This window comes from Hymenobacter piscis, from assembly GCF_018760735.1.
GTDB classification, from domain to species: Bacteria; Bacteroidota; Bacteroidia; order Cytophagales; family Hymenobacteraceae; genus Hymenobacter; species Hymenobacter piscis.
This window is the reverse complement of sequence record NZ_JAHHZN010000002.1, coordinates 1-54,625: the sequence shown is the minus strand read 5'-3', so window position 1 is coordinate 54,625 and position 54,625 is coordinate 1. Positions and strand designations below refer to the sequence as shown.

The window sequence follows — 54,625 nt, the reverse complement described above, 5'->3', positions numbered from 1 at the left end:
AGAACAAATCCTTGGTGATGGGGGTGGGGGCGGCGTAGAGGAGCTGGTCCACCAGCGGGTCGCGGAGGAGCACCAGGCCCGTGGGCGGCTCCAGGGGCAGCAGGGCCAGGGTGGCGCAGCGCAGCAGGTGCAGCAGCAGGTAGGCCCCCAGGGCCCGCAGCAGCCGCGCCGGCCGGGGCAGCAGCGTGACCAGGCCCAGCCCGATGCCCAGGTAAATGACGGCGAAGGTGAAGACCGAAACGTCGCGGGCGGGCAGCGCGGTCAGCAGCGGATCGGGCAGGTGGCGGCCGGGGCGCGCCTGCACCCAGGCAAAGTAGCGCGGCAGCAGGGCCACCAGCCCCAGCAGCAGGGCCAGCACCGCGCCCAGGCGGGTCCGGAAGGCAGGTTGCCGCCAGGCGGCGGGCCAGGTCAGGGAATCAGCAGAAAACATGGCGGCGAAAAACAAATCGGCTGCAAAGAAGCAGCCGAAACCCCGGATTCGGCTGCCGGCCCCGCCCCGGGCAGCGGCCGTCCGGGCAGCCGGAGCCCGGCCGGGAACAGAGAAATTGCCCGCTCCGGCACCAGATACCCGCCGCCGCCGGTAACTTGAGGGCCCGTTACCCGCCTCGCCGTCGGTTGGGGCCGGGAGTTCCGCTTTACCTTCTTGCCGCTTCTGCTATGCTCAACCGCTCCGCCCGGGTTCTGGCCACCGTGCTGCTGACCGCCACTTCTGCCTTCGCCCAGAAACCCACCGACCTCACGGTCCGCATTGCCAAACTCGCCGACCAGCAGCAGGCCCGGGTAATTGCCTGGCGGCGCGACATCCACGAGCACCCCGAGCTGGGCAACCAGGAAACCCGCACCGCCGCCCTCGTGGCCGGCCACCTGCGCAAGCTGGGCCTGGAAGTGCAGACCGGCGTGGCCCGCACCGGCGTGGTGGCCCTGCTGAAAGGCGGCCGGCCCGGTCCCGTGGTGGCCCTGCGCGCCGATATGGACGCCCTGCCCGTGACGGAGGCCGCCGGCCTGCCCTTCGCCTCCAAGGTGCGCACCCAGTACAACGGCCAGGACGTGGGCGTGATGCACGCCTGCGGCCACGACACCCACGTGGCCATGCTACTGGGCGCGGCCGAGGTGCTCAGCCAGCTGAAAAAAGACCTGCCCGGTACCGTCAAGTTCATCTTCCAGCCCGCCGAGGAAGGCTCCCTGCCCGGTCAGGAAGGCGGGGCCCGGCTTATGGTGAAGGAAGGCGTGCTCGAAAACCCCACGGTGGAGGCCGTGTTCGGGGTGCACATTCAGGCCCAGACCGAAGTGGGCCAGCTCAGCTACCGGCCTGGGGGCGAAATGGCGTCCTCCGACGTGTTTAGCATCAAGGTGAAGGGCAAATCGGCCCACGGGGCCTACCCCTGGCTGGCCGTGGACCCGGTGGTGACGGCCGCCCAGATCATCCTGGGCCTGCAGACCATCGTCAGCCGCCAGGCCCAGCTGACCGAGGATGCCGTGGTGCTGACCGTGGGCATGGTGCACGGCGGGGTGCGCAACAACATTATCCCCGAGCAGGTGGAGCTGACCGGCACCATTCGCTGCCTCAACAAGGAGATGCAGCAGAAAGTGTGGGCCGGGGTGCGCCGCACGGCCCAGGGCATTGCCGAAAGCGCCGGGGCCACGGCCGAAGTCGACATCACCAACTACGCCCCCATCACCTTCAACGACCCGCTGCTGACCCGCCGCATGGTGGCCAGCCTGGAGCGCGCCGCCGGTCCGGCCAACGTGCGGGTGCAGAAAGCCGTAACCGGGGCCGAGGACTTCGCCTTCTACCAGGAGAAAGTGCCCGGCCTGTTCGTGTTCGTGGGTGGCATGGCCAAGGGAACGGACCCCGCCACCACCGCCCCCCACCACACGGCCGGCTTCGTGGTGGATGAAAGCGGCCTGACCCTGGGCGTACGCACCCTCGCCACCCTGGCCGCCGACTACCTCACGACCACCAAAAAATAGCCCGTCCGGCGCCCCACTGCCCGGTTTCTCCGTAAAACGCCACGCAACCGTAACGCGCCTGCGGTGTCGGGTAGCTGCGGTGCCGGGCTACCTTTGCGGCGGCTCGGCCGTCGGGCCGGATCCCGCTGGCGGTAGGCCTCCTGGGGCCTGCATCCTGCCCTGCCCTGCCAGCACGAATCCGCGTAATCAGCGCACCAATCCGCAAAAATCTGTGATGAACATAGCCTTAGTAACCTGCGAAAGCCTGGCCCAGTACGCCGCCCCCAACGTCGACGACGAGGACAGCCTGCTCACCGGCTACCTGCGCCGCCAGGGCCACACGGTGGAACCCCGCATCTGGAGCAACCCGGCCGTGGACTGGACCCGTTTCGATGCCGTGCTGCTCAAGTCACCCTGGGATTATTTCGACCGGGTGGAGGAGTTTTACGGCTGGCTCGACCGCCTGGAACGCCAGCAGATCCGCCTGCTCAACCCCGTGCCCGTGGTACGCTGGAATGCCAACAAACGGTACCTGCTCGATATGGAGCGGGCCGGGGTGCGCATCGTGCCCACCCGTCTGCTGCCCCGGGGTGAAGCCGTGGACGCGGCGGCCCTGCTCCAGGAAATGGGCCAGGAGCAGGTGGTCGTGAAGCCGGCCGTGAGTGGCGGGGCCAAGAATACGTTCATCCTCACCCGCCAGGAAACCGCCGTGCGCCAGCCCCAGCTCACCGAGCTGGTCCGGCACGAAGACTTCCTGGCCCAGCCTTTCCAGTCGCAGATTCAGGAGGAGGGCGAGTGGTCGTTGCTTTATTTCGGGGGCGAATACAGCCACTGCGTACTCAAAACGCCCAAGTCGGGCGACTTCCGGGTGCAGCACTACCTGGGGGGCGGCATTGCCCCGCGCCAGGCCCCGGCCCACCTGCGCGCCGCCGCCGACCGCATCGTGCGCGAGTTCGCGCCCGGCTGCCTCTACGCCCGCGTCGATGGCCTCGACCAGGACGGCGAGCTGCTGCTCATGGAACTCGAACTCATCGAACCCTTCCTCTACCTCGCCTCCGACCCCCAGGCCCTGCCCCGCTACGAACAGGCCCTGCGGCGAATGAGTGAAGTGGTGAATGAGTGAATCGTCATTGCGAGTGAAGCGAATCCATCCGTCCTTCACGCAGCCCAAATCCCTGAATAAACACGAAGCCCCCGGCGTGCATACGCCAGGGGCTTTTTGAATAGGTCGAAATGAGGAAGAAGGTGAAGGACGGATGGCTTCGCTTCGCTCGCAATGACAACCCGAGCCACTCATTCACTCGTTCACCACTTCACTCATTCACCCATTTACGAAAACCCGTTCACCGTGAAGCCGCCGTCCACGGCCAGGGTCTGGCCGGTGATGTAGGCGGCGGCGGGCAGGCACAGGAAGGCGGCGGCGGCGGCCACTTCCTCGGGCTCCCCGACGCGGCCCAGGGGCGTGCGCCCGATGACGCTGCGGCGGAAATCCTCGTTCTGGAGCACCGTTTCGGCCAACGGCGTACGGATGTACCAGGGCGCCACGCAGTTCACCCGGATGTTGAGGCCGGCCCACTCCACGGCCAGGTTGCGCGTGAGCTGCACCAGGGCGGCCTTGGTCATGCCGTAAATGGCCCCCGTGCGCACGTGGGTGAGGCCCGCCACCGAGGAGATGTTCACGATGCTGCCCCCGCCCGCCGCCACCAGCAGCGGCTGCACGCCCCGGCTCAGCTCCCAGGCCGAATCGAGGTTGGTGGCCAGCAGGTGGCGGTACTCCTCGTCGGAGTAGTCTACGGTGGGCTTGCGGATGTTGGTGCCCACGTTGTTGATGAGCAGGTGTACCTGGGGCCAGCGCCGGGCTACTTCGGTCAGCAGCTGGGTGCGGCCGGCGGGCGTGCTCACGTCGGCGGCCAGGGCGTGGGCCGGCAGGCCCTGCTGCTGCCACCGGGCCACCTGCTGCTCGAGGTCGGCGGCGGTGCGGGCCACGGCTACCACGGTGGCGCCCAGGCCCAGCAGCTCGGCGGCAATAGCGGCCCCGATGCCTTTGGAAGCCCCCGTGACCAGGGCCGTTTGCCCGGTCAGGGACCAGCGGGCAGCAGAAAGTTCGAGCGTAGAATGCATGAGAAACAATTAGGGAGTGGTTGAGATTCCGACTGCCAGAGTCGGATGAAGAAAAGGTAAAAAGTTGATTTAAGACTATATTAATGGGTTTTTAATCCTTTTTTATGATGGTTTGAAAGGCGTTTCTAACGATGATTTTGGCAAGAATAAAATCACGTACTGGGTGTTTTTGTGGTAAATATTTTACAAAAAGTAAGGTAACGTTGAAATATGTGTAATTTGTGGCATCGACAACGTGTTCGATAGACGGGCTTTTAAGTACAATTTTTTCGCTTCTCACCTTCCACAACCAACCTACACGCTATGATCAACAAGTACTCAGCCGCTACTCTTTTGCTGCTCGGCGGGTTGTCTTCCACTACCCTGGCCCAGGATTTCTCCCGGGTGAAAAGTCAGGAACTCAGCGAGAACGGAACTCCCGCTTTGGTACAGTTCCGGGAGCAGGGCGCAACCTACCCGTTGAGTGACGCCAAAGCGGCCCTCCGCGACCAGTTGCAGCTCAGCAACGACGACCAGATGGTGCAGTTGAAAACCGATGCCGATGCGGCCGGCTTCGTGCACGAGAAGTATCAGCAGTATTACAAGGGCATCAAGGTAGAGCACGCCACGTACTCGGTGCATGCCCGCCAGGGCCGGGTGGCCAGCATCAGCGGCCAGTTTGAGAAAGTCCGCGCGCTCAGCACCACCCCCGCCCTCGACGCCCGCGCTGCCCTGAGCCGCGCCCTGGCTTTCGTGGGAGCCAGGCAGTACATGTGGCAGGATGCTGCCGAAGAAGCCTACCTCAGAGAGCAGGAAAACGACCCCTCGGCCACCTACGCCCCCAAAGGCGAACTGGTCATTGTGCGCGACATGCGCTCGGCCAATCCCCTGAAAGCCGGCAAGCCCACCCTGGCCTGGAAGTTCAACGTTTACGCCAAAGCGCCCCTGAGCCGCGCGTTCATCTACGTCGATGCCCGCTCGGGGGAGGTGGTGTTTGAGGATGCCATCATCAAGCACGCGGCCGCCACCGGCTCGTTTGCCACCCGCTACAGCGGCACCCAGAGCAGCACCACCGACAGCTACAACGGCTCGTACCGGCTGCGTGATGTGAGCCGCGGCTCGGGCGTGCAGACCTTCAACATGAAGCAGGGCACCAACTACAGCACGGCCGTGGACTTCACGGACGCCGATAACAGCTGGACCGAGTACAACAACGCCGCCTTCGATAACGCGGCCCTGGATGCCCACTGGGGCGCCCAGGCAGTGTACGACTATTGGAAGAACGTGCACGGCCGCAACTCCTACAATGGCGCCGGGGCCACCATCAAAAGTTACGTGCATTACAGCCGCAGCTACGAAAATGCCTACTGGGACGGCACGCGCATGACTTACGGCGACGGTGCCACCCGCTTTTCGCCCCTGACCTCGCTCGACGTGTGCGCCCACGAAATCGGCCACGCCGTGTGCTCGAGCACCGCGAACCTGACGTACTCCTACGAATCAGGGGCCCTCAACGAAGGCTTCTCCGACATCTGGGGCGCGGCCGTGGAATACTACAAGGCTCCCGACAAGCAGACCTGGCTCATTGGCGAAGACATCGACAAGCAGCGCCCATCGTTGCGCTCGATGAGTAACCCCAACGCCGAAGGCCAGCCTGATACCTACCAGGGCACGTACTGGGCCACCGGCTCGGGCGACAACGGCGGCGTGCATACCAACTCGGGCGTGCTCAACTACTGGTTTTACGTGCTGAGCGTGGGCAAGAGTGGCACCAACGACAAGGGCAATGCCTACAACGTATCGGCCATCGGTATTGATGCCGCCGCCAAAATTGCCTACCGCACCGAAAGCGTATACCTGACGGCCAGCAGCAATTACGCCGCCGCCCGTACCTACAGCATCCAGTCGGCCAAAGACCTCTACGGGGCCGGTTCGGCCCAGGAAATTGCCGTAACCAACGCCTGGTACGCCGTGGGCGTAGGGGCCGCTTATGGTGGCAGCACCGGCGGCGGCACCACGCCTCCGCCGCCCACCACGGTAACTTACTGCGCCAGCAAGGGCAGCAGCGTGGCCTACGAGTGGATTGACTACGTGAACCTGGGCAGCATCAACCGCACCTCCAGCAAGGATGCGGGCTACTACAACGGCACGGCCCTGACTACCTCCCTGGCCGCCGGCTCGGCGCAGACCATCCGCTTCTCGGCCGGCTTCGCTTCCACGGCCTACACCCAGTACTGGAAAATCTACATCGACTACAACCAGGACGGGGACTTCCTCGACACGGGCGAGCGGATTGTGTCGGGCTCCTCGTCGAGCAGCGCCACGCTCAGCAGCACCTTCACCGTGCCGGCCACGGCCAAAACGGGTGCCACCCGCCTGCGCGTGGTCATGAGCGACGCCTCGGCCACTACCAGCTGCAACAGCTACGGCTACGGCGAAACCGAGGACTACACCGTCAACATCACCGGCGGTACGCTGGCGGCATCCGGCATCACCGCGGGCAGCACCACCCTGGGCGCTGCCCTCCACAGCGGTGCCGCCGAGCAGGCGGTGCGTCTGTTCCCGAACCCGGCTTCCGAGGTGCTGACCATCGCGCTGGCGAACGGTGGCGAAGTGAAGTCGGCTACGGTAACGGACCTGCGCGGCGCCCGCGTAGTAGGGGCCCGCTTCGAGAACGGCCAGCTTAACGTAGCCACTCTGGCCAACGGCGTGTACCTGCTCACGGTGAGCGACGGGCAGAAGTCCTTCCACGAGCGGTTCGTGAAGCAGTAACTCCTTCACCCGATACTTCCGGACAATAAAAAAGGGGCCCGCCAATCGGCGGGCCCCTTTTTTATTGTCCGGAAGTCAACCCCAAACCAACCGGCTTTTTGGTGCTGACCGCCACTAGCGGGCCCAGGGGGCGTATTCCAGCTTGAGCTCCAGCTGCCCGAAGCCATCATTGAGCGCAGACACGGACCGCTGCGGGGAGGAGGCGGGGCTGATGTCGTCGAGCTGGTCGGTGGAAGTAAAGGAGTAAGTGCCTTCCAGTGAGGCCCCGAGCTTAGGGGTGAGCCGGACCGTGAAGCCTACGCCCAGGGGCAGGGTAAGCGCCAGGGCCGGATAGTCGTTGCGTTCTGCCGCCAGGTAGGCCGGCGTGAAATTGCCGCTGGGGCGGGCGGTGCCGCGGAACGCCCGGGGACTGTAGAGCACCAGCCCCGCTCCGGCCTTCAGGTAAGGCTTGAACAGGGCCGCGGCCCGGCGGGGCGAGGCGTACAGGCCCTCATCGTGCAGCGGCTCCCAGCGCACGAAGCCAATGCCGGCCAGATTATGACTCTGAAACGCCAGGCCGCGGGCGGGCAGGTAGTCTTTGGCACCCAGTCGGATGTAGGACACTTCTCCCCCCACCTGCCAGTGCGGATGCGTCTGATACTGCAACCCGCCCGTGAAGCTGGGGCCAAAAAACTGGTCGGCCGGACTGCTGGTCAGGTCCCCGTTGTAGTAGCCCAGGCCCCCGCCCAGCGTAAAGCGTACGGGGCCGCGGTAGTAGGCGCGGGCCTGCCCGTCGTAGTGGCGGCGGCGGCGCTCGGGGCCGCCGCCCTGGGCCACGGCCAGGTGGGCCGAGGTCACGCAAACGAACAGCAGCACGGGCAGAAAGGAGCGAGAAGTCACGGAATGGGGTAGCAGGTGGGTGAAGCCCGGGCATACGCGGCGACGTACCCGGGCGTTGCCCGGCCGCCCCGGCCGCCCCGGCTGCGGAAGCCCGGGCCGGGCTGGGGCGAGGAAACGGAGCGGCCGCCGGAGAGCCGGTTATTTAAACTTGCCTTCGGGGTCGGGCAGCTTGGCCAGCAGGTCGGCCACCAGGTTGAAGTCGACGGAGGCCAGGCTGCTGCTCTGGCCTTTGTGGATGGCTTCCCAGGCCTGAGCATACTCTTCCTGGTAGTAGTGGGCACGGGCCAGCTGCTGCCAGGCAGTGGCGTTGGTCGGGTCCTGGGTCGTGGCCTTTTGCAGCAGCTCCCGCCCGGTCGTCAGGTCTTTCTTCTTCTTGCCCTGCTCGTAGCGGATAAGGTAGCTCGTGCCCAGATCGGCCAGCAGAAAAGCGTTGTCGGGCGCCAGCGTCAGGCCCCGCTGGAGCAGGTCGATGGCCTGGTCGGGGGTGGGGGCGCTGCTGGCCACGATGCCCAGGCCATGGTAGGCATTGGGGTTGGCCGGGTCGAGCACCCAGGCCAGGTTAAAGCGGTAGGCCGCCGTGTCGGGCTGATTTTCGGCCAGGTACTCGTAGCCCTTGGTGCTGAAAAAGCGGCTGGCTTCGGCCCGGGAGGCGAAGCTGCCCGCCAGGTTGCTGATGGTGGCCGTGCCCAGGGCCTGTTCGGCCTGAACCGGCGTCAGGCCCCCAAACAGGGGTTTGAGGCGAATTTCAGCCAGGGAAGAGGAGGTTTCGGCAGGGGCCTTTTTGGCTTTGCGCTGGGCCTGGGCCGGCGCGGCGGCGCCCAGCAGCAGGGCCGCAGCCAGCAGAACGGTAGACTTCATAGGGAGGATAACGAAGGAAGGCGGCAAAATGACACAGGCCGCCGGTTCTCAAAGATACGGCGGCGGCCGCAACCTGCCCCCGCCCGGGCCGTTGCAGGGGCAGGCCCGGCCAATCCGCCCCCGGCGGGTAGTCGTACCTTCTTTTTTCGCCTTGTCTGCATCCATGAAATTTGTGTTTTCCCGGGTTCTGCCGGCCCTGGTAGTGGCGGCGCTGCTGCTGGCGGCGGCCACCGAGTACGCCGTGGCCCGGCCCAGCCGCCGGACGGCCAACGTGGCCTACGTGCCCGCCACCGACTCCGCCTTCAGCCCCGAGCGCCACGTGCTCGACGTGTACGCCCCCCGCGAAAAAGCCGCCGCGTCCCGGCCCGTGGTGGTGTTCATCCACGGCGGCAGCTGGAACAGCGGCAACAAGAACTTCTACTCCTTTATCGGCCGCCGCCTGGCCAAACAGGGCGTGGTGGCGGTGGTCATCAACTACCGCCTGGCGCCCGGTGTGCGCGTGCCCCAGATGGCCGACGACTGCGCCCGGGCCGTGCTCTGGACCCAGGCCCGCATCGGTGAGTACGGCGGCGACCCGCAGCGGATTTTCCTGCTGGGCCACTCTGCCGGGGGTGGGCTGGCGGCCCTGCTGGCCGCGGATGATGCGCTGTTCCGGCGCTGGGGCCAGGCGCAGAACCCGGTGCGCGGGGCTATTCTCGACGACCCGGCGGGCCTGGATATGTACGACTACCTCCGGAAGATGCAGTACCCCGGCGACGAGCAGTACCTGGTGCCCTTCGGCCCGGAGCCGGCCGTCTGGCGGCAGGTTTCCCCCATGTACTACCTCACCGCCCACACGCCCCCGATGCAGATTTTCGTGGGCGGCGAAACCTACCCGTCGATCAGCAGCAGCAGCGCCCGTTTTCGGCAGAAGCTTACTGCACTGGGCCACGCGCCGCGGTATCAGGTGCTGCCCGGCAAGAAGCACGCGCCTATGGTACTGCAGCTCTACTGGCCGCGCAACATCATCTACCAGCAGCTGCTCCCCTTCGTGAAGGGGGAGGCCGGGGCCGCCCGGTAAAGCTGCGTGCCCCCGGCCCGCTTAAAACAGGCGGGTTTGCACGTGGGGCTGCTCCAGCTCCAGCAGCCACTTTTTGCGGGGCAGGCCGCCGGCATAGCCCGTCAGCTGCCCGCCGGCCCCGATGATGCGGTGGCAGGGCCAGATAATGGCCAGCGGGTTCTGGCCATTCGCGGCGCCCACCGCCCGCACGGCGCCGGCATTGCCCAGCTGCCGGGCCAAGTCGAGGTAGGAAGCGGTAGTGCCGTAGCCCACCCCGGGCAGGGCAGCCCACACCTGCCGCTGGAATTCGGTGCCGGCCGTTACGTGGGTGGCTACCGTAAACTCCCGCAGCTCCCGCCCGAAATAGGCCTGCAGCTGCCGGTAAGCCTCGCGCAGGCAACCCGCTACCTGCGCGGGCGGAGTGGCCGGACTTGCTGCGTCGGCGGGCTGAAACTGCACGGCACACAGGCCGGCTTCCGTACCGCGCAATGCCAGCATCCCCAGCGCGGAAGGCAGATAAGCACAGGCTTCAGTCATGGGAGGTAGCGGGTGAGGAAGAAGTTGAAAGTACGCAGCAAATAGGCAAAATTCCGCTTTTCGGCAGATCCAGAAGCGGGATTTAAAGGCCCAGGCCCAGCCGGACGGAAAAACGGAAGCCGGGCAACCGCCTGAAAAAAAGGCGTATATTGCTGGGAGTAAATGTCGGAAATGTAAATCTGCTTTTACTTTTTTGTGCGGTTCTCATTTGCCTGATTTCGGCTCTGTCTTCACTCCTCAAAGCCTTGCTTACTGTGCGACATCTACTACTCCGTTCTGCTCTGGGATTGGGCCTTTTGTCTTACCTGCCGGCCGGGGCAGTTTCGGCCCCGGAGGCGGCAGCGGCTCACGCCCCGCGGCTGATCCGGCCCGTGCAGGGCTGGGGCACGGGCCTGACGGCGTCTTATTTTAATAATGGCTCCCTGGCCGGGGCGCCCGTGCTCAAGCGCCAGGATGCCGCCGTTGACTTCCGTTGGGGTACCAAAGCCCCCGCCCCCGGCCTGCCCGCCGACAACTTCTCGGTGCGCTGGGAAGGCCTGATTGCCGCCCCCTCTACCGGCCGCTACCGCTTCGTGGCCGTAACCACCGACGAGGTGCGCCTGTGGGTGAACGGCCGCAAGGTGCTCGATACCTGGGACGGCAAAAAGCCCGGCAGTCAGGACGATGGCAGCGTGTCGCTGGCCGCCGGCGAGAAAGCCACCATCAAGCTCGAATACAACGATACCGACGGCGTAGCTGCCATTCAGCTGCAGTGGATACCGCCGGGACAGGCCGCGCAGCTGGTGCCGAGCGGCAACCTGTATCCGCTGGGCTCGCCCACCACTCCCGACCCGGCCGGCCCGCCGCCCGTAGCCAAGGCCAAGGTGGAGCCCGCGCCCAAGCAGGCCAAACCAGCCCCGGCCCCCAAGCCCGCCACGGCGAAGGCCCCGGCCGCGCCCAAGGCGCCCAAGCCCGTCAAGGAAGTAGCCCAGGCCGCTCCCGAGCCTGAACCGGCTTCCAAACCCGCCAAGCCCGTCAAAGCCCCGAAGCCAGCTCCGGCCGAGGAAAAGCCCAATACGGAACTTCCCGGCGTGTACACGCTCACGGTGCGCTCCACGGGCAAGCCCCTGGAAGTAGCGCCGGGGCGGCCGGCTACGCTAAGTGAGCAAATGGCGGCCGTTGAGCAATCCAGTGCTGCCCCGCAGTGGCGCATTGAGCCCGCCGGCGAAGGCCTCTACCGCCTGGTAGTACCCGGCAGCAATAAGGTGCTCGAGGTACTGGGCAGCGCCACTTCCAACGGCACCCCCCTGAGTCTGTGGAGCTACTACAGCGGCTACAACCAGCAGTGGAAAATCGAAGAAGCGGGCGACGGGTACTATAAACTCATTGCCAAGCACAGCCGCAAGGCCCTCACCGACAAGGACACCCTGGGCGGCGGCGTGCAGCAGTGGCGCTACACCGGCAAGGAAAACCAGCAGTGGAAGCTGGAAGCCGTAAAGGCGGTGGAAGAACCCATTCTGGCCGGGGCCCCCAGTACCCCGGGCGTGGGCGACAACGGCATGAGCGTGTATCCCAATCCCTCCAACGGCGTCATGCAGATGGCCTACAACCTCGACGTGGCCAAGCCGCTGGGGTGGGTGCTCTATAACCAGAACGGCGTGGCCGTGCGCGTGTCCGACTACCGCAAGCAGGCCGCCGGAACCCACCACCAGACGCTCAACTTCACCAGCCTGCCCGCCGGCGACTACTACCTGAGTCTCACGGTCGGTTCCGAGAACACCCGCCAGATGGTATCCATCCGTCGCCCCTCGGCCGATGTGCCGGAAGTGGGTGCTTCCAGCCCCAATAAGTAAAGCCCGGCTCCGCGCCTTTCCTCGTCAGCAGGCCCGCTGCCGCTTCCTTCCAGGGTTGCCGGGAGCGGGCCTGCCGCTTTACGGGCTCAGCCCCCGGAATTGATAGTCAGCCCGCCTTCCGGCATCCGGCTATCAATTCACCGCCTGGTTTCTCACCTGCTCCGTACGTAGGTCGCAATACGTGAGCACAAGAGGATAAATCAGGCAGTGAACTCCGGTAGCTCCTGCCACAGGCGGGCAAACTCGGCGGCGTAGCGGCTCACCAGGTGGGCGTCGGGAGTGATAAGCAGGTTTTCGAGGTTGTACTCGGCGGCCGAGCGGGTCCAGTTGTAGCTGCCGGTGAGCAGCCAAGCGTCGTCGGCCAAAGCAAATTTGTGGTGCATGTGGTTGGCCGTGCGGTCCACCCGGACGGGAACTCCGGCCGCGTGCAGAGCCCGCACGTCGGAGCCTTTGTCGTAGAGTTTTTCGTTGTCGGTGAGCAGGCGCACCCGCACGCCCCGGCGGTGGGCGGCCAGCAGGGCCTCGGTCAGGCGGTCATCGGCTACCGTGAACACGCACACGTCCAGAGTGCGCCGGGCATCGGCTATGAACTCCCGGATGCCGGCCACGCACTCTTCCCGGGGGCTGAAAAAGGCCCGCGCCCGCGCCGCTCCGGCCCCTGACGTTACCGTCGAGGCAGGGGCCTCTTCGGCCGGCAGCAGAGCACTAGCCGCTTCCAGCCACTCAATCACGGCCTTATCCTTGAAAGTGTTGAACCGCTCCCGGGCCAGCTCGAAGAGCTGGTGGCGCAGGCCCTCGACGGAGCCGTGCTGGCGCTGGAAGTTGAGGAGCAAATCGCGCAGGTGGCGGGCTTCCCCGGGGGAAAGGTTCACATCGGCAAACGCCTGGCGAAACTGGCGGAGCAGGTGGTCAACGGGGGCGGAATCGGGCATCGGGCGGGGTTAGAAGACAAACTCAGGAGCGGCGGCCGGGACGGCCAGGGCGGCGGCCACGGTGCGGCGGGCATCCGCCAAGGCCGCGGCCGTGGGCTGGTGCAACTTACGACTCAGCCCCGGATTCGGCTGCGTGGGGTCGGCGTCCCAGAGGCCGGCGTGGTGCCAGGGCGTGAGGTGGTCCCAGTCGGGCCGGTCGATGATGGGGTAGAGGCAGGCCCCGAGCAGGGGCACGCCCGCGGCCAGGGCGCGGGCGCCCTCCTCGGCCACCATGCGCAGCCAGTGGGGCCGGTCGGGGCCCGGGTGGCTGGTTTCGGTGAGTACCACGGGGCGGTGGTAGCGCTGATAGGCATCGTGGAGCAGAAAGCTCAGGGGCCGGAACCGCGGGTCGTGGTCGTCGTTGGCCCAGCGCAGGATTTCGTGGGGTTCGCGCTGCCACTGGTTGTTGTAGTAGTAATTAAAGCCCAGCAGATCCAGGTACTCCGGCCGGCCGCCCAGCTCAGGGCAGAGGCGGCCGGCCAGCATATCCACGCTCTGGAACTGGTCCTGGTGGGCGGCCCGGGCGCGGCGGATTTCGGCCGGTCCGGCGTCGCGGCGGGGCACGATGTTGACGAGCGGCTCGGTGGTGAGGAGGCGGATGCCGGGGTCGGCCTCGCGCAGGGCGGCCACGCCCTCAATGTAGGCCCGCATCAGGCCCCGCTTCACTTCCCAGCCCTGGCCCACGCAGTAGGGCGCGGTGCCGCGCACGTCGCCGCCCAGCCAGCTCATAAAGCTCACCTCGTTGATGGGCGTCACGATGAGCACCTCGTTGGGACGCTGCTGGCGGTAGAAGTCCACGAAGGCCCGGCACAGGGCCGCGAACCGCCGGGCAAACAGCGGGTGCAGGGGCGTCAGGTCGTCGGGGTAGCCGAAATGGCACAGGTCCCAGATCTGCTGGATGCCGTGGCGGCGGCCCGCATCAAGCAGCCGCTGCACCGCGCGCCAGTCGTACTGGTAGGGGCGGCGCTCCACCTGGCTCCAGCGGATGCCCTCGCGCACCGTGTGCAACCCGTGCGGGCCCAGGGCGGCGTAGTCCTGATCGAGCAGCTCGAGGTGGCCGGTGAGGGGCAGAAAATCGACCCGGTGCCCGAAGGCATTGAGCTGGTCGGTGCATTCAAACCCGGCCATCCAGAAAGAGGCAAACGGCGAGCTGGCAGGAGTGGTAGAAGACATAAGGGGCTGATTCAGGCAATAAAGAAAGACGCGGAGCCGGTCCGCAACGGGGCGCCTCCGCGTCTTCTAATACCGCAGAACCGCGGCCGGGGTTAAGGTCGGGCTTACATGGGCGGGAGCAGGGCGGCCGTATCCGACTGGGCCCGCTGCTTGGCCGTGATGGACTTGGCTTCGATAAAAATGCGCTGGAACTCCGGGTATTTGGCCCGGATGGCGTTCTGCAGCTCGTCGATGGCGACTTCCACCTGCTGGGCCGAAAGCTGGTCTTCGAACTCCACGTCGAGGGCCAGTATTACGTCGGCGGGGCCCAGGTACATGGTGAGCGGGGGGCGCAGGTCCAGTACGCCGGCCTGCTGGCGGCCGATAGTCTGCAGGTCTTCGAGGATAGGCTCGCTCACGCCCTCGCCCACGAGCAGGGCGCGGGTGCGGGCCACCAGAAACACAGCTACCAGCATCAGCAGCAGGCCAATGGCGATGGAAGCGGCCCCGTCGAAGGTAGGGTTATTGAGCCGGTGACCAAAGTACACGCCCGCCAGGGCGATGGCAACTCCCACCAGGGCGGCCAGGTTTTCGAGCACCGAGGCGTACACGGCCGGGTCGCGGCTGGTGCTCAGAATCTTCCAGAAGCTGGTTTGGTTAGCGGCTTTGGCCTGGTAGAGGGCCCGGATGGCCAGCCAGCTGGCCCAGCTCTCGAAGGCGACGGCAATGCCCAGTACCACGTAGTTCCAGAAAGGGTCGGTGAGGGGCTCGGGGTGCTCGATGTGCTTGAGGCCTTCGTAGAACGACATGCCTCCCCCAATGGCGAAGATGAGCACGGCCACAATCAGGCCCCAGAAATACAATTCCTTCGAGCGCCCGAAGGGGTGACTGGCAGTAGCCGGCTTCTGGCTCTGCTTGATGCCGTAGAGCAGCAGCACGGCGTTGCCACTGTCCACGAACGAGTGAATGCCTTCGGAAAGCATGGCCGAGGAGCCCGTCAGGTACGCGGCCACGAACTTGCTCACGGCGATGCCCACGTTGGCCGCCAGGCCGCCGTAAAGAGCTGATTTGGAAGAACCTCCCGCCATAAAACGAATAGGATAAAAGCTGAAAAAAGGGCTGATGCGGTCAAAGGTAACCAATTGCCGTCCGGCCCGGCCCTACGGGGCGAGGGGGCAGCGTTAGCCGCGCCGCCCGAACATTCCGGCCCGCATCCGGCTTTTAGCGCCCTAACTTGCCCCTATGCCCGACCTCGACTCCCCCGCAGCCCCCGCCGGTGCGGCCCCGCTCAGCCGCCGCCTCGGGCTGGTGCAGGCCACGGCCCTCAACATGATTGACATGGTGGGCATCGGGCCCTTCGTGACGCTGCCCCTGGTGATGGGCTTCATGGGCCCCAACTTTCTGCTGGCCTGGGTGGTGGGCGCGGCCCTGAGCCTGGCCGATGGCTTTATCTGGAGCGAGCTGGGGGCGGCCTATCCCGAGGCGGGCGGCTCTTACCGCTTCCTGAAGCTGGCCTACGGCGAGCATACCTGGGGCCGGCTGATGTCGTTTCTCTACACCTGGCAGACGCTGGTGCAGGCGCCGCTGGTGGTGGCCTCCGGCGCCATCGGCTTCGCCCAGTACTTCGGCTACCTGGTGCCGATGCGTGAATGGTGGCAGCCCAAGCTGGTGGCCGGCGCGGTGGTGGTGCTGCTCATCGGGCTGCTCTACCGCCGCATCGAGGACGTGGGCCGGCTGGGGGTGCTGCTCTGGCTGGGCGTGCTGGGCCTCATGGGCTGGCTGATTTTCGGGGGGCTCACGCACGCTACTATTCCGGTGGCCTGGCTGCCGGCGGGCGGCGTGGCGGAGTTGCCCGGCGTGCTGCTCTCGGTGGCCATGGGCCAGGCTACGGTCAAAACCATCTACTCCTACCTGGGCTACTACAACGTGTGCCACCTGGGCGGGGAGGTGAAGGAGCCCCACAAGCTGATTCCGCGCAGCATCTTCCTGAGCATCCTGGGCATCATGACCCTCTACCTGCTCCTGAACTGGAGCGTGGCTTCGGTGATTCCGTGGCAGGATGCACAGCATTCCGAGTTCATTGTGAGCACCTTCGTCGAGAAGCTCTACGGGGCCACGGCCGCCAAAGCCGCTACGGCGCTGGTGCTGTGGGTGGCCTTTGCCTCCCTGTTTGCGGTGCTGCTGGGTTACTCGCGCATCCCCTACGCGGCCGCCGCCGACGGCGAATTCCTGCCCATCTTCGCCAGAACCCACCCCACCAAGCACTTCCCCCACGTGTCGTTGCTGCTGCTGGGGGGCATGGGCTTCGTGTTCAGTCTGCTGTTCCGGCTGGGCGAAGTCATCAGCGCCATCCTGGCCATGCGGATTCTGGTGCAGTTCGTGGGGCAGGCCGTGGGGCTGGTGCTGCTGCGGCGGCGGCGCGGCACGGCCGGGCTGCCCTTTCGCATGCCGCTTTACCCACTGCCCGTGGTGGTGGCCGTGGCCGTGTGGCTGTGGGTGTTCTGGAGCATTACCGAGGGCGTTACGGTGCCCCTGCCCGCGGGCAGCAGCATTTTCCTCTCGTTTCAGATGGGGGCCCTGCTGATGATGGCCCTGGGTACGGGGGTGTTTCTGATCTGGAGCCGCCGGCTGAAGCGGTGGCCATTTAGAGAATAAGAGGATTTGTTATGATAAAATTAAGTATTTGTTATTATTAAAATTTATATATTGTCTTGTCTTATTTAAATATTAAACCCCGTTGCCCATGCTCCCCTCCCTCGACAGAATGGTTCTCGAAAGCCTCAACCAGTGGGTGCACGTCTACCCGGGCTTCGATGAGTTTGTCGCTTTTCTCAGCTACAATACCTTGCTCAAGGGAGCCCTGTTCACCATTGTCCTCTGGTGGCGGTGGTTTCAGTGCGCCGATACGCTTTCCGGCAATGGTTGCCGGCAGATCATTCTGGGCGTGTTGGTGGGCTGCCTGTTCGGGGTGGGGGTTACGCGCGCACTTACCCACGTATTCGCGGATCGGCCCCGCCCCCTGCACAACACCGAAATGAGCCTGAAACCCGTGCAGGCCCAGCTCCTGTCCGACTCAGCCGATACCAGTTCCTTTCCCAGCGACCATGCCACCGTGTTTTTCTCGCTGGCGACCGGCCTGTTCTTTCTGTCGAGGCGGCTGGGCGTGGCGGCGGTGCTGTACGTCGTGTTTTTTATCTGCCTGCCCCGGCTCTACCTGGGGCTGCACTACCCCACCGATTTACTGGCGGGCGGCGTTATCGGGGTGGCCACGGGCATAGGGGCCAATCTGCCGGCCGTGCGCCGGACCTTCTACGCCCCCGTGGTGCAGTGGCAGTACGTGCATCCCAGTCCGTTCTACGTGGGCCTGTTTCTGATGAGTTCCCAACTCAACCAGATGTTCGGCGGCCTGCGGGAGCTGCTGAGTTTTCTGGCCTCGCGCTTCTGAAGAGGCCTTATTGGGGCGCTACCGGTTTCTCGTAGCAGAAAAACCGCAGTCCGGGCCGGAAGGCCAGCGTAATTTCCCCGGCGTACCGGTAGCCCAGTTGCGGGAACAGCTGCCGGGTGGCCTGGTTTTCGGAACTGGTGTCCACCCGCAACATCCGCAGACCCTGCTGCCGGGCCAGGATTTCGGCCTGGGCCAGCAGGGCCCGGGCCACGCCCCGGCCCCGGGCGGCGGGGGCTACCGCCAGCCGGTGCGTCACCAGGGCCGGCTCGGCGGCGTCCCAGTCGGCCTGGGCATACTCGGCATCCTGGTGGTTGTGGGTGAGGGCCGCGAAGCCCGCCACCTGCCCGTCGAGCACGGCTACCCAGAGGTGCTGCTGCGCAATATCGCCCCGGAATACGTCCTCGTTCGGGTAATCCGCCGACCACTGCCGGTTGCCAGCGGCCTGCATCAGCGGGACCACCTGGCCCAGAATGGAGAGCAGGGCGGGCATGTCGGCGGTGGTGGCGGGGCGCAGGAGCATGGAAAAAGCTGGTCAGGGAAGATGGCGTTTCCGAATAATTCCCTTCTGCTTTACCCGCGGCGCAGCACCTCGGCGGCTTCCTTGGCGAAGTAGGTCAGGATGGCATCGGCGCCGGCGCGCTTGATGCTGAGCAGCACTTCCAGCATGGTCTTCTCGCCGTCGAGCCAGCCCTGCCGGGCGGCGGCTTTCACCATGGCGTACTCCCCCGATACGTTGTAGGCCGTCACGGGCAGCTGGGTATGGTTGCGCACCTCCCGGATCACGTCGAGGTAGCTCAGCGCGGGCTTGATCATCACCATATCGGCCCCTTCCTGCTCGTCGAGGGCCAGCTCGCGCAGAGCCTCGCGGCGGTTGGCCGGGTCCATCTGGTAGCTTTTCTTGTCGCCTTTCTTGGGGGCCGAATCGAGGGCGTCGCGGAAGGGGCCGTAGAAGGCGGAGGCGTACTTGGCCGTGTAGCTCATAATGCTCACGTGCGAAAATGCGTTGCGGTCCAGCACCTCCCGGATCCAGGCCACGCGCCCGTCCATCATGTCGGAAGGCCCGATGATGTCACTGCCGGCGCGGGCCTGGGCCAGGGCCATCTGGCCGAGCACTTCCAGGGTAGCATCGTTGAGAATCTCGCCCGATTCGGGGTCCACCACGCCGTCGTGCCCGTCGGAGGAGTAAGGGTCCATGGCCACGTCGGTCATCAGCACCACGTCGGGAAACTGGCGCTTGATGTCGGCTACGGTCTTGAGGTAGAGCCCCTCGGGGTTGGCCGATTCGCGGGCCAGCCGGTCCTTGAGGCCCTCGTTGATGCTCGGAAACGGCGCGAAGCTGCGGATGCCCAGCTCCACGCACCGGCCTACTTCCTCTATAATCCGGTCGGCCGAAAACCGGAAGATACCGGGCATCGACTTGACCTCCACGTGCTGGTTCTGGCCCTCAATGAGGAAGAGCGGGAAGATGAAATCGTGGGTGGTCAGGCGGGTTTCCTGCACCATGTCGCGGATAACCTGGGATTTGCGGTTGCGGCGCGGGCGGTGCGTGGGGAGCTGGGGCATGGGTCGGGGTTGAATTGATAAGACGGGATAGAACAACCGCCACAAAGGTAAGGTTGCGGCCGGCGGCAAGTAGTCGGTTACTTCAGCTTCCAGCTACCGGTCCACCCGCGGGATAAAAAAATATACCCTGGTACGAAAAACAGTAGGCCGATGAGCAACCCGGTGCCGCCCCCGATAATCAAGCCAGTTACAATGCCCGCTACTACCAAAACCTCTCCTCCAATGAAATAAGCGGTGTCGGATATGCCCTTCTCGCGGGGCGTCGGTGATGAAGCGGGAGGTGGGGGAGATGGTTCGCTGGGTGCCGCGGCCGCTTTGCTTTTCTTCTTTCTTGCCAATTCGTGCAAGGGCCAGTGAGCAGGCTTGTACTGATTAGGAGACGGAACCTGAACGGGCAGCGGAGTAGAGGGACCTGGCGCGGGTAGCGGCAGGGCAGGTTTGGCTTCGGAAGCTACCCCCACCTCATCGGTGGGCCGCGTAACGGCTTGGGACGGAGCCATAATGACCGGGGCCGCGGGCGGAGTCCGGAACGCCGCCCGCTCGCTCCGGCAGCCAGCCAGCAGCAGCAGTCCCAGTCCCAACGTTAGCCGCCATTTCATCCGCTTACATGTTGAAGAACTCCTGAAAAATTTCCAGCCAGGCGTGTGGCCCCCCGATGCCCAGCACCACGAAGTAGTAGCCCAGCAACACCAGCAGCGCCCCCACGCCCAGGCCCAGCCAGCCGCCCAGCAGCAGCCCCACTACCACGCCGGCTGCCACCAGTGCCCCGCCCAGCACCAGGTGCAGGGTATCGGGGCCGGCTAGGCGGCGGGGCCGGGCAGCCGCAACTTCCGGGTGGGGCTGTCGCAGCATTGGTCGCCCCAACGGCCGGGCTACCGGCCGGGACCGGGATGGGACTGGCCGAGCGGCGGCCGGCCGCGGGCCGGAGGCCGCCGGGCCCGGAGCCGAGGAAAGCGGGGGGGCGGCCGCCCCCGGACCGGAGTCCGCAGGGCCGGGCGGTGCGGTAACGGATACGACGGGTAGGGCCGGGCGGAAGGAGAAAGCGGCCTGTTCGCTACGGCAGCCCAGGGCTACGAGCAGCCCCGCCACGTACCAGCGGCCCCGAAAAAATGCGTGCATGGCGGCAAGGTAGATACAAAGTAGCCGGTGCGGCAAACGGCAGGCCGCGGATCCGCGACTGATGGGCGCAAAAAAACGCCGCGCCACCTCCCCGGGGAAGGCGGCGCGGCGGCTCCGAATCCGCAACGAGGCGGGCAACGGACTATTGCTGGCGGAAGGCGGCAGCCTCGGAGGCCGACATCACCACCCGGGTGGCCTGGGGCCCCTGGGAGTCGTGGAGCAGTACCACGGTGCCGGCCGAATCGGGAGCCAGGGTAAGGGGGGCAGTGCGGGTGGCAGAACGGGTCACGAAAGCCGTGCGGCTGGTCTGGCAGCTGGCCAGCAACGCCACGAAACCACAGCACACAAACACCCGAAGAGCACGCATAGTCAGAAGATTTTGAGGAAGTAACGAGTCAAAAGTACGGCCGCCCGGCAGGGAGCGCGTAGTTCTTCGGCCAACCTTGGTGCAGACCCCGTTAGTTCCCGCAAATCGTCGGCGGGGAAAGGCCGCGGGCGGCGCGGGCCCGGGCCGTAACCACCAACGGCCCGCCGGGAAGGCGGGCCGTTGTGGGAAAGTCGGAATGGCGGGGCCTCACACGACGGGCGCCGGATGAAAGTCAGGGCTACCGCCGTGGCGAAGCCGGTTAAAACGCCATAATCACCTGCTCAATTACGTCGCAGGCTTCGTGCAGCTGCTCCTCATTAATTACCAGCGGGGGGGCGAAGCGGATGATGTCGCCGTGGGTGGGCTTGGCCAGCACGCCGCGCTCCATCAGGCTCACGCACACGTCCCAGGCCGTGCGGCCGTCGGCGGCGGGCTTGATAACGACGGCGTTGAGCAGGCCCTTGCCGCGCACCAGTTGCACTACGTCGGGGCGGCGGGCCTGCACCTGGCGCATCCGCTCCCGGAATACCTCGCCCAGGGCGCGGGCGTTCTGGGTGAGCTTTTCTTCGGTGAGCACGTCGAGGGCGGCGCGCATCACCACGCAGGCCAGGGGGTTACCCCCGAAGGTGGAACCGTGCTGACCGGGCTGGATGGTGAGCATGATTTCGTTGCGGGCCAGCACCGCCGACACCGGCAGCACGCCCCCGCTCAGGGCCTTGCCCAGCACCAGAATATCGGCGTGCACGCCCTCGTAGCACACGGCCAGCAGCTCGCCGGTACGGCCCAGACCGGTCTGGATTTCATCGGCAATGAAGAGCACGTTGTGCTCCCGGCAGAGGGCGGCGGCCTTGCTCAGGTAGCCTTCGGAGGGCACCACCACCCCGGCCTCGCCCTGAATGGGCTCCACCAGGAAGGCGCACACGTGCGGGTCGCGCACGGCCTGGGCCAGGGCGTCCAGGTCGTTGTAGGGAATCACCTGGTAGCCGGGCACGTAGGGGCCGAAGCCGGTGGTGGAATCGGGGTCGGTGCTGAAGGAAATGATGCCGGTGGTGCGGCCGTGGAAGTTGTGCTCGACAACCACAATGCGGGCCTGGTTGGGGGCAATGCCTTTTTCCTGGTAACCCCACTTACGGGCCAGCTTGAGGGCGGTTTCCACGGCCTCGGCTCCGGAGTTCATCAGCAGGGCCTTGTCGTAGTTGAACAGGTCGCAGAGCTGCTTTTCGGCGGCCCCGAGCTGGTCGTTGAAGAAGGCCCGGCTCGTGAGCGTCAGCGTCCGGGCCTGCTCCGTCAGGGCCCCGATAATGCGGGGGTGGCAGTGGCCCTGGTTCACGGCCGAGTAGGCCGAGAGGAAATCGAAGTAGTGCTTGCCTTCCACATCCCAGAGGTGGACGCCCTCGCCCCGGGCCAGCACCACGGGCAGCGGATGGTAGTTATGGGCCCCGTACTGGTCTTCCAGGGCCATAAGTTCCTGGCTGCGGGTAGCGGTTTCGGGAGTGGAGTGGGCAGTAGTAGACATGGGGTAAGCTGGTTTTGATGGGTGGTATAGCCAAAGTTACGGAAAAGCCGGTGGCCGCCGCGGGCCGGCCAGCTAGCGGTCCTCGCTGGCCAGGCGCTCCTCCAGGTCCCAGAATTTGCCGAAGTGGTTGCCGGCCTCGCGGCCGTCGGGGTAGAGCAGAAGCCAGTCCAGCACGGCCGCCTCCTCGAACTCCACGGCGGCGGCGGCCCTGACCTGGCCGTCGGTCACCCGCACGATGCGGCCTCTCAGGTGGGTCTGCTGCCAGGAAGCGGGTTCCACCACCAGCAGTTCCGGCGTGGCCGCTTCGTTGAGGGTGCGCACCAGCAGGTAGAGGCGGGGCGCGGGGCCGGCCGGCGCCCCGGCCCGGAAGTGCTGGCGGGCCGTGCCCAGGCTCCGGTGGGCCGCACGCAGCAACGGGGCCGGCAGCAGCTGCCCGTCGGCCGCCGCTGTCTGCCGCACCAGGCTGGTCAGGGCCGCGGAAGCAGTCGGCTGGGCCCGGCCGGCCAGTGGCAGCAGAGCAAGCAGCAGCAACCAGAACGTACGCATGGCGAAGGAAGAGAGAAGGCCGGAAACAGAAGGGGCGTTGCGGGGCCCGGCTTAAGATACAATCAACGCCGGGTTTGGTTCCGGGCCGGGCGGGCGGCCGCGGCGGCGTATCTTGCGGCTGCTCACTCGTTTTTCCCCTCCGCGTGCCCGATTTCAGCGCCCAACCCCTGCAACCCGGCGACTACTACCTCACCCCCGAAGGCTACCTGGTGTTCACCGAGCAGTACCACCGCCGCCGGGGTTTTTGCTGCGGCAACGGCTGCCGGCACTGCCCCTGGCGAGCGGCGAAGGACCGAAATCGGGGATCCGGAAAAAAGATCTGAGCCCTAACCCGCTATTTTTCAGCCAACGGGTTTTGTTCCTGCCAGAATATTCCGATATTTGCGGCCCTGTTTTTCCGAATTGAAACCACTAAGTTCCTGATATCATGGCCCGAGTTTGTGATCTGACCGGCAAGCGTACCCGCGTAGGCAACAACGTTTCGCACGCCAACAACAAAACCAAGCGCAAGTTCTACCCGAACCTGCAGAAGAAGCGTTTCTACATCCCCGAGCAGGACGCCTGGGTAACGTTGAAAGTGGCTACCAGCACCATCCGCACCATCAACAAGAACGGCATCATGTCGGTCCTGAAGAAGGCCAAGGAGCAGGGCTTCATCGTGTACTAGTCTTCTCTTTCCGAGAAACTACCCGATTTTTTTCCTTCGCGAAGCTTCCGCGGTTGGCCGGTCCTGATAACTCAGGCCGGCGGGCCGCGGAAGCTTCGTGTTGTTTCGGGCCGGTCCGGCTGCGGAAGCCCGGGTGCGGCCCGCTGCCTTCCGCGCCAACGGTGCGCAACGTGGCCCCCGGCTCCTGGTCTTTCGCGCTCCTATGCCCAATTTAGTCTTCGCGCCACTGCTCCGCTGGCTGCGCCCGGCCCTGCTGGCCTTGCTCACAACCACTGCCGCCGCCGCTCAGCCGCCCGCCCCGGCTTCCGTCGCTGCCGACCACCTGCCGGCCGCCTTCCACCGGGAGCGGCGCGAGCTGCTGCGCCAGGCCCTGCCGCCGCGGTCGGTAGCCGTGCTCTTTGCCGCGCCCGTGCGCAACCGGGCCAACGACGTGGACTACGTCTACCACCAGAACCCCGATTTTTACTACCTCACCGGCTACCCGGAGCCCGAGGCGGTGCTGGTGCTCTTCAAAGAACCCCAGACGCTGCCAGGGCAGGCCGACGTTACGGAAGCGCTGTTCGTGCAGCCCCGCGACCCCCGGGCCGAGCAGTGGACCGGCCGCCGCCTCGGGGCTGCCGGGGCCAAAGCGCAGCTCCAGCTCCAGTTCGTGGCCGATAACCGGGAATTTGCCGGAGCCGGTATCCGCTGGGCCGACTTCCGCACGGTGCTGTTCACGGAACTGCCCACCGAGGTGCGCGACAACCCGACCGATTCCGCCGACCTGTTCGACCTGGTGGCGGCTTTCCGCCGGCAGGCCGCCATTCCCGCCGACTTTAACGCCCGGCAGGAGGATGCCTACCGCACCATGCAGCGCTACGGGGGGAGCAATCCGGCCGGCGTCAGGTCCCTGCTCGAAAGTCTGACCCGCGACTTCCCCGCGCTGGCCCGGGATGCCTACGTGCAGGGCTACCTGAACGCCACCACGGCGGCGGAGCGCACGCAGGCCCTGGCGGCCCGCCCCGCCAGCCGCTACGACATAACCGCCCTCCACGACGCCCTGAACGGGTTGCGCCAGGTGAAGACCGCGCAGGAGCTGGTGCTGCTGCGCCGGGCCGTGCGCATCAGCGCCATCGGCCAGCAGGAGGTGATGAAAGCCGTGCGGCCCGACCTGAGCGAGCGGGAAGTCCAGGGCCTGCACGAGTTCGTGTACCGAAAGTACGGGGCCGAGTTCGAAGGCTACCCCAGCATTGTGGGGGCCGGGGCCAACGGCTGCATCCTGCACTACATCGAAAACAGCCGGCCCCAGGTGCAGAATGAGTTGCTGCTCATGGACTGCGGCGCCGAATACCGCGGCTATACGGCCGACGTGACGCGCACCATCCCGCCGGGCGGCACGTTCAGCCCCGCCCAGCGCCAGATTTACGAGCTGGTGCTGGCGGCCCAGGAGGCCGGTTTTGCCGCCTGCCGGCCCGGAGCCGATTTTCAGGCGCCCGACAAGGCCGCCCGCGCCGTAATTACGGCGGGGCTGCTGCGGCTGGGCCTGATCCGGAAGCCGGAGGAGGCCCGCCGCTATTTCCCGCACGGTACCTCGCACTACCTGGGCCTCGATGTGCACGACCGGGGTACCTACGGCCCGCTGGCCCCTAACCAGGTTATCACCGTGGAGCCCGGCCTCTACATTCCCGAAGGCAGCCCCTGCGACCGGAAGTGGTGGAATATCGGCGTCCGCATCGAGGACGACGTGCTCATTACCAGCCAGGGCTATGAAAATCTGTCGCGGGAAGCGCCGCGGACGGTGGCCGAAATTGAGGCTCTGATGGCCCGGCCCAGCGCCCTGGACGACTTCCGCCTGCCGGAGCTGCGCTAGGCAAGCCGCGGAAAAGAGCGGAAGCGGCCCCTGCCGCCCCCGTTGTGCCTAACCACTAAGCCCTAACCACACATAACAATGAACAAATCTATTTGGCATTTCCGATTTCCCTTGTACCTTTGCAGTCCTTAATCCAAAAACCCCCGTCGAGATGGCTAAGAAAGGCAACCGGGTGCAGGTAATCCTTGAATGCACTGAGCATAAGAACTCGGGGCAGCCGGGCACCTCGCGCTACATCACCACCAAGAACCGTAAGAACACGCCCGAGCGTATCGAGTTGAAGAAATTCAACCCCGTACTGCGCAAAATGACTGTTCACAAGGAAATTAAATAACCTGAGTCATGGCTAAGAAAGTAGTAGCAACCCTGAAAACCGCTACCGGTAAAGACTGGGCGAAAGTAATTCGTGCCGTGAAATCGGAGAAAACCGGAGCCTACACCTTCCGCGAGGAAATGGTGCCCGTGGACAAAGTACAGGAGTACATTTCCAGCGGCGTTAAGTAGTCCGGCGCCCATGTGGCTACCTGATTTAAAGTAAAGAAGTCCCGCCATCGTGGGACTTTTTTGCGTTGTAGCTGCAACGACGGAAAATCAGAACGTCATTCTGAGCGAAGCAAAGAATCTCACGTGCTAAAGCCATCCTGATGTTAGGGCTACTTTGCCACGCGAGATTCTTCGCTCCGCTCAGAATGACGTTCTTTGTTGCCTCAGTTCCCCGGACCCCACCAACTCAGACCCCAATCCCGCATGGGCCTCTTCGATTTTTTCAAGAAGGACAAGGAAAGCAAGGAGCAGCAGCAGGCCCTCGATGAGGGGCTGCAGAAAACCAAAACCAGCTTCTTCGACCAGCTCAGCAAAGCCGTAGCCGGCCGCAACACCGTGGACGAGGCCGTGCTCGACGACCTGGAAACCATGCTGGTACACGCCGACGTGGGCATCGATACCACGGTGAAGGTCATTGACCGCATCGAGAAGCGCGTGGCCCGCGACAAGTACGTGAGCACCTCGGAGCTGGACCGCATCCTGCGCGAGGAAATCGTGGAGCTGCTCGACGCCAACAGTGGCGCCACTGGCTCCCGCGCCATCCTCGACCGGCCCGACAGCCCCGGCTCGCCCTTCGTGATTATGGTGGTGGGTGTGAATGGCGTGGGCAAAACCACGACCATCGGCAAGCTGGCCCACCGCTTCCACTCGGCTGGCAAGAAGGTAGTGCTCGGGGCGGCGGATACCTTCCGGGCGGCGGCCGTGGATCAACTCATCATCTGGGGCCAGCGGGTGGGCGTGCCCGTCATTTCGCACGGCATGAACACCGACCCGGCCTCCGTGGCCTACGATGCGGTGCAGAAAGGCGTGGAAATGGGCGCCGACGTGGTGATTATCGACACGGCGGGCCGCCTGCACAACAAGGTGAACCTGATGAACGAGCTGAGCAAAATCAAGCGCGTGATGCAGAAGGTGATTCCCGATGCGCCCCACGAGGTGCTGCTGGTGCTCGATGGCAGCACCGGCCAGAACGCCTTCCTGCAAGCCAAGGAGTTCACCAAAGCCACCGAAGTATCGGCCCTGGCCATCACCAAGCTCGACGGCACGGCCAAGGGCGGCGTGGTCATCGGCATTTCCGATCAGCTCCAGGTGCCCGTGCGCTACATCGGCGTGGGCGAGAAGATGACCGATTTGCAGCTGTTCGACCGGACGACGTTCGTGAATTCGCTGTTTAAGAAGTAGGCCTTACCATCCGGCTCGTCATTCCGAGCGGAGCGAGGAATCTCGCGTGCTGACGTTGCAGAAGTACTTCAACGTCAGCACGCGAGATTCCTCGCTCCGCTCGGAATGACTGTTTCTACACCCGCGGTTCCGGTTGGCAAAAGAAACTTCCTCAGTAGGAAAAGGTGTTGCCGCCTGCGTACCTTTGCGGTCCGATTTTCGTCGCGGGCCAGACGCGGGCAAGTTTCTCACTGATAAGAAATTGCCTGGCCGCCCGCCTACTCCATCCAGCATGAAAGTAAGAAGCCAGCAGGCCAATAAAGTCAACGTCATCACCCTCGGCTGCTCCAAGAACCTCGTGGACTCGGAGGTGCTCATGGGCCAGCTCCGCGCCAACCAGTTTGACGTGACGCACGAAGCCGACCAGAGCGACGCCAACATCGTCATCATCAACACCTGCGGCTTTATCGACAACGCCAAGCAGGAAAGCATCGACACCATCCTGCGCTACGCCGACGAGAAGGAAGCTGGCAAGCTGGACAAGCTGTACGTGACGGGCTGCCTCTCGCAGCGCTATAAGGATGACCTGGAGGTGGAAATCCCGCAGGTGGATGCCTTCTTCGGCACCCTGGAGCTGCCCCAGCTGATGAAAACGCTGGAGGCCGACTACATGCACGAGCTGGTGGGCGAGCGGTTGTTGACCACGCCCAAGCACTACGCTTACTTCAAGATTGCTGAGGGCTGCAACCGGCCTTGCTCGTTCTGCGCCATCCCGCTCATGCGCGGCAAGCACATGGACCGCCCCATCGAGGACCTGGTGAAGGAAGCCAACCGGCTGGCCAGCATGGGTACCAAGGAGCTGATTCTCATTGCCCAGGACCTGACCTACTACGGCCTGCAGCACTACGGCGAGCGGAAGCTGGCCGATTTGCTCCGCAACCTGTCCGACGTGAACGGCATCGATTGGATCCGGCTGCAGTACGCCTACCCCTCGCAGTTCCCGATGGACGCGCTGGACGTAATGAACGAGCGGGACAACATCTGCAAATACCTGGATATGCCTTTGCAGCATATTTCGGATAACATGCTGAAAACCATGCGCCGCGGCATCAGCAAGCGCCGCACGGTGGAGCTGGTGGACACCATCCGCCAGCGCGTGCCGGGCATTGCGCTGCGCACCACGCTCATTGCCGGCCACCCCGGCGAAACCCAGCAAGATTTTGAGGACCTCTACCATTTCGTGGAGGAAACCCGCTTCGACCGCCTGGGCATCTTCACCTACTCGCACGAGGACAACACGCACTCCTATACCCTAGAAGATAACGTGCCCGCCGAAGTAAAGCAGGACCGCGCCGACCAGATTATGGAGTTGCAGCAGGGCATTTCGATGGAGTTGAACGAGGAGCGCGTGGGCCAGACCCACAAGGTGCTCTTCGACCGCAAGGAAAGTGGCTACTTCGTGGGCCGCACCCAGTTCGATTCGCCCGAGGTAGACAACGAAGTGCTGGTTCCCGCCACCAAAGACACTTACGTGCGCCTCGGCGACTTCGCCCAGGTGCAGATTACCGAGGCCTCGGACTTCGACCTGTACGGCAAGCTGGTGTAGGTTTTTTTGAGCTGTCAAAGGCAAAAGGAACGTCATTCCGAGCGAAGGTGGAGCCGGAGCCGAGGAATCTCGCGTGCAATAGTAATCCTGTCGTAAGGGTTTACTGGCGCAACATCAGCACGCGAGATTCCTCGGCTTCGGCTCCGCCTTCGCTCGGAATGACGTTCGTTTATTCAGCCCATCCCAAAAAATACCCAGTTACTTTGTGGCCGCTGGCCGGTTATAGCCCGATTATCCTTCTCTCGTATGTCCGTCACGACTCTTTCGTACGCCGAAACCGGCGCGTTTTCCTCTTTGCTCACCGATTATCTGGCCCGGGCGGAAGCGTTGCAGCCGTTTTACCACCGCTTCCCCACGCTGGCTGCCTTCGAGGAGCAGATACAAGAGAAGCAGGCCCAGTACACGCCCGAGGCGCGGCAACGGCTGGTAGCCGAGCTACGCCGGCAGTACGCCGCGCTGCCTGCGGTAAATCCGGCGGTACAGGCCAATCTGGAGCTGCTGGCGAAGGACACGACGTTCACCATCACCACCGGCCACCAGCTCAACCTGCTCACCGGGCCGCTATACTTCATCTACAAGATTGTGACGGCCGTGAAGCTGGCCCGGCAGCTGAAGGCGCAATACCCGCAGTACGATTTCGTGCCGGTGTACTGGATGGCCTCCGAAGACCACGACTTCGCCGAAATCAACCACCTCAACCTGTTCGGCAAAAAGTATGAGTGGAACGCCGCCGACCAGGGCGGCCCCGTGGGTCGGTTGCCGCTGGCGGGCCTGAAAGAGGAGCTGCTCGACCAGCTGCCCGCCGATGTGCCGGCGCTGTTCCGCGAGGCCTATGCGCAGTCGGGCACCTTGGCCGAAGCTACCCGCCGCCTGACGCACGACCTGTTTGGCGAGTACGGGCTGGTGAGTCTGGATGCGGATGTGCCGGCGCTGAAGCAGGCGCTGGTACCGGTGCTGGAGCAGGAGATTCAGGCGCAGGCCTCCAACCAGGCCGTGCAGGCGGCCAACGCCCGCCTCGAAGCCGCCGGCTACAAGCCCCAGGTCTACTCGCGCCCCCTCAACCTGTTCTTCCTCACCGACGGCGGCAAGCGGGAGCGGCTGGAGTACGACGCGGCCCAGGACTGCGTGCAGATTACGGTGCGCAACACCGGCCGCTGCCACACCCAGGCCGAGCTGCTGGCGCTGGCCCAGGAGCATCCCGAGCAGTTCAGCCCCAACGTGGTGCTGCGGCCCCTGTACCAGGAGCTGCTGCTGCCCAACCTCTGTTATATCGGGGGCGGGGCGGAGGTGGCCTACTGGTTCCAGCTCAGGGGCGTATTCGACCAGAACCAGGTGCCATTTCCGGTGCTGCTGCCCCGCAACTCGGCCCAGTTCATCAGCAAAGTCAATGCCGGCAAACTGCGCAAGCTGGGCCTGGAAACCACCGACATCTTCCTGGACCTGCCGACGCTCAAGCAGCGGGTGGGTGCCCACCTGGGTCAGGAGGAAGTAAACCTGGCCGCCGAGCAGCAGCAGCTGGCCGCCGCCTTCGAAGCCGTAGCCGCTCTGGCCCGGCGCCTCGACCCCACGCTGGTAAAAGCCGTGGCCGCCGAGCAGCAGAAAGCCAGCGGCATCTTGGGCAACCTGGAAAAGCGCCTGAGCAAAGCCGCCGAAGCCAAGCACGAAACCGCCTACCAGCAGCTCAGCAACCTGCTGAGCAAGCTGCTGCCCAACGGTCACCTCCAGGAACGCTCCGACAACGTGCTCAACATCCTCATCAACAACCCCGGTTTCATCAATCAGCTGCTGGACGCCTTCGACCCGCTGGCCCTGGAGTTCACGGTGCTGGAAGAGGAGTAACTCGTTTTTTGTGATTCGTTTTTCGGATGAAGCTGAATGAGTACATCCGCACGATATACGAACAACGAATTACGGAAAGCCGTGACCAAAGCCGACCTCCGCCGCGAAGCCCTGGCCCGCCGCCGGGCCCTGCCCGAAGCCGAAGTGGCGCACCGCAGCGCCGCATTGTGGCAGCAGCTATTGGCCAGTTTCCCGGTGGCACAGTGGCAGTGGCTGCACCTGTTTCTGCCCATTCCGCAGCAGCACGAGCCCAATACCTGGCCGCTGATCCGGGAGTTGTGGGTTGCTGGGCCCACTGTGCAGCTGGCCGTGCCCGTGGTGCAGCCCGATGGCCACACGCTCCGCCACTTCTACCTCACGCCCGACACGCCGCTGCTGGAAAACCGTTGGAGAATCCCGGAGCCGGTGGGCGCGGCGGAGGTAAGCCCCACTCAACTGGATGCCGTACTGATTCCGCTGCTGGCCTTCGATGAAGCCGGCCACCGCGTAGGCTACGGCAAGGGCTTCTACGACCGGTTTCTGCCGGAATGCCGGCCCGAGGCCCTGCGCATTGGAGTGAGCCTGGAGCCGCCGGTGCCCCGCATACTGGATGCCTGGGCCGGCGACGTGCGCCTGCACGCCTGCCTCACGCCGGAGCGGGTGTGGCGGTTTGAGTGATAAGCATATCTGCAAGCCTCTGCGAACTGCTCCGCGTTCTTTTGCGGGAAAGCCAGATTCGCGCAATACCCCATCGGGCTGTATCGTTAGGAACCTATGTTCCACTAACCAACACCCTTATGGCCAACCTCCCGACTGCCGCTCCCGCCGCGCGGGGCATCAAGCCCCGCGCCAAAAAGCACGCCTTCCACCTCGATATGACCCCGATGGTGGACCTGGCCTTTCTGCTGCTCACCTTCTTCATGCTGACCACCACCTTCAGCAAGCCCACCGTGATGCAGGTGGCCATGCCGGTAAAAGGACCGGAAACGCCGGTCAGCGAGCTACAATCCCTCACCTTGCTGCTCGATAAAAACCAGCAGGTGCACTACTTCTTCGGCCTGAACCCCGGTCCTGATGCGGCCGGGTTGCGCACCACCACCTTCGCCGCCGACGGCCTGCGGCAGGTGCTGCTGGGTTTCCGCGCCCGCCAGCCCGAAGGAGTGGTGCTCATCAAGCCCACCGACGAGTCAACCTACCAGAACATGGTGGATGCCCTAGACGAAATGAACATCACCGACCAGAAGAAATACGCCCTGGTTGAGCTGAGCGCCGCCGATAAGGCTCTCCTGACGGCCCGGGCGCTCTAGAGCCCGATGCGGCTTCTGGCCAAAAAAAGCGTCATCCGGCCGCAGGAAGAGCACTGCTCCTGCGGCCGGATGATGCTTTTTTAGCGTCAGGACTATTTCTGAGCCGGTCCGCCCAACGGGTCGGGCTGGGGCGGGGTGTTGTTGGCGGCGCGCCGTTCGGCGGCTTTGCTGCGTTTAGTGGCGGGCTGAAAGGCGCGGCGCTGGGCCGCCAGAATTTGCGCAAGAGAAGCGAGACTGTGTTTCATACAGCAGAAGAGGTAAAGAATACGACAACATACAATAGGTAGGTAAGGGGTAGATAGGACGATTGGAAGACGCAAGATAGAAGAAAACCGGGAAAAGAAATCCTGTTGCAAGTGCTTTATTCGCGCAGCGTGTCCACCTGCGTGATGCGGGCCTGCCCCCAGGGCGCCACGCTGATGGTGACGCGCAACCGCCGGCGCTGCCGCCGGCGGCGGCTCATGGTTTCGGGTACATAGTAGCGCTCCAGGCCGTAGCGCAGGCGCAGACTACGTCGCCACACCTCCTGTACCGAGCCCCGCAGCACGGCCTGCCGGCCGGTGGTAGTGGGCGCTTCGGGGTAGATGCCGGTGGCCTCGAAGTCGCCGTCGGAGCGGGGCTCCAGCAGCACGTAGGCGGCCTGCTGACGGCGGGGCGGCGCCGCCCCGCGCCAGAGGCTGCCGGGCAGCTCGCTGATCTGGTAGCGCAGGCGCAGGTAGTCGCCGTAGAGTAAATCGCGCGGATCCACGGGCTCGGTCCGGAGCGTGATGGTGCGGCCCAGCGCAGCGGTGGCGTAGCCGGCCACGGCCACGCCCAGCACAAACAGCACCTGGGCCGCTACCAGCCACAGCAGCCAGCGGCGGTGCCGGGCCGGCAGCGGCGGTGTACCAGCCGCCGGGCCGGCCGGAACTAGGGTAAGGGGAGGGGACAGGCTCATGGCTGGGAGGCGGAAGGCGGCGCGGCCGGAACGGAAGAAGTAGCCAGGGTGCGGGCGGCCCGGCGGCGCAGCCACCAGCTCAGGCCCAGCAGCAGCAGCCCGCCCAGCAGGAAAAACAACGACTTATCTAGGAAGCCCCAGGTCAGCTTGAAATAGGCCACGGCGGTGGTGAGCACGAACAGCACGGTGCCCAGGGTCACGCGGTCGGGGTTGTGCTCCTGGTGAGCGCGCACCAGCACGCTGCCCGAGTAGGCGTAGAGCACCACCAGCGTGGCCACGGCCAGCGGCAGCCCGCCCGTAAAGTAGAAACCCGGAAGCAGCAGTAGCCAGTCGGTGGCGCTGCCCAGGCGGCCCCGGCGCTGCTTGCCGGCCAATGAAACAGCCAGCACGGCCGCCAGCGCCGCCAGGTAGGGCCCCAGCGGCGCCCGCAGCTGCCCGGCGTAAAAGTCCGATTCGCCAAACAGGGCCAGCCCCAGCGTGAACAGGAAGGCCGCGGCCAGGGGCGGCCCCTGCAGAGCCCGTCCGGCGGGCCGGTCGGCCTGCCAGTCGCCGAGGGCGTAGATGAGCATGGCCGGAATGAAGAACCAGGTGATTTTAACGTGCAGGTGGTTGATCAGCAGCCCCGCCTGCCAGAGCAGTCCGCCGGCCAGCACCCCGCCCAGCAGGGCATCGGGCCGCCGCCACCAGTAGTAGCCCAGCCCCAGGGCCGTACCGATGGCCGTGAGGTAGCTGAAGGCGCCCAGCTGCCCGGTGTTGTAGCCCTGCACGATGCCGCTGATAACGGCCGTGAGCAAAAACAGCAGGCGGCTGCGGTAGAGCCAGGTGAGGCCCATGCCCGCCACGGCCCAGGCCAGCAGCCCCGTCAGGTCGTAGCCGATAAGCTGGTAGAGCTGGCTGGTAAGCACGATGCTGGCCCCGAACAAAATCAAACCCAGCGCGACCAGGCCCATGCCCAGACTCCCGTTGCCCCGCCGCCGGAAATACTCCCCGCCCGCGTAAGCGGCCACCAGAGAGCCCAGCAGCAGCCCCAGACGCACCAGCTCGGGCAGGCCCTGCCAGTTGGCGGCCACCACGCTCAGCGCGCTCAGCCCCACCAGCAAACTCCCCAGCAGCGGCAGCAGCCCGATGGCCGCGTCATCGGTGGGGTAAAGTGTTAGCAGCTGCGCCCGTTGCGCCTCGCTGATAACGCCCCGCTGCACCCAATCACGCCCGTCGGTTTCCAGTAACTTTCGACTCATAGGGCGGCAACTTACGGACGATTCAGGAAAAGGTGGAAGCAGGCGGTAACTTGCCCACTCACAACGAATAAGTCATAAATAAGCTTCCAGAAGAGAAAGTGTGATGAAGATTTTTCCCAGTAGTAGCCTATACGTGAAGATCTATAGGGATGAAATGGAAGTGACCTATCTGCAGGACGACGTAACAATACGCCGGCAGTCTTCTCAAAAATTCTCTACGGATAGAATGTTGATAGCGGATTATCATGCCGCCAAGAATCATCTTCAAGAGATAATCAAGGAAATTCCTGCCGGCCGGCGGCTATTTACTCCATCCCACGTCTTCCTCATGCAACACATGATAGATCTGGGGGGCGGTATGTGCGAGGTGGAGAAAAGAACGTTGCGTGATATAGGAGAACAGGCGGGTGGGAAAGTCGTGTACATTCTGCCTCACACCAAGGCACTGAGCGCCGAGGAGGCTATGTATAAGTTAACTATGGGCTTAAAGGGTGGGGCTTTTGTGCCACCTGACTTAACTTGGTAAACCAATGTAAGAACACCACCTACCGTTTCCAGGCCCGGGTCATTTCGCGCTTGCCGGGCGGGCCGGGGATCTTCTCTACCTGCCAGCCCGCCGCCAGCAGGCTGCGCTTGAACGAGCCCTTGGCGCAGTAGCTCACTAGGCAGCCCCCGGGTGCGGTGGCGGCGTACAGCTGCCGGAACACTTCGTCGGTCCACATGTCGGGCTGCTTGTCGGGGGCGAAGGCATCGAAGTAGATGACCTGGTAGGTTTCGGCGGCCAGGTCGGTGGTTTGCAGCTCCCCGGCCAGCTTGAGCAGGGCAAACTGCGGGGTGAGGCTCACGGCCCGGCCCCAGGTGGCGGCGTGCAGCTGGTGCTGGTAATCGAGCAGTTCGGGTTCACGCAGGGAAGGGTCGGTGCTGAGCTGATCCACCACCGACCACGGCAGGGGAAACTTCTCAATGGTATCGTAGAACACCGGGTGGGCAGCCGAAAGGCTGCGCTCCAGGGTGAGCAGGGCGTTGAGGCCCGTGCCAAACCCGATTTCGAGCACCCATACCGGACCGGTGGCCGCCGTCAAAGCCGGTTCGAGGCCGGCGGCCAGGTACACGTGCCGGGCCTCCTGCAGGGCCCCGTGGGTGCTGTGGTAGTGCTCGTTGAGGGCGGGAACGAAAAGCGTGCTGGAGCCATCGGCCGTCGCGCGCACTTCCAGATGCGGGGTTGTCATAGAGAGAAGGGAGCAGAAAAGCCCGGCCGAAGCCGGGTGGCCGCCGGGGCCGTGGTAGCCCAAGATACGGGTTTGCCCCGGCAAAACCAGCCTGCTGCGGGCCGGGCCGGAGTGGGCGGCGGTGCGTACCTTGCCGGCCTATGGCCCGCATCCGAATCGACCTGCCCGAGCGTTACCTGCTCACTGTGGAACTGCCCGTCCGCATCACCGACCTCAACTACGGGGCCCACCTGGGCAACGACGCCCTGCTGGCTTTGCTCCACGAGGCCCGGGTGCAGCTGCTGCGCCACCTCGGCCAGCCCGAGTTTGACCCCGCCACCGGCCTGGGCCACATCATGGCCGACGTGGCCATCGAGTACAAGGGGGAAGGTTTCTACGGCGACACGCTCCGCATTCAGGTGGGCGCCGCCGACCTGGGCAAGTACGGCTTCGACGTAGTGTACTGGGTGCACAACCAGGACGGCCGCGAAATTGCCCGCGCCAAAACCGGCATGCTCTGCTTTGATTACAACACCCGCAAGCTGCGCCTGCTGCCCGACGCCTACGCCGCCCGCCTGCGCGGCGAAACCGCCTGACCTCTGGCCTACCGGCGTTGTGACCTCGGGGCACGGATACGGAACCCTGCGGCCAGGGATTTGCCGCGCCGCTCCAGCCCCGGCTGCACGGCAAAAGTACAGGGTACGGGGGCGGCTCCGCACGCCCCGTGTGCCCGGGCGATGCGGACCAGCTCCCCATCAGCCAGTCGTTTGGTGAAAGTAGCGGGCTGGGGAGGCAGCACGGGCCACACGGCCGCTGCCCCCTTGTTCGGAGGCAGGTGGCGCAGTCCGTAGAGAGGGTCCCGCAGCAGCTGCAGGCCGCCGGTAACGCCCAGTGCCAGCAGCAGCAGCGCGGCCCGGCGGCCGGTGGGTAGTGAGTACCAGGGCCAGCCTGCCATTACCAGCAGAAATCCGATGCCGAAACGGTAGTCGGGCGCCAATAGCAGCCAGAACAGGCTGCCCGCCGCGGCTACCACCCAGGCGCTTAGCCAGCCGGGGGCCGCCAGGTCACTGGCGCGGGGGCGCTGCCATAGCACTGCCAGCGGGGCAGCGGCGGCCAGCAATAGCAGCGCGGCCACCACCGGCTGGCTGAGCTGATACTGCCACCAGACCGGCATCCACTGCTGCCAGGAGGCGGAACCCGGCCCGTACCAGTCGGCCGGGGGCAGCAGCCGGGCCATGTTGGTAACCAGCCGCTGCTCCGTCAGCACCAGGTGGGCCGGCACTTTCCAGTCGACGGGCAAACCGGGCAGGCCGGGCAGCGGATACACCGGGTAGCCTGAGAGCACGAGATTACGCCCTATCCAGGGTATAAAAATCAGGCTGGCCAGCACGAGGGCACTGCCCCAGGGCCGCCGCCTACCGTGGCGCCCCGCTACCCAAAAGGCGTGAAGTGGGAGCAGGAGCACCGGCAACGCCGAGAGCTTGACGGTAACCGCCCCGCCGCTCAGTAGTATCAGCAGCAGAATCACTGGCCGTCCAGGTGCTCCGTGGACCGGACAGGAACCAAAAAACCGGCTGTAGAAGAGCAGTAGCAGGCCCAGCCACACGAGTAGGGCGTAGTCGGGCGCGGGGCTGGCCAGCCAGGTCTGAAACAGGTGGAGCAACGGAAAGAACAGCCCCAGTCCCGCGGCAGCCCAGGTAGCCGGTTCCCGCACTGTGGCGGTTAGGGCCCGCCCCACTCCGCGAGCCGCCGCTACGGCCAGCAGGGTAAGTAGGTAAGGCGGAAGCGGGTAGAAGCTGCCTGCGGGCGTCGGCAAACGGAATAGGGCCGTAACCAGAAATAAGTGGCTGTTGAAAGCCAGGCGGCCGTGCAGGTTTCCGAGGCCGGGCACGGCGGGGTAGCGCTCCAGCCACTGGAGCGTTTGCAGGTAGTAAAGCTGGGCATCGTGGTTGGCGCTGCCTGCCTGAATGCGGAGCAGCAGATTCAGCAGCAGCAGCCCCAATAGTGCTGCAGTGGCCCACCCGGCCGCCCTGAACCGGCCCGGCGGCAGCAGCCAGCGCCGCCCGGCCACCACCAGGGCCCGCCGCTGCGCCACCGCCAAGGCTGCTACCAGCGTTCCGGTGGCTGCCTGCGTCGCCGGCCCAATGGGCGCTACCAACGAAACGGGTGCCAGTACCACCATCAGCAGGGCTACTCCGGTTAGGCTCAGCAGCTCCACTGGTAGCTCCAGCGACGTTCGGTAACGAGCCGCCAGCCAGCGCCATGCGGTCCAGCCAATGAGGGTAGTGATGAGGGCCAGCAGCAGCCAGCTTCCGAGAATCAGGAGCATGAACAGAAGGTTTGCGCCACCAAAGTACGGGCTCCGGGCCAACTCCCGCCCGGCCGCGCCGCCGCCGCCGGGCCCCGCGTAGTTTCGGGGCCCGGGCGGGAACCCAACTGCCTCGCGCGTTGTATCTTTGCGCTATGATGATTGACCTGCCCGTAGTTTCCAAGCGCGATATCCGCAAACTCAGCCCCGACGAGCTCAAGGCCTTTATGGTGGAGCACGGCGAGAAACCCTTCCGCGCCAAGCAGGTAAGCGAGTGGCTGTGGAAGAATACGGCGGGCTCCTTCGAGGAAATGAACAACCTCAGCCTGGCCACGCGCGAGCTGCTGGGCCGCCACTTCGTTATCAACGGCGTGCAGGTTCAGGACCAGCAGCTCAGCAACGACGGCACCATCAAATCGGCCTTCCGGCTCTACGATGGCAATGTGGTGGAAGGCGTGCTCATCCCGCACGATACGCGCATGACGGCCTGCATCAGCTCCCAGGTGGGCTGCTCGCTCACGTGTAAGTTCTGCGCCACCGGCTACATGGACCGCAAGCGCAACCTCGACGCGGCCGAAATCTACGACCAGGTAGTGCGCATCCGGGAGCAGTGCGAGGCCCAGTACGGCACCCCGCTCACCAACATCGTGTACATGGGTATGGGCGAGCCCCTGCTCAACTACGCCAACGTGGTGAAAAGCATTGAGCGCATCACCGCCCCCGACGGCCTGAACATGGCCCCGCGCCGCATCACGGTCAGCACCGCCGGCATCGCCAAGATGATCAAGAAGCTGGCCGATGACGGCGTGAAGGCCAACCTGGCCCTGAGCCTGCACGCGCCCAACGACACGAAGCGCAACGAAATCATGCCCATCAACGAGGCCAACTCCCTAGCCTCCCTGGAAGATGCCCTCAAGCATTACCACCAGGTGACGGGCCGCAAGGTAACCTACGAGTACATCGTGTTCGAGAGCTTCAACGACACGCTCCAGGATGCCGAGGAGCTGCTCCAGATTACCAAGTGGATTCCCTGCAAGGTGAACCTGATCGAGTACAACCCCATCGAAAACGCCGACTACAAAAACACCGGCGAAGCCAAGCTCATGGCCTTTCACAAGTACCTGGCCGACCGGGGCGTGCAAACCAACCTGCGCCGCAGCCGCGGCAAGGACATTGATGCCGCCTGCGGTCAGCTGGCCGTAAAACAGAAGCCTGAGGAAGCTGCCGCGTAAGGCACAGCCCCCCTGTCAACCACTCGGCCCCAGCCTGCTAAGCCAGGTTGGGCCCGAGTGGTTGACAGGGCTTTTTTCTGGCTAACGGGCAGGCTTGCCGAACCGGAAGGTGAAGTCGATGAAGGCAGGGATGACGTAGGTGGAAAACGCATAATCGCCATCGTAAGGGATAACGTAGAGGGCCGCCAAGCCCAGGCTGGTCCGTTTCCAGTTGATTTTGGCGCCGTAGAGTCCTCCCATGCCGGCCTCACGGTTGGCGATGATGTAATTTTCGGTGATGAGCGACACGCGGCGGCTGATGCGCTTTTGGCCCCCGAGCTGCAGAACGGGCGTGCTGCCAATGTCGCCGCCGGCAAAGCCGTAGCCGATGCCGGCCGTGAAGTTGTTATCAGCCGAGCCGTAGGTGCCCACCCCGTAGAGCAGGCCCACGCCGTAGGAGCCTTCACTGCTGTCGAAACTGGGTACCCGCAGGTACAGCACCCCGGCTCCGGCGTGCCATTTATCGGAGATGCGGGCCGAAAACTTGGGCGTGAGGGCCACAAACTGGTCGTGAAGCGGTAAGCCAGGTATCAACGACACAACGGCGCCCATCGAGAAGTTATCCGTGAGGCCATAATTGGCCCCCACGAAGTACAGGCTGATGTCTTGCAAAGCGCCTTCGCCCTCGCGCAGGCCGCGGGCGGTAGGCGCAAAGAATAGGCGGCTGCCGTTGCCGATGTCGTACCAGTTGGCGGGGCGTTTGGCCACCTCCGAGTTAAGTTCTTCCAGCCGCTGAATATTGGCCCGCTCTACCTGCACTACGCCCAGGTCCTGGGTCAGAAATTCCAGCTGCCGGGGCCGCCGGGCTGTCAGTTCGCCGTCGAAAGCTGTGCCGGTGCGGAGGATGACGCGGTAGCGGCGGCCGATTGAGTCGGCGGGCGCTACGGGGCTGGCGGGCGTGGCCGGCGTGGCGGCCAGCTCCCGCCGGCGTGCTTCAATGCTTTCCCGCACGGCGCTCAGCTCGGCCGGGGAGTAGGGGCGCAGGGCGGTGCGGCCGTCTCGGAGCAGTACGTGCAGCGTCACGGCACTGTCGGGGCTCAGGCTCTGGTAGAAGCGGGCTTCCTGGAAATCGGCGGCCGAAAACGTGGGGAACAGACCGTAAGTGGCTTTCTCCTGGGCATCAATCACCTCACCTACCACCGGGCTCACCGTCAGTACCCGCGATGCTGCTTCCTGGGCCTGGGCGCGGCCGGTGAGCAGGCAAATGGCCCCCAGGGCCCAGCGTAAAAATCGGCCTTTCATAAAAAACGCAATGAATGGTGGGTGATAGGATAATCAAACCTAGGTCTTTATCAGCCCGCATGCGCACGCGGCGCCGAAAAGAATATTCAATAATCAGACCTTATAAGTAAGCGTACTCAGGCCAGGAAAAAAGCCAAGCGGCCCGTAGCTCCCAAACCGGAGCTACGGGCCGCTTGGGAGCAGGCCGGGAGTCAGACTTTCTAACTACGCCATTTGCCTTCCGCCTGGGGGCGGCCGGTGCTGATTTCGGCGTGGCTTTCGCCCGGCGGCACTTCCCGGGTTTCGATGCGCACGGCGTGGGCCTTGGGTTGGACTTTCTGCCCGAAGGCGTCGGCAAACTGCTGGGTGAACTCGGCGCCGAAGAAAATAATCAGGGACGAATAGTTGATCCAGATCAGCAGCACGATGGCCGAGCCGGCCGCCCCGAAGGCCGAGCCGGGGCTGGCTTTGGAGATGTAGAAGGCAATCAGGAATTTGCCCAGCACGAACAGGGCGGCCGTAATGAAGGCCCCAACACCTACATCGCGCCAGCGGATGATGGCATCGGGCAGAAAGCGGTAAATCAGGGCGAAGAGCAGGGCCGTGACGCCCAGCGAAAGGGCAAAGTCGACCAGCTTGATGGCCAGCACCCCGATTTCGGGAAACCACCGCTGCAGCTGTCCGGTGAAAATGCTGAGAACGGCGCTGATTACGAAGGACACGAGCAGCAGCAGGGCCACGCTCAGAATCAGACCGAACGAGAGGAACCGCTGCTTGAGAAACTGCCCGATGCCCACGCCGGCAGTTTTTACCTTCAGGTTCCAGATGTCGTTGATGCTCTCCTGGAGCGTGACGAAGAAGGTGGTAGCGGCAAAAATCAGGGTGCCCAGCCCGATGATGGTGGACACGGTACCGTGCTGCTTGATGGTGAACTCGGCAATGCTGTTTTGCAGGAACTCGGCCGAATCGGAGCCCACGATGCCGCGCAGCTGCCCGTACACCTGCCCCGTGACGGCCTCGCGCCCATACACGGCACTGGCCACCGTGATGACGATGAGCAGCAGCGGGGGCAGGGAAAAAATGGTGTAGTAGGAAAGCGCGGCCGCGTGGCGGAAGGAGTTGTTGACCATGAACTGGCCGGCCGTTGACTTGAAAATAGCCACGACGTCTTTAAAGCGGTAGTGTTGGGCCATGAGGCAGGATGTCGGAAACGAAACGAGTTGGTAGTACGGACCGTCTTGGTCGGGCGTTCGGTCGGATGAGCAAAAACCTGTTCATTTGCGTAGAAGTCGGCGTTGCCCGGCCGGTTGGCCGGGGCCCGTTCTTCGCTTCTGTTTTCTGCTGCCGCTATGCGCGTATTTCGTTTTTCCCTGCTGCTGTTAGTAGGCTCCCTGGGAGCCTGCCAGTCGAATCCGGCCGGCCCCACGGCCAAGGCCGGCTCGCCCCAGCCCGCGGCTGATCCGGCCAGCTACCCCGCCGCCGCCGGCTTCGACGCGGCCGGCTCCGACGCCCGCGCCACCCAGCTGGCCGACCAGGTGATGCGGGCCATGGGCGGCTACCCGGCCTGGGAGCAGACCCGCCTGCTGGGCTGGGACTTCCTCGACGGCTCCTACCAGCTCTGGGACAAGCAAACCGGCGACTTCCGCTGGCAGAAAGACAGCACCGTGGCCGTGTATAACCTGCAAAGCAAGCAGGGCAAAGCCTACCGCAACGGCCGCGACATTTCGGCCACGCCCGATGGCGAGAAGCTGCTCAGCCGCATGTACCCGATCTGGGTCAACAACTCCTGGTGGCTGCTCATGCCCTTCAAGCTCAAGGACTCCGGCGTTACGCTCACGTACCAGGGCGCGGGCAAGCTCATGAACGGGCAGCCGGCCGAGGTGCTGAACATGACCTTCCGGAACGTGGGCGTGACGCCCGACAACAAGTACGAGGTGCTCATTGACCCCCAGACCAGCCTAGTGGAGGAGTGGGCCTACTTTCCCAAAGCCACCGATGCCCAGCCCGCCTTCCGCCGCCGCTGGAGCAGCTACCAGCAGTACGGCCCCATCCGCCTGGCCTCCGACCGCTCCGACGGCCAGGACGGCCGCGGCCTGGGTCACATCTCGGCCAGCACCACCGTGCCCGCCGGCCTCATGCAGAACCCGCAGCCGGTAGAGAAGCGGTAAAGGGTGAGAGGATGAGAGGGTGAGGAGGTGAGGAGGTAATGGGGTGAGGAGGTGAGAGGTGAAAAAGCACGTCATTCCGAGCGAAGCCGAGGAATCTCGCGTGCTGATGTTGCAATGGTAACTTGCTGACAGAACGGTTGTAGCAACGTCAGCACGCGAGATTCCTCGGCTTCGCTCGGAATGACGTTCTATTTTACCCCATCACCCCATCACCCCATCACCTATCACCTCCTCACCCCATTACCCCATTACCCTCTCACTTCCCAACTCCCAGCGCAGCGTTTCAAGGGGGGCTTCGCGCAGGGAGGCGGCCAGCTCGGCGTCGTTCTTGAACTGCAATTGATGGAGCACAGTGGCCTCCACGCTTACGCGGAACTGCTTTTCGCGGAAGGGCCAGGGCTGGATGAGCAGCGGGCCATCGGGGGCAGGCTGGCGGATTTCGTGGGTCTGGCCGTTGGGGCCCTGGTAGATTTCCAGGGCGCGACCCATTTCCGGCACCTCGTGGCGGCAGAGAATGAGGCTGAGCCGGTCGCACCAGTGCAGCAGGGCGTAGGCCTGGTCGGCCTCGGCTTTCTTGATTTTGAGCTCCCGCCGCCACTGCTGCTGACTGGCACGCTGCTCGTCGAGAAACTGGTCGATTTCCGGGTTTTCGCCGCGCAGACTCTCGTAGAGGGCGCTCAGGTGCAGGCTGGTGAGCAGGCTGCGCCAGCGCCCCTGAAACCGGGCGGCGCGCATCAGGCGGGTGGCCTGCTCCAGCGAGAATTCCTGCATGGTGAAGTTGGCCGGGGCCCCGGCGGGCGTGAGGCCGTAGTGCCCGGTCCAGTCGGCCTGCTCGTCGTCGTGCTGGGCGGCGGCGGCCAGCAGGCCCACCCACTGGTCGAGGGGCAGAAACGGGGGCCACTGGTGCAGCAGTTGGGCCGCCAGCAGCGCATGGGCCTGCTGGTAGATAATCTGCCAGCCGGTAGGCACGTAGTTGACAATCATGGAGGCGCGGAAAGGTTCAGCTTCAGAAACGCAGCCAGCGGCCAGAGGTTTGCGGCCACGCACTTGAAAACACAAACGCCCCACCGGTTAAGGTGAGGCGTATAAATGGTTGTAATGGCGTATTCGTCAGAAAGTAGTAGAGGTATCGGCTGCAGCCATTCGTTGCAGGAATTGCGCGGTCCAATAGGCATCTAACCCAACTTCAACCATACCGACCTGAAATAAGCCGGGTGTGTATTCGGTTTCGCTCAAGGGCGTTGCCTTGAATGGTTTTGGTGACTGAAGCAGTTCGATCTGGTTGTATGGGATTCTGACTAGGGAAGAAAAACCCATAGTGTTGCGGATGACGACATCCTGCGAATCAAAGCCAATTTGCAGCACATCGTTATACCATATTCCCCCGATAAGGGCATAGAACGGGGCCATGCGCAACATACCATGCGAGCTTTCATACTGGTCCAGCAACTGTGCCCAGCCAGCCTGAAATGGATTGGCAGAACGCACGTTGCTGTAGTAGCGCCGGATGATGGTGCGAAAGAACCAGTATATCAGGTAAACAGCGCCAGCATTGACAATCAGTACAATCAGAAAACCAATAGCGCCCATACTACTTCAGCACCACCGTTTCCTTCAGGTGCAGCAGCATGTCGTCGGTCATTGTATCCAGCGTAAACTCCGGCTGCCAGTTCCAGTCCTGGCGGGCCTGGCGGTCGTCGATGCTGGCGGGCCAGGAATCGGCAATCTGCTGGCGGTGGTCGGGCTGGTAGGTTACCTGGAAATCGGGGTAGTGGCGCCGGATGCTGGCCGTAATTTCGGCGGGGCTGAAGCTCATGGCGCCCAGGTTGTAGGAGCTGCGCACCGTAATGTTGGCGGCGGGGGCGTGCATCAGGTCCAGGGTGGCCTTGAGCGCGTCGGGCATGTACATCATGGGCAGGTAGGTGTCCTCCTGCAGGAAGCACTCGAAGTTTTCGCCGGCCACGGCTTTGTGGTAGATGTCCACGGCGTAGTCGGTGGTGCCGCCGCCGGGCAGGCTCTTGTAGCCGATCAGGCCCGGGTAGCGCAGGCTGCGCACATCCAGGCCGTGCTTGCGGAAGTACCACTCGCCCCACTGCTCCCCGGCCAGCTTACTAATGCCGTACACCGTGTTGGGGTTCATGGTGGTGAGCTGGGGCGTGTGCTGGCGGGGCGTGTCGGGGCCGAAGACGGCAATGGAGCTGGGCCAGTACACCTGCCGCACGCCCAGATCCACGGAAGCGTCGAGCACGTGGAACAGGCCATCCATGTTCAGCTGCCAGCCCAGCTTGGGGTTCTGCTCGGCCGTGGCCGAGAGCAGGGCGGCCAGGTGGTAAACCTGGGTGGGCCGGTACCGACGCATCACGTCCGCCAGCCGGCTTTTGTCCAGCACATCCAGCAGCTCGAAGGGGCCGGCCTGGGCCGTTTCGGCGTCCTGGGGAGCGCGCACGTCGGCGGCTACTACGTGGGAGGCGCCGTAGAGCCGGCGCAGTTCCTGGGTGAGCTCCAGGCCCAGCTGTCCGCCGGCGCCGATAACGAGGATGGTGTCGCCGGCCGGGGTGGCGGCGGAAGTACTGGAGGTGGCCATTCGGGATGGTTAAGAGGAAAATGGGTGGTGGGAGGACTGCAAAGATACGGGCCCGGGCCGCTTTCGGTACCCCGCTTTTTCGGCCTGCCAGGGCCGGGCCACGGTTGCTTCGGGTAGTGGCAGGGCCCGCCAGGTACTTGGAAAGGCACCATCTGTTCACCAATCGGGTTGTACCAGGATTCTCCCGTTCCGTTTGTGTATGCCCGCTTCCTCCGTACCCCTGTTCCGCTTAGTCTACCATAGCCAGGCCACCCACCTGCTGCGCCCCGCGGCCCTCACGGCCCTGCTGGAAAAGGCCCGCGCCCACAACCAGGGCCAGTGGCTGACCGGCCTGCTGCTCTACGCCGAAAACCAGTTTATGCAGGTGCTGGAAGGCCCCGAACCGGCCCTGACGGCACTTTACGCTAAAATCAAAGTCGACCCCCGCCACCGCGAAGTGCAAACCCTGCACTTCGCCCCCGTGGAGCGGCGGGCCTTCCCCGACTGGCGCATGGGCTTTGCCCGGCCTTCCCCGGAGAAGTTCCGGCAGGCTACCGGCTTTCTGAACCTGGCGGCCACGCCCGGCCTGGCCGCCCACCCGCCCCGGGAGCTATGGGAGCAGCTGCGCGAATTCGCCCAGAGTGAGCAGGTAAGCCGCTAGCCCGGACCGGGCGGGCGCTGCCAACCTTTGGCCGCCCGTTGGTATCGGGGTAGTATGCGCCCGTTTCCTTGCCTGTTTCCGCCGCTTCTGCTGGCTCTGCTACTGACTGCCTTTTGTCCGGCCCGGGCCCAGGCGCCTGCCCGGCCGGTGTACCGCAACCTCGTGCTGGAGGGGGGCGGTATCCGGGGCATTGCCTACGGCGGGGCGCTGGCGGAACTGGAAAGCCGGGGCCTGCTGGCCGGCCTGCAGCGGGTGGGCGGCACCTCGGCGGGCGCCATTCAGGCGGCCCTGCTGGCCGTGGGCTACGCGCCCCGGGAGATTATCGAGGTAGTCAACACCCTGCCGGTGCAGCGCCTCAACGATGGCCGACTGATGTTTTTCGGGGGCAGCACCCGCCTGCTGAAGCAGTACGGCTGGTACCGGGGCGATGCGTTTACGCGCCTGCTGGCCGAGCTGGTGGGCCGCAAAACCCGGCGCCCCGACCTGACCTTAGGCGAGCTGCACGCTTTGGCCCAGCAAGCGCCTGCCCGCTACCGCGACCTGTACACTACCGGCACCAACCTCACCCGCCAGTGCACCCAGGTGTTCAGCTACGAAACCCACCCCGACCTGCGCGTGGCCGACGCCGTGCGCATCAGCATGAGCATTCCGCTCTATTTCCGAGCCGTGCTCCTGACGCCCGACGGCCACGTGGTGCGGCGTCCCGCCCCGGGTCAGGCCGTGGAAGTGGTGGTCGATGGCGGCCTGCTGGCCAACTACCCCCTCGCTATGTTCGACGACCCGCGCTACTTTTCCCCATCTGCCGATTCGCTGCGCCGGGTAGCATCTTATCATGTAGCAAAAAAAGATGCAACACAACAAAATGCAACACAACACGATGCTGCCCCGCCCAATCCTGAAACGCTGGGCCTGCGTCTCGACCGGGCGGAGCAGATTGCCCTCGACACCCGGCCCGGCGGCCGGCGGCAGCTGGCCCCTTACGCCGTCCACGATTTCGGCTCCTACGTGGGGGCGCTCTACACCCTGGCCATCGAAAACCTGAACCCGCCCCGCCCCGACGACTGGGCCCGCACCATCAGCATCGACACCCGCGGTTTCAACCCCAAAATAAAGCGCCTTTCCCTAAGTCAGAAACAGGAGCTGATGGCCAGCGGCCGGGCCGGCGTGCAGGCGTTTTTCGGCCCGTAAACGGCCGCTGCTACCGGACGGAGCCGCGGCGGCGGGGCACGTTGAAGAAGTAGGATGTGGCCAGCGGCCCCAGGAACATGAGCACCGTGAGCACCGTCAGGCCCGCGTCGGCGGCGTGGCTGCCCAGGAACTGGCTGAAGGCGGATTCGGGCTGGTAGTGCTCCACCAACGACAGCACCAGCTTGAGGCCCAGCACGCCGATGACCAGGAAGGCGGCCGTTTCGAGGAAGGGGTAGCGGGCCATCAGCAGCACGAAGGCCTGGGCCACCAGCCGCATGGCCAGAATGCCGATGAACACGCCCAGGCAAATCAGGATGAGGTTGTCGGTGAAGGCCACCACGGCAAACACGTTGTCGATGGAGAAGGCCAGGTCCATGAGCTCAATCAGGGCCACGGTGGCCCAGAAGGGCCCCAGCAGGCCCAGGGTGGAGCGGTAAAGCCAGCTTTTCTGCTTGTCGATGTCGTCGTCGGCGTCGGCGCCCCGGCCCCGGAACTGGTTGTAGGCCAGGTAGAGCAGGTAGAGGCCGCCCAGGGGCTTGAGAAACCAGAACTCGATGAGGAAGGAGGCAAACACGATGCACAGCCCCCGGAACACGTAGGCCCCGATGATGCCGTAGCGCAGGGCTTTCTGGCGTTGCTCCTTGGGCAAATCGCCCACCATGGTGGCCAGCACGGCCGCGTTATCCACCGAGAGCAGGCTTTCGATGATGACCAAGTTGCCCACGATGGCCAGGGCCGCCAGCGGGTTATCGAGGATTTGTTGCAGGTGTACGTTCATAGGAAGGCTATCCCCGGCGGCCATACTGCGGCACCCCGGGGCGTGAAAACAAAGCAACGGCTTTTAGCGGGAAAAGATGGCGGAGGCGTTCAGTTGCTGGTTGTCAGTTGTTGGTTGTCAGTTGTTGGTTGTCAGTTGGTGGTTGTCAGTTGCCAGTTGGCAGAGAAAGGAACGTCATTCCGAGCGCAGCCGAGGAATCTCGCGTGCATTGGTAATTCTGTCGTCAGGGGTAGTTGACGCAACATTAGCACGCGAGATTCCTCGGCTGCGCTCGGAATGACGTTCCTTTTCCCTGCCAACCAACAACCAACAACTGACAACCAGCAACTGACAACCAACAACCAACAACCAACTAAACAGGAGCCGTACCTTTGCGTTTGCCTACGTATAGATTCCCACTCCTTCACTTCTTCGCTCCTTCACCGCATGTACACCACCCTTCAGCCCGATCTTCAGCAGCAGCTCCAGGAAATCAAAGACAACGGCCTCTACAAGCAGGAGCGCGTGATTACTTCGCCCCAGGGCGCCGAAATTGAAACCAACGAGGCCGGCGAAGTCCTGAACTTCTGCGCCAACAACTACCTGGGCCTGAGCTCCCACCCCGAGGTCATCCAGGCCGCCAAGGACACGATTGACACCCACGGCTACGGCCTGTCGTCGGTGCGCTTTATCTGCGGCACCCAGGATATTCACAAGCAGCTCGAAGCCAAGCTGGCCGAGTTCCTGGGCACCGAGGACACCATCCTCTACGCGGCGGCCTTCGACGCCAACGGCGGCGTGTTCGAGCCCCTGTTCAATGAGCAGGATGCCATTATCTCCGACGCGCTCAACCACGCCTCCATCATCGATGGGGTGCGCCTGTGCAAGGCCCAGCGCTACCGCTACCAGCACAACGACATGCAGGACTTGGAAAAGCAGCTCCAGGACGCCCGGGCCAAGGGCAGCCGCCACCGCATCATCGTGACGGACGGCTCGTTCTCCATGGACGGCACCATCGCCCAGCTCGACAAAATCTGCGACCTGGCCGATAAGTACGAGGCCCTGGTCATGATTGACGAGTGCCACTCGATGGGCTTCCTGGGCAAAACCGGCCGCGGCACCCACGAGTACCGCAACGTGCTGGGCCGCGTGGATATCATCACCGGCACCCTGGGCAAGGCCCTGGGCGGGGCCATGGGCGGCTTCACGAGCGGCCGCAAGGAAATCATTGATATGCTGCGCCAGCGCAGCCGCCCCTACCTGTTCAGCAACACCCTGGCGCCCGCCATTGTGGGCGCCTCCCTGCGGGTGCTGGAGCTGCTCACCGAAAGCACCCAACTCCGCGACCAGCTCGAAGAAAACACCAAGTACTTCCGCGAGCAGATGACGGCCGCCGGCTTCGACATCAAGCCCGGGGAGCACCCCATTGTGCCCGTGATGCTCTACGACGCCAAGCTGAGCCAGGAATTTGCGGCCCGCATGCTGGAAAAAGGTATTTACGTGGTGGGCTTCTACTTCCCCGTGGTGCCCAAGGGCCAGGCTCGCATCCGGGTGCAGCTCTCGGCCGCCCACACCCGCGCCCACCTCGACCAGGCCATTGCCGCTTTCATCGCAGTGGGGAAGGAGCTGGAGGTGCTCAAGTAGTCCGGCAACGCGGACAATAGGGTACTACAGCATCGGCCCGGCGGAAGTATTTCCGCCGGGCCGATTTTTTGTCAGGGAAATAAAAGTATGATATATACTTGACTGTGAGTTGGTTGCTGCCGGGTTGGTGGCCAGGGCCGGCGGCCCGACCGGGCCGGGTGCCGGGCCGGTAGCGGGCTACTGCTTTTCTTGAAGGGAAAATGGCTCCGCCTACCTGTCCTCCGCTATGAAAACGCTTACTGATACCCCTGGCCTGACCATCATCCACGACACGCGCAACCACTGGCTCCACCTGACCTGGCGCGGCGCCCACAACGAGGCCGAATCCAAGGCCGCCTGCCTGCTGATTCTGCAAAAAATCCGGCAGACGGGCACCACCAAAATCCTCAACGATGCCACCCTGGACCTGGACGGCTGGAGCGAACTGACCCGCTGGCTGGTGCAGGACTACTTCCGGGCCCTGGCCGCCGCCGGGGTGCGGGCCCTGGCCTGGGTAGTGCCCCACAACCTGAGCGCCCGCATCGATACCGACCGGGTAATGGCCCGCCAGACTCATCTGGTGGCCGATACGTTCACCGATGCCGAAGAGGCGTATTCCTGGCTGCGCCACGCGTAAAGGCGCGGCCGCCTAGGCCGCTACCTCCGCCGCCCGGGGGCCGGCCGGGGCGGGCTTGGGCTCGGCGTCGAAGAGGAACTCGTTGAGGCGGGCGCGCAGGTCGGCCGGGGCCAGGTTGCGGAATACTTCCCCGCCGCGCACGAGCGAAATCTGGCCGGTTTCCTCGCTCACCACCAGCACCACGGCGTCGGTTACTTCCGTCAGGCCGATGGCGGCGCGGTGGCGCAGACCCAGGGCGGCCGGCACGTCGGGGTTTTCGCTCACCGGCAGAATGCAGCGCGCGGCCTTGATGCGGCCGTTGGTAATAATCACCGCCCCATCGTGCAGGGGGCTGGTTTTGTTGAAGATGCTCATGAGCAGACGCTTGCTCACGGTGGCGTCAATCAGGTCGCCGGAGTCGGCAAAGAACTTGAGGTCGGAGGCCAGGCTGAAGGCAATCAGGGCCCCGGTCTGCTTGCCGGCCAGGCTCTTGGCCGCCTCAATAAAGGGCGTCACGTTCATGCGCTCCTCGCTGGCATCGCGCCGCCACGGAAACACCCGCATGCGGCTGCCGAAGGAGGTGGCCTTGCCCACGTTGAGCAGAAACCGCCGGATTTCCTGCTGAAACAGGATGATGCCGGCCAGCACGCCCACGCTCATAAACTGCCCCAGAATGCTGGTGAGCAGCTCCATGCCTACGGCCTTCACCACCAGGTAAAACAGGTAGAGCGACATGAAGCCCAGGAACACCTTGAGCGCCACGCTGCCGGTCAGCAGCTTGTAGAGCTGATAAAACAGGGCCGTGACCAGCAGCACGTCCACGACGTCGATCCAGCCAATGCGCAGGAAGCCGATGGAGAAGGAGCCAATCACGGAGAAATCGGGGGATAAGTGTTTGATACGAGCTGGATGGTTTGCACGGCCTCGGCCACGTCGTGTACGCGCAGCAGGCGGGCCCCGTTGAGCACGGCCAGCGTGTTTACGCTGATGGTGCCGGCCAGGGCGGCCTCGGGCGTGAGGCCCAGGGGTTTGTAGACCATGCTTTTGCGCGAGAGGCCCGCCAGCACCGGCAACCCCAGCACGTGCAGCTCGGGCAGGCGCCGCAGCAGCTCGTGGCTCTGGGCCGGGGTTTTGGCAAATCCGAAGCCGGGGTCGAGCACGACGTCGGTCAGGCCCAGGGCGCGCAGCCCGGTGAGCTTTTCGCGGAAGTAGCGCACCAGCTCCAGCACCAGGTCGTGCTCGTAGTGGGTGTGCTGGGTCATGGTCTGGGGCGTGCCGCGCAGGTGCATCAGAATGTAGGGCACGCCCAGGCGGCCGGCGGTGGGCAGCATCTCGGCATCCAAAGTGCCCCCGCTGATGTCGTTGAGGATGTCGGCCCCGGCGGCTACGGCCTCGGCGGCCACCGCCCCCCGGAACGTATCCACCGACAGTAAGGCAGCCGGAAACTCGCGGCGCAGGGCTTCCACGGCGGGCAGCAGGCGGCGCTTTTCCTCGTCGGCGCTGATGTGCTCGGCCCCGGGCCGGGAGGAGTAGCCGCCCAGGTCGAGCACGGCGGCCCCGTCCTGCAGCATGCGGTCGGCCCGGCGCAGCAGCTCGTCGGTGGCGGCCACGCGGCTGCCTTCGTAAAACGAATCGGGGGTCAGGTTGAGGATGCCCATCACCCGCGGTCGGCGCAAATCGAGCACCCGCCCCCCGGGGCAGCGCAGGGTTTGCGTCGGGGAAAAGCACGTATCTTGCGTTTGCATAGGGTTTTGGGGGCTTAGGGTCTGGGATGACGGGCCAGCGCCTTGTATTCCGCCTGACAAGCAGCGAAAAAGATGGCGCCTGATGGAGCCGGGGGCTTGTTTCGGCAGGAGGCCGGCACCTCATCCCGCGGCCCGCACCCGAAGTCCCCGAGACCCTACCGACAAAATAGCCGCAAAAACTTGGAGAATCAAACCCAGACCGAATACAACCGGGTAATTGACCGGTGCCGGACGCTGTTTCTGGCCAAAACCCACGACTATGGCACGGCCTGGCGCATCCTGCGCCTGCCCAGCATCACCGACCAGCTCTACATCAAGGCCCAGCGCATCCGCAGCATTCAGGAAAAGGGTGTGCAGCTGGTGGCCGACGGGGTGGAGGAGGAGTTCGTGGCCATCATCAACTACTGCCTCATCGCCCTCATGCAGCAGCGCCTGCCCGCCAACGCGCCCTTGGACCTGGAGCCCGCCGCCGTGGCCCGCGCCTACGACGAGCAGGTGGAGGCCAACCGCCAACTGCTGTTCGCCAAAAACCACGACTACGGCGAAGCCTGGCGGCAGATGCGCATCGAAAGCATCACCGATATCATCCTCATGAAGCTGCACCGCACCAAGCAGATTGAGGACCTCGGCGGCCAGACCCGGGTGTCGGAAGGCGTGGAAGCCAACTACCGCGACATGCTCAACTACGCCGTGTTCGTGCTCATCAAGATGGGGGTTGGCGGTTTGGGTTCTGAGGGACCGGGGCACCGGGGGACCGGGGCAGAAACGTCACTTTAAGAAAGAGCGTCAGTCCGAGCTTGCTGGTTCGCCGGAGGAGCCGGAAGCAGCCCAGCCGTTCAATCTTTCGTCCTAACCGAATCTAAGCCGCATCTTTGCGTACAAGGCGGCATCCAAGCTCCCAAGACCCTAAGCCCCCAAGACCCTAACATGAAACAATTCACCCGAATCTGCTGGCTGCTGCTGGGCGTGGTATTCATTTTCTCGGGCCTCGTGAAGCTGAACGACCCCATCGGGACGGCGCTCAAGCTGGAGGAGTATTTCGAGGTGTTCAGCCGGGATTTCGGCTCGTTCTTTCAGTTCTTCGTGCCCTATTCGCGCTTTATCAGCCTGTTTCTGAGCTCCCTGGAAGTAGTGCTGGGCGTGGCCGTGCTGCTGCGCTGGATGCTGCCCCAGACCCTGCGGGTGCTGCTGGGTCTGCTGATTTTCTTCGGCTTCCTGACCTTCTACTCGGCCGCTTTCAACAAGGTAACCGACTGCGGCTGCTTCGGCGACTTCATCAAGCTCACGCCCTGGACCTCGTTTGCCAAGGATATGGTGCTGCTGGGCCTGTGGGCGGTGGTGTTTTACAACCAGCGCTACCTGCGCCGGGTATTTGCCCGCGGCACGGTGGGCGTGATGTACATCACCTTCGCCTCGGCCGTGGCCATCGGCATCGGGGTACGCGCCCTGGGCCACTTGCCCTACTTCGATTTTCTGCCCTATAAAGTCGGCAACGATATCGGGGAGCTGATGAAGCCCCGCGAGCAGGCCCGCTATCAGTACGTGATGGAGCGCAATGGCGAGTCGAAAACCTTCACCGAGTACCCCACCGACTCCACCTGGAAGTACAAGAGCATGGAAGTGCTCAACCCCGAGGCCAGCCGCCCCGTCATCACCGATTTCTCCGTCTTCGACGCCGCGGGCCAGGACCACACCCAGGAGGTGCTTACGGGCAACAAGCTGCTGCTCATCATTCAGAACGTGCACGAAGCCGACCGGGACCGGTTCAAGGAAATCGGGAAGCTGCTGGAAGACGCGGCCAGGTCGCGCAAGCAGATGCAGCCCCTGATTATCACCAGCAGCAGCCCCGCCGAGTTCGATGCCTTCCGCCACGACGTGAACCTGGCCGGCCCCTACTACTTCGCCGACGCCACCGTGCTCAAGTCTATGATCCGCTCCAACCCCGGCCTACTGCTGCTCCAGAACGGCGTCGTGAAAAGTAAATACCACTACCACGACATCCCCGCCACCGCCAAGCTGGAGGAAGAACTGTAATTCAGTTGCCAGTTGTTAGTTGTCAGTTGCCAGTGTCTAGTTGCCAGAACAACCTGACAACTGGCAACTGGCAACTGACAACTGGCAACTGACAACTGGCAACTGACAACTGGCAACTGACAACTGAAACTATGATTCAATTCATCATCAGTCGATTGTGGCAGGGGGTACTGGTGCTGGTGGGAGTGGCCTGCACGGTGTTTTTCCTGTTTCAGGTGCTGCCCGGCGACCCGGTGGCCCTGCTGGCCGGCCAGCGCTCCGACGCCGTGACCCGCGCCGCCATTGCCCGCGACCTGGGCCTCGACCAGCCTCTGCCCGGTCAGTTGCTGGGCTACCTCAACGACGTGTCGCCGGTGGGGCTGCACCCGCGCGATTCGGCGGGCGTGGCCAAATACGGCGGTCTGGCCCTGGTGCCGACGGGAGGCGGGCGGGCGCTGGTGCTGAAGGCGCCCTACCTGCGCCGCTCCTTTCAGAGCAACCAGGAGGTGCTGCGCATCCTGCTCGACCACTTCACGGGCACGCTCTGGCTGGCCCTGGCGGCCATGCTGCTGGCCACCGTGGCGGGCATCGGGCTGGGCATTGTGGCCGCCCTGCGCGCCCACACCTGGCTCGACCGGGCCCTGGTTTCAACGTCCATTCTGGGCATTTCGGTGCCTTCCTTCGTGGCCGGGATTCTCATTGCCATCACGTTCGGCTTTTACTGGAGCCACCTGACGGGCCTCAACCTCACCGGCCAGCTCTACGAAACCGACCCTTTCACGGGCCGCCACCTGGTGCTCAAAAACCTGTTGCTGCCGGCTCTGGCGCTGGGCGTGCGGCCGCTGGCCATCATCGTGCAGCTCACCCGCTCCTCCATGCTGGATGTGCTCAGCCAGGATTACATCCGCACGGCCCGGGCCAAGGGGCTTTCCGGTTACCGGGTGGTAGTGGGCCACGCGCTCAAAAATGCCCTGAATCCGGTTATCACGGCCGTGTCGGGCTGGCTGGCTTCGCTCATGGCCGGGGCCTTTTTCATCGAGTACATTTTTAACTGGAAAGGCCTGGGTACCGTCACGCTCCGCGCCGTGGAAAACCTCGATTTTCCGGTCGTGATGGGCGCTACCATTTTCATTGCGGCCCTGTTCGTGGTCGTCAACATCGTCGTCGACATCTTCTACGCCCTGCTCGACCCCCGGGTAAAGCTGGGGTAGGGGCGGGGCTAATGTGACGGTAATGTGGGTTAATGTGAGAAATGTGTTGGAATGTGAAGAAAGTGCGAGAGAGATAAGCATCAGTTATAGCTCTAATCGACTAGAGTGTGTGGACAGTCATGTTTAAATTTGCGGGATGCGACGCCACGAACTTACGGAACGTGAATGGCAACTGATTCAGCCACACACGCTTGGGCAGGCCGGTACGGCAGGCGGCACCGGCCGCGACAACCGCCATTTTGTCAACGCCGTGGTCTACCGGGTGCGCACAGGCTGCGCCTGGCGCGACCTGCCCGAACG

The 54,625-nt window shown here is 64.3% G+C and carries 56 protein-coding genes (1 of these 56 cut by a window edge); 29 read left to right on the top strand and 27 right to left on the bottom strand.

The features are described from left to right. Positions 1-430, bottom strand: partial view of a phosphatase PAP2-related protein gene (locus KLP40_RS02470; protein WP_215592007.1) — the 5' portion only. 221 nt of this gene lie to the left of the window's left edge; 430 of the gene's 651 nt are visible here — the first part of the coding sequence; the start codon lies at positions 428-430; its stop codon lies off the left edge, out of view. Between the two features lie 227 nt (positions 431-657). On the opposite strand from KLP40_RS02470, the gene KLP40_RS02465 reads away from it, so the two are divergent. Beyond that, complete coding sequence (locus tag KLP40_RS02465; RefSeq protein ID WP_215592006.1) at positions 658-1,971, top strand: amidohydrolase; 1,314 nt, start codon at positions 658-660, stop codon at positions 1,969-1,971. Between the two features lie 214 nt (positions 1,972-2,185). Next, on the top strand, positions 2,186-3,073 hold the full coding sequence (locus KLP40_RS02460) for an ATP-grasp domain-containing protein (RefSeq protein ID WP_215592005.1): 888 nt from the start codon (positions 2,186-2,188) through the stop codon (positions 3,071-3,073). A gap of 206 nt (positions 3,074-3,279) precedes the next feature. Here KLP40_RS02460 and KLP40_RS02455 read toward each other — a convergent pair whose 3' ends face one another. Further along, on the bottom strand, positions 3,280-4,071 hold the full coding sequence (locus KLP40_RS02455) for an SDR family oxidoreductase (RefSeq protein ID WP_215592004.1): 792 nt from the start codon (positions 4,069-4,071) through the stop codon (positions 3,280-3,282). Positions 4,072-4,374: 303 nt separating this feature from the next. Here KLP40_RS02455 and KLP40_RS02450 point away from each other — a divergent pair, with 303 nt between their 5' ends. Continuing rightward, complete coding sequence (locus KLP40_RS02450) at positions 4,375-6,822, top strand: M4 family metallopeptidase (RefSeq protein ID WP_215592003.1); 2,448 nt, start codon at positions 4,375-4,377, stop codon at positions 6,820-6,822. A gap of 114 nt (positions 6,823-6,936) precedes the next feature. On the opposite strand, the gene KLP40_RS02445 is transcribed toward KLP40_RS02450, so the two are convergent. After that, positions 6,937-7,701: an outer membrane beta-barrel protein gene (locus tag KLP40_RS02445; protein ID WP_215592001.1), complete on the bottom strand. Its 765-nt coding sequence runs from the start codon at positions 7,699-7,701 to the stop codon at positions 6,937-6,939. A 138-nt stretch (positions 7,702-7,839) separates the two neighbouring features. Continuing rightward, the gene (locus KLP40_RS02440; RefSeq protein WP_215592000.1) at positions 7,840-8,559 is read right to left on the bottom strand and encodes a tetratricopeptide repeat protein; all 720 of its coding nucleotides are present in this window, start codon (positions 8,557-8,559) and stop codon (positions 7,840-7,842) included. Positions 8,560-8,710: 151 nt separating this feature from the next. Between KLP40_RS02440 and KLP40_RS02435 the strand changes: the two genes are divergently transcribed. Then, positions 8,711-9,619, top strand: a complete 909-nt coding sequence (locus KLP40_RS02435; RefSeq protein ID WP_317196738.1) for an alpha/beta hydrolase — start codon at positions 8,711-8,713, stop codon at positions 9,617-9,619. A 21-nt stretch (positions 9,620-9,640) separates the two neighbouring features. Here the strand turns inward: KLP40_RS02435 and KLP40_RS02430 are convergent, their stop codons facing one another. After that, on the bottom strand, positions 9,641-10,135 hold the full coding sequence (locus KLP40_RS02430; protein WP_246558606.1) for a methylated-DNA--[protein]-cysteine S-methyltransferase: 495 nt from the start codon (positions 10,133-10,135) through the stop codon (positions 9,641-9,643). A gap of 296 nt (positions 10,136-10,431) precedes the next feature. Between KLP40_RS02430 and KLP40_RS02425 the strand changes: the two genes are divergently transcribed. Continuing rightward, the gene (locus tag KLP40_RS02425; RefSeq protein WP_215591999.1) at positions 10,432-11,967 is read left to right on the top strand and encodes a PA14 domain-containing protein; all 1,536 of its coding nucleotides are present in this window, start codon (positions 10,432-10,434) and stop codon (positions 11,965-11,967) included. A gap of 200 nt (positions 11,968-12,167) precedes the next feature. Here KLP40_RS02425 and KLP40_RS02420 read toward each other — a convergent pair whose 3' ends face one another. The 3 genes from KLP40_RS02420 to KLP40_RS02410 form a co-directional block, all read right to left on the bottom strand. Continuing rightward, positions 12,168-12,899: a phospholipase D-like domain-containing protein gene (locus KLP40_RS02420; RefSeq protein WP_215591998.1), complete on the bottom strand. Its 732-nt coding sequence runs from the start codon at positions 12,897-12,899 to the stop codon at positions 12,168-12,170. Positions 12,900-12,908: 9 nt separating this feature from the next. Further along, complete coding sequence (locus KLP40_RS02415; RefSeq protein ID WP_215591997.1) at positions 12,909-14,111, bottom strand: glycoside hydrolase family 1 protein; 1,203 nt, start codon at positions 14,109-14,111, stop codon at positions 12,909-12,911. A gap of 104 nt (positions 14,112-14,215) precedes the next feature. Then, positions 14,216-15,178 (bottom strand): cation diffusion facilitator family transporter, encoded by a 963-nt coding sequence (locus KLP40_RS02410; RefSeq protein ID WP_215591996.1) that lies wholly within the window; start codon positions 15,176-15,178, stop codon positions 14,216-14,218. 154 nt (positions 15,179-15,332) lie between these two features. Here KLP40_RS02410 and KLP40_RS02405 point away from each other — a divergent pair, with 154 nt between their 5' ends. Further along, complete coding sequence (locus tag KLP40_RS02405) at positions 15,333-16,745, top strand: APC family permease (RefSeq protein WP_215591995.1); 1,413 nt, start codon at positions 15,333-15,335, stop codon at positions 16,743-16,745. Between the two features lie 88 nt (positions 16,746-16,833). Then, positions 16,834-17,535: a phosphatase PAP2 family protein gene (locus KLP40_RS02400; protein WP_215591993.1), complete on the top strand. Its 702-nt coding sequence runs from the start codon at positions 16,834-16,836 to the stop codon at positions 17,533-17,535. A 7-nt stretch (positions 17,536-17,542) separates the two neighbouring features. Here the strand turns inward: KLP40_RS02400 and KLP40_RS02395 are convergent, their stop codons facing one another. The 6 genes from KLP40_RS02395 to KLP40_RS02370 form a co-directional block, all read right to left on the bottom strand. Continuing rightward, positions 17,543-18,055 (bottom strand): GNAT family N-acetyltransferase, encoded by a 513-nt coding sequence (locus KLP40_RS02395; protein WP_215591992.1) that lies wholly within the window; start codon positions 18,053-18,055, stop codon positions 17,543-17,545. 50 nt (positions 18,056-18,105) lie between these two features. Beyond that, positions 18,106-19,098, bottom strand: coding sequence for a porphobilinogen synthase (gene hemB / locus KLP40_RS02390; RefSeq protein WP_215591991.1), 993 nt, complete (start codon positions 19,096-19,098; stop codon positions 18,106-18,108). A gap of 603 nt (positions 19,099-19,701) precedes the next feature. Further along, positions 19,702-20,217, bottom strand: a complete 516-nt coding sequence (locus tag KLP40_RS02385) for a hypothetical protein (RefSeq protein WP_215591990.1) — start codon at positions 20,215-20,217, stop codon at positions 19,702-19,704. Positions 20,218-20,359: 142 nt separating this feature from the next. Next, positions 20,360-20,584 carry a hypothetical protein gene (locus KLP40_RS02380; protein WP_215591989.1) on the bottom strand — a complete coding sequence of 75 codons (225 nt, stop codon included), beginning with the start codon at positions 20,582-20,584 and terminating at the stop codon, positions 20,360-20,362. A 259-nt stretch (positions 20,585-20,843) separates the two neighbouring features. Further along, positions 20,844-22,100 (bottom strand): ornithine--oxo-acid transaminase, encoded by a 1,257-nt coding sequence (rocD, locus tag KLP40_RS02375; RefSeq protein WP_215591988.1) that lies wholly within the window; start codon positions 22,098-22,100, stop codon positions 20,844-20,846. A 72-nt stretch (positions 22,101-22,172) separates the two neighbouring features. After that, positions 22,173-22,646, bottom strand: coding sequence for a hypothetical protein (locus KLP40_RS02370; RefSeq protein WP_215591986.1), 474 nt, complete (start codon positions 22,644-22,646; stop codon positions 22,173-22,175). Between the two features lie 143 nt (positions 22,647-22,789). On the opposite strand from KLP40_RS02370, the gene KLP40_RS02365 reads away from it, so the two are divergent. The 10 genes from KLP40_RS02365 to KLP40_RS02320 all read left to right on the top strand — a co-directional run bounded on the left by KLP40_RS02365 (position 22,790) and on the right by KLP40_RS02320 (position 31,597). Beyond that, the gene (locus KLP40_RS02365; RefSeq protein WP_215591985.1) at positions 22,790-22,969 is read left to right on the top strand and encodes a DUF5522 domain-containing protein; all 180 of its coding nucleotides are present in this window, start codon (positions 22,790-22,792) and stop codon (positions 22,967-22,969) included. A gap of 104 nt (positions 22,970-23,073) precedes the next feature. Next, positions 23,074-23,313 (top strand): 50S ribosomal protein L28, encoded by a 240-nt coding sequence (gene rpmB / locus KLP40_RS02360; RefSeq protein ID WP_044003635.1) that lies wholly within the window; start codon positions 23,074-23,076, stop codon positions 23,311-23,313. A 202-nt stretch (positions 23,314-23,515) separates the two neighbouring features. Continuing rightward, positions 23,516-25,162, top strand: a complete 1,647-nt coding sequence (locus KLP40_RS02355; protein WP_215591984.1) for an aminopeptidase P family protein — start codon at positions 23,516-23,518, stop codon at positions 25,160-25,162. Between the two features lie 151 nt (positions 25,163-25,313). Next, positions 25,314-25,496 carry a 50S ribosomal protein L33 gene (gene rpmG, locus KLP40_RS02350; RefSeq protein ID WP_215591983.1) on the top strand — a complete coding sequence of 61 codons (183 nt, stop codon included), beginning with the start codon at positions 25,314-25,316 and terminating at the stop codon, positions 25,494-25,496. 8 nt (positions 25,497-25,504) lie between these two features. Beyond that, on the top strand, positions 25,505-25,666 hold the full coding sequence (locus KLP40_RS02345) for a DUF4295 domain-containing protein (protein ID WP_215137845.1): 162 nt from the start codon (positions 25,505-25,507) through the stop codon (positions 25,664-25,666). Between the two features lie 243 nt (positions 25,667-25,909). Further along, complete coding sequence (gene ftsY / locus KLP40_RS02340) at positions 25,910-26,887, top strand: signal recognition particle-docking protein FtsY (protein ID WP_044015542.1); 978 nt, start codon at positions 25,910-25,912, stop codon at positions 26,885-26,887. Between the two features lie 271 nt (positions 26,888-27,158). Next, entirely contained in the window at positions 27,159-28,472 is a 1,314-nt protein-coding gene (gene rimO / locus KLP40_RS02335) for a 30S ribosomal protein S12 methylthiotransferase RimO (RefSeq protein WP_215591982.1), read from the top strand. Positions 28,473-28,718: 246 nt separating this feature from the next. Beyond that, on the top strand, positions 28,719-30,311 hold the full coding sequence (bshC, locus tag KLP40_RS02330; protein ID WP_215591981.1) for a bacillithiol biosynthesis cysteine-adding enzyme BshC: 1,593 nt from the start codon (positions 28,719-28,721) through the stop codon (positions 30,309-30,311). An 81-nt stretch (positions 30,312-30,392) separates the two neighbouring features. Next, positions 30,393-30,968 (top strand): 5-formyltetrahydrofolate cyclo-ligase, encoded by a 576-nt coding sequence (locus KLP40_RS02325; RefSeq protein ID WP_317196737.1) that lies wholly within the window; start codon positions 30,393-30,395, stop codon positions 30,966-30,968. Positions 30,969-31,087: 119 nt separating this feature from the next. Beyond that, on the top strand, positions 31,088-31,597 hold the full coding sequence (locus KLP40_RS02320; RefSeq protein WP_215591978.1) for an ExbD/TolR family protein: 510 nt from the start codon (positions 31,088-31,090) through the stop codon (positions 31,595-31,597). A gap of 92 nt (positions 31,598-31,689) precedes the next feature. Here KLP40_RS02320 and KLP40_RS02315 read toward each other — a convergent pair whose 3' ends face one another. The 3 genes from KLP40_RS02315 to KLP40_RS02305 form a co-directional block, all read right to left on the bottom strand. Then, positions 31,690-31,842 carry a hypothetical protein gene (locus KLP40_RS02315; protein ID WP_215591977.1) on the bottom strand — a complete coding sequence of 51 codons (153 nt, stop codon included), beginning with the start codon at positions 31,840-31,842 and terminating at the stop codon, positions 31,690-31,692. A 116-nt stretch (positions 31,843-31,958) separates the two neighbouring features. Then, positions 31,959-32,534 (bottom strand): GDYXXLXY domain-containing protein, encoded by a 576-nt coding sequence (locus KLP40_RS02310; RefSeq protein ID WP_215591976.1) that lies wholly within the window; start codon positions 32,532-32,534, stop codon positions 31,959-31,961. After that, entirely contained in the window at positions 32,531-33,772 is a 1,242-nt protein-coding gene (locus tag KLP40_RS02305) for a DUF2157 domain-containing protein (RefSeq protein ID WP_215591975.1), read from the bottom strand. The genes KLP40_RS02310 and KLP40_RS02305 overlap by 4 nt, the downstream gene beginning before the upstream one ends. A gap of 103 nt (positions 33,773-33,875) precedes the next feature. Here KLP40_RS02305 and KLP40_RS02300 point away from each other — a divergent pair, with 103 nt between their 5' ends. Then, the gene (locus KLP40_RS02300) at positions 33,876-34,298 is read left to right on the top strand and encodes a hypothetical protein (RefSeq protein WP_215591974.1); all 423 of its coding nucleotides are present in this window, start codon (positions 33,876-33,878) and stop codon (positions 34,296-34,298) included. A gap of 19 nt (positions 34,299-34,317) precedes the next feature. Here the strand turns inward: KLP40_RS02300 and mnmD are convergent, their stop codons facing one another. Then, the gene (gene mnmD, locus KLP40_RS02295) at positions 34,318-35,001 is read right to left on the bottom strand and encodes a tRNA (5-methylaminomethyl-2-thiouridine)(34)-methyltransferase MnmD (protein WP_215591973.1); all 684 of its coding nucleotides are present in this window, start codon (positions 34,999-35,001) and stop codon (positions 34,318-34,320) included. Between the two features lie 140 nt (positions 35,002-35,141). On the opposite strand from mnmD, the gene KLP40_RS02290 reads away from it, so the two are divergent. Further along, entirely contained in the window at positions 35,142-35,576 is a 435-nt protein-coding gene (locus KLP40_RS02290; RefSeq protein ID WP_215591972.1) for a thioesterase family protein, read from the top strand. Positions 35,577-35,584: 8 nt separating this feature from the next. Here KLP40_RS02290 and KLP40_RS02285 read toward each other — a convergent pair whose 3' ends face one another. Beyond that, the gene (locus KLP40_RS02285; protein WP_215591970.1) at positions 35,585-37,309 is read right to left on the bottom strand and encodes an LIC_10190 family membrane protein; all 1,725 of its coding nucleotides are present in this window, start codon (positions 37,307-37,309) and stop codon (positions 35,585-35,587) included. Between the two features lie 137 nt (positions 37,310-37,446). Between KLP40_RS02285 and rlmN the strand changes: the two genes are divergently transcribed. Next, positions 37,447-38,520 (top strand): 23S rRNA (adenine(2503)-C(2))-methyltransferase RlmN, encoded by a 1,074-nt coding sequence (rlmN, locus tag KLP40_RS02280; RefSeq protein WP_394369973.1) that lies wholly within the window; start codon positions 37,447-37,449, stop codon positions 38,518-38,520. Positions 38,521-38,601: 81 nt separating this feature from the next. On the opposite strand, the gene KLP40_RS02275 is transcribed toward rlmN, so the two are convergent. Together KLP40_RS02275 and KLP40_RS02270 are read right to left on the bottom strand one after the other, a co-directional pair. Beyond that, entirely contained in the window at positions 38,602-39,801 is a 1,200-nt protein-coding gene (locus tag KLP40_RS02275; RefSeq protein ID WP_215591968.1) for a hypothetical protein, read from the bottom strand. 200 nt (positions 39,802-40,001) lie between these two features. Next, positions 40,002-40,973 (bottom strand): YihY/virulence factor BrkB family protein, encoded by a 972-nt coding sequence (locus KLP40_RS02270; protein WP_215591967.1) that lies wholly within the window; start codon positions 40,971-40,973, stop codon positions 40,002-40,004. Between the two features lie 156 nt (positions 40,974-41,129). Here KLP40_RS02270 and KLP40_RS02265 point away from each other — a divergent pair, with 156 nt between their 5' ends. After that, positions 41,130-41,948 carry a hypothetical protein gene (locus tag KLP40_RS02265; protein WP_215591966.1) on the top strand — a complete coding sequence of 273 codons (819 nt, stop codon included), beginning with the start codon at positions 41,130-41,132 and terminating at the stop codon, positions 41,946-41,948. 240 nt (positions 41,949-42,188) lie between these two features. On the opposite strand, the gene KLP40_RS02260 is transcribed toward KLP40_RS02265, so the two are convergent. The 3 genes from KLP40_RS02260 to KLP40_RS02250 all read right to left on the bottom strand — a co-directional run bounded on the left by KLP40_RS02260 (position 42,189) and on the right by KLP40_RS02250 (position 44,532). Beyond that, positions 42,189-42,932, bottom strand: a complete 744-nt coding sequence (locus KLP40_RS02260) for a DUF3891 family protein (protein ID WP_215591965.1) — start codon at positions 42,930-42,932, stop codon at positions 42,189-42,191. Positions 42,933-43,058: 126 nt separating this feature from the next. Next, positions 43,059-43,538, bottom strand: a complete 480-nt coding sequence (locus KLP40_RS02255; RefSeq protein WP_215591964.1) for a hypothetical protein — start codon at positions 43,536-43,538, stop codon at positions 43,059-43,061. Position 43,539: 1 nt separating this feature from the next. Next, on the bottom strand, positions 43,540-44,532 hold the full coding sequence (locus KLP40_RS02250) for an NAD-dependent epimerase/dehydratase family protein (RefSeq protein WP_215591963.1): 993 nt from the start codon (positions 44,530-44,532) through the stop codon (positions 43,540-43,542). 199 nt (positions 44,533-44,731) lie between these two features. Between KLP40_RS02250 and KLP40_RS02245 the strand changes: the two genes are divergently transcribed. Both KLP40_RS02245 and KLP40_RS02240 read left to right on the top strand, forming a co-directional pair. Beyond that, positions 44,732-45,172 (top strand): BLUF domain-containing protein, encoded by a 441-nt coding sequence (locus KLP40_RS02245; RefSeq protein WP_215591962.1) that lies wholly within the window; start codon positions 44,732-44,734, stop codon positions 45,170-45,172. A 54-nt stretch (positions 45,173-45,226) separates the two neighbouring features. Next, positions 45,227-46,360 (top strand): patatin-like phospholipase family protein, encoded by a 1,134-nt coding sequence (locus KLP40_RS02240; protein WP_215591961.1) that lies wholly within the window; start codon positions 45,227-45,229, stop codon positions 46,358-46,360. Positions 46,361-46,370: 10 nt separating this feature from the next. Here the strand turns inward: KLP40_RS02240 and KLP40_RS02235 are convergent, their stop codons facing one another. Continuing rightward, positions 46,371-47,138 (bottom strand): DUF475 domain-containing protein, encoded by a 768-nt coding sequence (locus KLP40_RS02235; RefSeq protein ID WP_215591960.1) that lies wholly within the window; start codon positions 47,136-47,138, stop codon positions 46,371-46,373. 426 nt (positions 47,139-47,564) lie between these two features. Between KLP40_RS02235 and kbl the strand changes: the two genes are divergently transcribed. Continuing rightward, a complete protein-coding gene (gene kbl / locus KLP40_RS02230) occupies positions 47,565-48,761 on the top strand; it encodes a glycine C-acetyltransferase (protein ID WP_215591959.1) in 1,197 nt (398 codons plus the stop codon). Positions 48,762-48,987: 226 nt separating this feature from the next. Then, entirely contained in the window at positions 48,988-49,377 is a 390-nt protein-coding gene (locus KLP40_RS02225; protein ID WP_215591957.1) for an STAS/SEC14 domain-containing protein, read from the top strand. 12 nt (positions 49,378-49,389) lie between these two features. Here the strand turns inward: KLP40_RS02225 and cdaA are convergent, their stop codons facing one another. Further along, on the bottom strand, positions 49,390-50,229 hold the full coding sequence (gene cdaA / locus KLP40_RS02220; protein ID WP_215591956.1) for a diadenylate cyclase CdaA: 840 nt from the start codon (positions 50,227-50,229) through the stop codon (positions 49,390-49,392). Continuing rightward, the gene (gene folP / locus KLP40_RS02215) at positions 50,226-51,101 is read right to left on the bottom strand and encodes a dihydropteroate synthase (RefSeq protein ID WP_215591955.1); all 876 of its coding nucleotides are present in this window, start codon (positions 51,099-51,101) and stop codon (positions 50,226-50,228) included. Before folP ends, cdaA begins: the two co-directional genes overlap by 4 nt. Positions 51,102-51,281: 180 nt before the next feature. Between folP and KLP40_RS02210 the strand changes: the two genes are divergently transcribed. The 4 genes from KLP40_RS02210 to KLP40_RS21625 all read left to right on the top strand — a co-directional run. Further along, positions 51,282-51,878, top strand: a complete 597-nt coding sequence (locus tag KLP40_RS02210) for a DUF1599 domain-containing protein (RefSeq protein ID WP_215591954.1) — start codon at positions 51,282-51,284, stop codon at positions 51,876-51,878. A gap of 150 nt (positions 51,879-52,028) precedes the next feature. Then, positions 52,029-53,135 (top strand): BT_3928 family protein, encoded by a 1,107-nt coding sequence (locus KLP40_RS02205; protein ID WP_215591953.1) that lies wholly within the window; start codon positions 52,029-52,031, stop codon positions 53,133-53,135. Positions 53,136-53,266: 131 nt separating this feature from the next. After that, the gene (locus tag KLP40_RS02200; protein ID WP_215591952.1) at positions 53,267-54,325 is read left to right on the top strand and encodes an ABC transporter permease; all 1,059 of its coding nucleotides are present in this window, start codon (positions 53,267-53,269) and stop codon (positions 54,323-54,325) included. Positions 54,326-54,461: 136 nt separating this feature from the next. Next, a partial coding sequence (locus KLP40_RS21625; protein WP_215592323.1) for a transposase occupies positions 54,462-54,625 on the top strand: 164 nt, incomplete at its 3' end.

What these genes read in the sequence shown, in the direction of transcription:
- KLP40_RS02345 (WP_215137845.1), top strand. Translation starts at nt 25,505, where the DNA reads ATGGCTAAGAAAGTAGTAGCAACCCTGAAAACCGCTACCGGTAAAGAC.
- KLP40_RS02205 (WP_215591953.1), top strand. Translation starts at nt 52,029, where the DNA reads ATGAAACAATTCACCCGAATCTGCTGGCTGCTGCTGGGCGTGGTATTC.
- KLP40_RS02225 (WP_215591957.1), top strand. Translation starts at nt 48,988, where the DNA reads ATGAAAACGCTTACTGATACCCCTGGCCTGACCATCATCCACGACACG.
- KLP40_RS02385 (WP_215591990.1), bottom strand. Translation starts at nt 20,217, where the DNA reads ATGCACGCATTTTTTCGGGGCCGCTGGTACGTGGCGGGGCTGCTCGTA.
- KLP40_RS02235 (WP_215591960.1), bottom strand. Translation starts at nt 47,138, where the DNA reads ATGAACGTACACCTGCAACAAATCCTCGATAACCCGCTGGCGGCCCTG.
- KLP40_RS02310 (WP_215591976.1), bottom strand. Translation starts at nt 32,534, where the DNA reads ATGAGCCTGTCCCCTCCCCTTACCCTAGTTCCGGCCGGCCCGGCGGCT.
- KLP40_RS02440 (WP_215592000.1), bottom strand. Translation starts at nt 8,559, where the DNA reads ATGAAGTCTACCGTTCTGCTGGCTGCGGCCCTGCTGCTGGGCGCCGCC.
- hemB (WP_215591991.1), bottom strand. Translation starts at nt 19,098, where the DNA reads ATGCCCCAGCTCCCCACGCACCGCCCGCGCCGCAACCGCAAATCCCAG.
- mnmD (WP_215591973.1), bottom strand. Translation starts at nt 35,001, where the DNA reads ATGACAACCCCGCATCTGGAAGTGCGCGCGACGGCCGATGGCTCCAGC.
- KLP40_RS02270 (WP_215591967.1), bottom strand. Translation starts at nt 40,973, where the DNA reads ATGGCCCAACACTACCGCTTTAAAGACGTCGTGGCTATTTTCAAGTCA.
- KLP40_RS02465 (WP_215592006.1), top strand. Translation starts at nt 658, where the DNA reads ATGCTCAACCGCTCCGCCCGGGTTCTGGCCACCGTGCTGCTGACCGCC.
- folP (WP_215591955.1), bottom strand. Translation starts at nt 51,101, where the DNA reads ATGCAAACGCAAGATACGTGCTTTTCCCCGACGCAAACCCTGCGCTGC.
- KLP40_RS02370 (WP_215591986.1), bottom strand. Translation starts at nt 22,646, where the DNA reads ATGCGTACGTTCTGGTTGCTGCTGCTTGCTCTGCTGCCACTGGCCGGC.
- KLP40_RS02460 (WP_215592005.1), top strand. Translation starts at nt 2,186, where the DNA reads ATGAACATAGCCTTAGTAACCTGCGAAAGCCTGGCCCAGTACGCCGCC.
- KLP40_RS02395 (WP_215591992.1), bottom strand. Translation starts at nt 18,055, where the DNA reads ATGCTCCTGCGCCCCGCCACCACCGCCGACATGCCCGCCCTGCTCTCC.
- KLP40_RS02250 (WP_215591963.1), bottom strand. Translation starts at nt 44,532, where the DNA reads ATGGCCACCTCCAGTACTTCCGCCGCCACCCCGGCCGGCGACACCATC.
- KLP40_RS02410 (WP_215591996.1), bottom strand. Translation starts at nt 15,178, where the DNA reads ATGGCGGGAGGTTCTTCCAAATCAGCTCTTTACGGCGGCCTGGCGGCC.
- KLP40_RS02240 (WP_215591961.1), top strand. Translation starts at nt 45,227, where the DNA reads ATGCGCCCGTTTCCTTGCCTGTTTCCGCCGCTTCTGCTGGCTCTGCTA.
- rocD (WP_215591988.1), bottom strand. Translation starts at nt 22,100, where the DNA reads ATGTCTACTACTGCCCACTCCACTCCCGAAACCGCTACCCGCAGCCAG.
- KLP40_RS02290 (WP_215591972.1), top strand. Translation starts at nt 35,142, where the DNA reads ATGGCCCGCATCCGAATCGACCTGCCCGAGCGTTACCTGCTCACTGTG.
- rlmN (WP_394369973.1), top strand. Translation starts at nt 37,447, where the DNA reads ATGATTGACCTGCCCGTAGTTTCCAAGCGCGATATCCGCAAACTCAGC.
- bshC (WP_215591981.1), top strand. Translation starts at nt 28,719, where the DNA reads ATGTCCGTCACGACTCTTTCGTACGCCGAAACCGGCGCGTTTTCCTCT.
- rimO (WP_215591982.1), top strand. Translation starts at nt 27,159, where the DNA reads ATGAAAGTAAGAAGCCAGCAGGCCAATAAAGTCAACGTCATCACCCTC.
- KLP40_RS02300 (WP_215591974.1), top strand. Translation starts at nt 33,876, where the DNA reads ATGAAGATTTTTCCCAGTAGTAGCCTATACGTGAAGATCTATAGGGAT.
- KLP40_RS02200 (WP_215591952.1), top strand. Translation starts at nt 53,267, where the DNA reads ATGATTCAATTCATCATCAGTCGATTGTGGCAGGGGGTACTGGTGCTG.
- KLP40_RS02420 (WP_215591998.1), bottom strand. Translation starts at nt 12,899, where the DNA reads ATGCCCGATTCCGCCCCCGTTGACCACCTGCTCCGCCAGTTTCGCCAG.
- KLP40_RS02450 (WP_215592003.1), top strand. Translation starts at nt 4,375, where the DNA reads ATGATCAACAAGTACTCAGCCGCTACTCTTTTGCTGCTCGGCGGGTTG.
- KLP40_RS02315 (WP_215591977.1), bottom strand. Translation starts at nt 31,842, where the DNA reads ATGAAACACAGTCTCGCTTCTCTTGCGCAAATTCTGGCGGCCCAGCGC.
- KLP40_RS02430 (WP_246558606.1), bottom strand. Translation starts at nt 10,135, where the DNA reads ATGACTGAAGCCTGTGCTTATCTGCCTTCCGCGCTGGGGATGCTGGCA.
- KLP40_RS02285 (WP_215591970.1), bottom strand. Translation starts at nt 37,309, where the DNA reads ATGCTCCTGATTCTCGGAAGCTGGCTGCTGCTGGCCCTCATCACTACC.
- KLP40_RS02245 (WP_215591962.1), top strand. Translation starts at nt 44,732, where the DNA reads ATGCCCGCTTCCTCCGTACCCCTGTTCCGCTTAGTCTACCATAGCCAG.
- KLP40_RS02320 (WP_215591978.1), top strand. Translation starts at nt 31,088, where the DNA reads ATGGCCAACCTCCCGACTGCCGCTCCCGCCGCGCGGGGCATCAAGCCC.
- rpmB (WP_044003635.1), top strand. Translation starts at nt 23,074, where the DNA reads ATGGCCCGAGTTTGTGATCTGACCGGCAAGCGTACCCGCGTAGGCAAC.
- KLP40_RS02255 (WP_215591964.1), bottom strand. Translation starts at nt 43,538, where the DNA reads ATGGGCGCTATTGGTTTTCTGATTGTACTGATTGTCAATGCTGGCGCT.
- KLP40_RS02305 (WP_215591975.1), bottom strand. Translation starts at nt 33,772, where the DNA reads ATGAGTCGAAAGTTACTGGAAACCGACGGGCGTGATTGGGTGCAGCGG.
- KLP40_RS02405 (WP_215591995.1), top strand. Translation starts at nt 15,333, where the DNA reads ATGCCCGACCTCGACTCCCCCGCAGCCCCCGCCGGTGCGGCCCCGCTC.
- KLP40_RS02400 (WP_215591993.1), top strand. Translation starts at nt 16,834, where the DNA reads ATGCTCCCCTCCCTCGACAGAATGGTTCTCGAAAGCCTCAACCAGTGG.
- KLP40_RS02455 (WP_215592004.1), bottom strand. Translation starts at nt 4,071, where the DNA reads ATGCATTCTACGCTCGAACTTTCTGCTGCCCGCTGGTCCCTGACCGGG.
- KLP40_RS02275 (WP_215591968.1), bottom strand. Translation starts at nt 39,801, where the DNA reads ATGAAAGGCCGATTTTTACGCTGGGCCCTGGGGGCCATTTGCCTGCTC.
- rpmG (WP_215591983.1), top strand. Translation starts at nt 25,314, where the DNA reads ATGGCTAAGAAAGGCAACCGGGTGCAGGTAATCCTTGAATGCACTGAG.
- KLP40_RS02415 (WP_215591997.1), bottom strand. Translation starts at nt 14,111, where the DNA reads ATGTCTTCTACCACTCCTGCCAGCTCGCCGTTTGCCTCTTTCTGGATG.
- kbl (WP_215591959.1), top strand. Translation starts at nt 47,565, where the DNA reads ATGTACACCACCCTTCAGCCCGATCTTCAGCAGCAGCTCCAGGAAATC.
- ftsY (WP_044015542.1), top strand. Translation starts at nt 25,910, where the DNA reads ATGGGCCTCTTCGATTTTTTCAAGAAGGACAAGGAAAGCAAGGAGCAG.
- KLP40_RS02260 (WP_215591965.1), bottom strand. Translation starts at nt 42,932, where the DNA reads ATGATTGTCAACTACGTGCCTACCGGCTGGCAGATTATCTACCAGCAG.
- KLP40_RS02380 (WP_215591989.1), bottom strand. Translation starts at nt 20,584, where the DNA reads ATGCGTGCTCTTCGGGTGTTTGTGTGCTGTGGTTTCGTGGCGTTGCTG.
- KLP40_RS02355 (WP_215591984.1), top strand. Translation starts at nt 23,516, where the DNA reads ATGCCCAATTTAGTCTTCGCGCCACTGCTCCGCTGGCTGCGCCCGGCC.
- KLP40_RS02265 (WP_215591966.1), top strand. Translation starts at nt 41,130, where the DNA reads ATGCGCGTATTTCGTTTTTCCCTGCTGCTGTTAGTAGGCTCCCTGGGA.